Source organism: Micromonospora sp. NPDC000207 (genome assembly GCF_040300925.1).
In the GTDB taxonomy this organism is placed as follows: domain Bacteria; phylum Actinomycetota; class Actinomycetes; order Mycobacteriales; family Micromonosporaceae; genus Micromonospora.
This window is the reverse complement of the sequence record NZ_JBEPEQ010000014.1, coordinates 1-56,205: the sequence shown is the minus strand read 5'-3', so window position 1 is coordinate 56,205 and position 56,205 is coordinate 1. Positions and strand designations below refer to the sequence as shown.

The window sequence follows — 56,205 nt, the reverse complement described above, 5'->3', positions numbered from 1 at the left end:
CCGAGGCCCCGGCTCCACCGGTCTCCGTCCGACCATCCACCGGAGAGACCGGTCTCCTCCGACCGTCCGACCCGGTCCCACACCCCGCTGACCGGGACCTCGCTGCCGCTGACCGGTGCGCCGCCGGCGCTCGTGGGCGCGCCGGTGTCACTGATCGGAGCCAGGCCGACCCCGGTGTCGTCCCACGGGTCGGGGCCGGGCAGCCGGGACCAGCGGTCGGTGTCGGCCCGCCCCCACTGGCTGGTGTCGGTGCGGTCCCACTGGTCGGCGTCGGCCCGCCCCCACTGGCCGGCGTCGGTACGGTCCCACTGGTCGGTGTCGTCGATGCGCCGCCCACCGACACCGCCGGTGTCCCACGGGTCGACGGGGGCGACCCGATCCCACTGGCCCGTGCTGTCGAGTCGACCGCCGAAGGTGCTCTCCGGCTCCTGACCGGCCCGTTCCCGGCGCCGTCCGGCGTCCCGCCCCCGGCGTCCGGACTGGCGGCCCACCCCGCCCCACGGGTCGACAGGTGGCTGGTCCACGCCGGACTGGTCGGGGGAGCGTTCCCATCCCTGACCTGCCGAATCCGACCAGGTCGGGGTCGAGGCGCGCCGCCCACGCCGACCCCGCCCCGGCGACGGGGGCGTGGGCGGGGTCGGCCCGGGTTCGGTGGCTGGTCGGTCCTCGGCCCCGGCTCCGGCCCCGGAGGCGGGGCTGGTGCCCGGGGTGGTGTCCTCCAGGGTGCTCCAGACCACCTCCGGTCGACGCGACGACGAGCGGCGGGGACGGCTGCGGGGAGGAGCACCGGACACCGGCTTCTGCTCGTCCCCGTCGGCCCGGCGACTTCCGACGTACCCGTCCTGCTGCGGACGGTCGAAGGTCCACTCCTGGGTGTGCTCCAGCCCGGCGGCATCCGAACCAGGGGACCGGGCCCTTCCGGCGGCCTCGGCCGACCCCGAGGGCCAGACAGTTCCGGCGGCCTCGGCCGACCACGAGGGCCCGACGTTTTCGGCGGCCTCGGCCGACGCCGCGCTCTCCGGGGCCCGGCGTCGCCCGCCGAGGCTCTCGGCGGCCCGTCGCCCCTCGGGGTTCTCGGCGGCCCGTCGTCGCCCGGGGCGGCGGACCGGCTCCTCGTCGGGGGCCGCGTGGCGTCCGCCGCCGTCGGCCCGCTCGACGCCGGACTCCACCGCCCAGCGGGGCAGGTACGCGTCGACAGGCTCCTGCTGTCCCCGCTCGATGGCCCGACGCCGACTCGGGGTGCGGTACCCGCCGGTGTCGTCGCCGGAGTCCGGGACCGATTCGCCGGAATCGCCCCACGATGAGATCGGCTCGCGCGGGCTGCCCTCCCCGCGTGCCCAGTCCCGGTAGCTCACGGCCGGAGCGTGACCCTTCTCAACCGAATGTGCAACCTGCTGACCTGGTGTAGCCGTCCGCAGGGAATAGTACGGGACGATCGGGCACCTGACCCGAACAGAAATTCTTTGTCCACAGGGTGGGGAAGGTATAACCCCAGGTCACAGGCTTGCAGCCCAGAATTCCCCAGCGGTTGTCCACAGGCTGTGCACACGCTGCGCACATGTTGGTCCACGCTGTCCACAGGTTGTCCCGAGACTCGTCCACCGGTGCTGTTGAAGCGCTGACCTCGATTTCCGTATGGTTACCCCCCGACCGGCCGTGCGATGGCCCCCGATCGAGCGGGCCGGTCGGTCGGAAGTTGCCGCGCCCTGGCTGGTCACGCCGGGGATTGATCCGACGCAGTGGAGGGGGACCCGTGTCGGTCACTGACGAACGGGCGGAGCCGAGGGTCGGCGGTCCGCCGTCCGCACCACAGCAACGCGAAGGCCAGTTCGAGAAGACCCCGCCGCAGGACATCGCCGCCGAGCAGTGCGTCCTCGGGGGCATGCTGCTGTCCAAGGACGCCATCGCCGACGTCGTCGAGATCCTCAAGAGCAACGACTTCTACCGGCCGGTCCACGCCACCGTCTACGACGCCATCCTGGAGATCTACGGCCGGGGCGAACCGGCCGACGCGATCACCGTCGCCGCCGCCCTCGCCGACTCCGGTGACCTCGGGCGGATCGGCGGAGCGCCGTACCTGCACACCCTGATCGCCAGCGTCCCGACCGCCGCCAACGCCGGCTACTACGCCCGGATCGTCAGCGAACGAGCGGTGCTGCGGCGTCTCGTCGAGGCCGGCACCCGGATCGTGCAACTCGGGTACGGCACTGCCGGTGGCGGCAGCCGAGACGTCGACGACATCGTGGATCTCGCCCAGCAGGCCGTGTACGACATCACCGAGAAGCGGGTCAGCGAGGACTTCGCCGTCCTGGCCGACATGCTCCAGCCCACTCTCGACGAGATCGAGGCGGTCGGCGCCCAGGGCGGCGTGATGACCGGCGTACCCACCGGCTTCACCGACCTGGACCGGCTCCTCAACGGCCTGCACCCCGGGCAGTTGATCATCGTCGCCGGGCGACCCGGTCTCGGTAAGGCCCTCGCCCTGGACACCCCGCTCCCCACCCCGGACGGGTGGACCACGATGGGTGAGGTCTCCGTCGGTGACCGGCTGATCTCCGCCGACGGGACCCCCACCACCGTCACGCACGCCTTCGAGGTCCGCCACGACCGCCCCTGCTTCGCCGTGGAGTTCAGTGACGGCGCGATCGTCGTCGCCGACGCCGAACACCTGTGGCGGACCACCACGGTCGTGGCGGGCGAGGACCTCGACAAGGTCCTGACCACCGCCGAGGTCGCCGCGAGCCTGTGGACCGACGACGGGCGGCCCCACCACGCGGTGGGCAACTGCGCCCCCCTCCGGCTTCCGCAGCGGGACCTGGCGGTCGCGCCGTACCAGGTGGGGGCCCGTCTCGGCGCGGCGGCCGACGCGGGCCGGATTCCCCGGGACTACCTGCGGGCCGCCGAGGGACAGCGGCGGGACCTGCTCGCCGGGGTCCTGGACGCCGCCGGTGCCGTCACCCCGACCGGTGAGATCCGCTGCGCCGTCGCCACAGTCGAACTGGCCGAGGACCTTCGGGAGCTGGTGGTCGGCCTGGGCCACCACGGCACTGTCGACGAGCACGGCACCGTCACCGTCACCGCCGACGAGCCGGTGTTCCGGGTGGCGGAGAAGGTGGCGGCGCACGCCGCCCACCGGCCTCCCGCCGGTCCGAGGTCACGCGCCCGGTACGTCGTCGCCGTCCGACCGGTGCCGAGCGTGCCTGTCCGCTGCGTGACTGTCGACCACCCGGAGCACCTCTACCTGGCCGGGCGGGACATGGTGCCCACCCACAACAGCACCGCCTCGATGGACTTCGCCCGCAACGCGGCGATCCGGGCCAACCAGGCCGCCGCCATCTTCTCCCTGGAAATGAGCAAGGTCGAGATCGTCATGCGGTTGCTCTCGGCCGAGGCGCGGGTGCCGCTGCACGTGCTGCGCAGCGGGCAGCTCTCCGACGACGACTGGACCAAGCTGGCCCGGTGCATGGGGGAGATCAGCGAGGCACCGCTCTTCGTCGACGACACCCCGAGCATGAACCTGATGGAGATCCGGTCCAAGGCCCGGCGGCTCAAGCAGAAGCACGACCTGAAGATGATCGTGGTCGACTATCTCCAGCTGATGACCTCGCCGAAGCGGACCGAGAGCCGCCAGCAGGAGGTCGCGGACCTCTCCCGGGGCTTGAAGCTGCTGGCCAAGGAGGTCGAGTGCCCGGTCATCGCGGTGAGTCAGCTGAACCGTGGCCCGGAGCAACGTACCGACAAGCGCCCTCAATTGTCCGATCTGCGGGAATCTGGATGTCTGGTGGCTGCCACCCGACTCATCCGCGCTGACGACAACTCCGAGATCACGCTCGGGGAACTGTTGGAAGCGCAGACGAAAGACATTCCGGTGTGGGCACTGGACGAGTCGCTCCGCTACACGCCTCGAACCATGACCCACGTTTTTCCCAGTGGGCACCGTGAGACGTTTCGAATGACACTCGCCTCCGGCAAGCAGATCGAGGCGACCGCGAACCACCCCTTCCTCACGTGCGGCGGTTGGCAGCCGCTCGGCGACCTGGAAGTAGGTGCTCGGGTGGCAGCACCTCGCCACATTCCCCCTGCCCTCGCCCTCAGGCCGCTACCCGAGGCGGAAGTCGTGCTCTTGGCCCACATGCTCGGTGACGGGTCCTTCGTGCGTCGGCAGCCGATCAGGTACGCCAGTTGCGACGAAGAAAATCTCACTGCGGTGGCCGAGGCGGCTAAGCACTTCGGAATATCCGCTATCAGGGACGACTACGCTGCTGCCCGAGTGACGACGCTGCGACTTCCCGCGCCGTTCCGGCTTGCCCGAGGACGTCGCAATCCCATTGCAGAGTGGCTCGACGGCATGGGTCTCTTTGGGTTGCGTCCACACGAGAAGTTCGTGCCCGCCAGGTTCTTCGCACTTCCCAAGAAGCAGGTGACCCTCTTCCTTCGGCACCTCTGGGCCACCGATGGTTCGGTGTTCGTCAACAAGTCCGGTCGCGGTGGGCGGGTCTACTACAGCTCCACCAGTCGACGTCTGCTGGAGGATCTCTCCCGGCTGCTGCTCCGTTACGGCATCACCGGCAGGCTCAAAGCGGTGCCGGTGGCTCGCCACCGCCCGCAGTACACCCTCGACATCTCCGGGCGGGACGACCAGCTTCGCTTTCTGCGGGAGATCGGTGTCCACGGAGCGCGATCGGAGAACTGCGTCAGACTGATCGAGGTGCTCGAACAGTCCACCAGTAACCCGAACGTCGACACGGTGCCGAAGGAGGTATGGACCCGGATCCGGGAGATCCTGGTGGAGCAGGGTGTCACCCATCGGCAGTTCGCTGCCGCCATGGGCACTCAATTCTCCGGAAGCACAATGTGGAAGCACTCGCCGAGCCGATCCAGACTTGCGCAGATCGCCAAGGTGCTCGACGCTGCCGACCTTGAACTGCATGCAACCAACGACGTCTTTTGGGACGAGATCGTCTCGATCGAGTCGTTGGGAGTACAGGAAGTCTATGACGCCACTGTCCTCGGCACACACAACTTCATCGCCAACGGAATCGCAACCCACAACTCTATTGAGCAGGATGCCGACGTCGTGATACTTCTGCATCGAGACGACTACTACGACAAGGAGTCGCCTCGGGCCGGCGAGGCTGATTTCATCGTCGCCAAGCACCGGAACGGACCGACGGACTCCATCACGGTGGCGGCCCAGCTCCACCTGTCCCGCTTCGTCGACATGGCGATCGTCTGATCGGGCCGGGATGCACCCGGCCCGATCGGAGAAATGATCAGCCGAACATCTCGTCGAGGAAGCCCTTGTTCTTCTTCCGACGGTAGTGGCCGTGGTAGCCGTGGTGCTGCTGCCCGTGGCCGCCGTACGCGGGGGCAGGGGCCGGGTAGCCGGGGGCATGGGACGGATAGCCCTGGACCGGCGGGGCCGGAGGGTAGCCGGGCTGGTGCTGCGGCGGCGGGGGCGGGGGGTACCCGCCCGGAGCGGGGGCGGCCGGCTGTCCCGGGACAGCCCCGGAGTTACGGCTGTTCCAGTTCGCCTCCGCCTCGAAGAGTTTTTCGAGTTCACCACGGTCGAGGAAGATCCCCCGACATTCACCGCACTGGTCGATGACGACACCGCTGCGCTCGTACTGGCGCATCTCGCCGCGACACTTAGGACAGGTCAGCATGGTCTGACGGTACCTGCCTATGTCACGACCGTGTCGTCAGCGCGGCGGTCACCTCGTCGTCGTCGACCTCGTGGAAGTCGTCGTAGTACGCGCCGACAGCGCCGAAACCGGCGGGGACCAGGGGACACACCACCTCGTCGGCAGCAGCGGCGAGGAGGTCGTACGCCTCGGCGGAGCCGACCGGCACGGCGAGCACCACCCGGTTCGCGCCCAACCGGCGGGACACCTCCACTGCGGCGCGGGCGGTGGCCCCGGTGGCCAGCCCGTCGTCGACGACGACCGCGGTACGCCCGGTCAGGTCCAGCGGTGCCCGGCCGGCCCGGTACCGGCGTTCCCGTCGGTCGAGTTCGGCCTGTTCGCGGCGGCGTACCTCGGCGATGTCGGCGGGGTCGATCCGTTCCGCGACCGCCTCGTTGAGCACCTCGACCCCGCCGGGGCCGAGCGCGCCGAAGGCCACCTCGGGGGCGCTCGGGTGGCCGAGTTTGCGGACCACGAGGACGTCCAGTGGGGCACCGAGGGAGTCGGCGACCACCCGGGCCACCGGTACACCGCCCCGGACCAGCCCGAGTACGACGACGTCCGGCCGCCCGGCCAGCCGGGAGAGGTCCTCGGCGAGAGTGGCGCCGGCCTCGGCCCGGTCACTGTAGTTCTTCACGTTCTCAGGTCTACGCTCTCGCGCCGGTCCGCGCCGACGTCTCGGGAAACTGGGGTCGTCGACACCGCCGCCGCCCAGGCCAGCAGGGCGAGCGGGTAGAGCAGGTATCCGAACCGGGTCGAGGGCATCAACGCGATCGCGGCGAGCAGCCCGTACCCGCAGAAGAGGGCGCTGGTGGCGGCGGTGCGGGGCGGGTGGCGCACGAGTCGGACGGCGATGGCCAGCCCGGCCGCCACCAGTAGCGTGGCGGCGACCGCCCGCCCGGCGGGCAGGGCGTCGGCGATGAGGTAGCCGGGGAACGGGGACTGGGCGGGGCTGGTGACAAGGCCCTGCCCGAGGGGGAACCGCAGCACGTTCTCGGTCAGGGCGTCCCGGTCGACGAGCAGGACGGGCAGCAGGGCGAGCACCGGGAGTCCGAGCGCCCCGACGGCGACCCGGAGTCCGACCCGTCGGGTGGCCCCCCAGAAGATCAGGACGAGGGCGATCGGCAGGGCGAGGAGTTTCAGCGCCCCGGCCACGCCCACCGCGACACCCGCCAGGCCGGGGCGGTCGGTGGCGGCGAGGGCGAGGGCGAGCAGGCAGAGCGCGAGTACGGGCAGGTCGTCGCCGCCGGTGGCGAGGGTGAGCGCGCAGACCGGCAGGACGGTCGCCATCTGGACGGCGCGCAGCAGCAGGCGGTTGCGGTGCGGGGTGATCCCGTGCGGCGGGTCGATGCGGCGCAACGTCTGGACGGCGAGGGCGAGCAGGAGGAGCGTGGCCACCGCGAACCAGACCCGGGCGTCGGTCCACCAGGCGTCGTGGGCGGCCCGGGGCAGACCGAACAGGGCCATCCCCGGTTGGTACGGGGTGTAGCCGAGAAGCCGTTCGTCGGCGGGGAGGGCGGCGATGGCGTCCCGGGCCAGGTAGGGGGTGCCGTCCTCGACGAGCCGTCGGCCGGACTCCTCGATGACCAGGACCTCCTCCTGTGCCCGGTCGGTGCGTCCGGCGGCCCGTTGGGCGCTCTGCAGTCCCACCGGCACCAGGGCGACCACGGTGAAGGTCCCGGCGGTCACCGCCCACCGGGCGGCGGTGCCGGTCACTGGCGAGTCCGGGTGGCGACGGCGCACGAGGAGTTGACCGATGACGACGAGCGCGGCGACGAGGTAGCCGACGGCGGCCACGGTGCCCCAGCCACGGTGTGGCGGCAGGGTGGAGACGAGCGCGGTGACCGCTGCGAACACCGTCGATCCGGCGTAGAGGGCGAGGTCGAGGGGGAGACCGCCGGCGGCCCGGTCCAGGATCTGCCAACGGCTGCCCGACTCCCGGTCGGCGGCGACGATCACGCCGCCAGTCTGGCAGTGCGGTGCCCTCAGGCGGGCAGGTGGGGGTGACGGTCGGGGCGGGCCCGGCCGGGCTGGCGGCGACCGCCGGGCAGCCGGATGACCGCCCCGGAGTCGTGCAGTGGGGGCGCGAGGCTGCCGGGTCGCCCACCGGAGCCCCGGCGGAACGTGGCCAGGAGGGCGCTGGAGGACATCGGCCGGGCGAAGAGGTGGCCCTGGCCGGCGGTGCAGCCCAGCTCCCAGAGGGCACGTCGTTGCGGCTCGTTCTCGACCCCCTCGGCGACGACCGTGAGGTCGAGGCTGCGGCCCAGGTCCAGTGTGGAGCGGATGACGGCGGCTGCCTCGGCGGAGGTGTCCATCGCGGTGACGAAGCTGCGGTCGATCTTCAGTTCGTGTACGGGGACGCGGGACAGCAGGGACAGCGACGAGTAGCCGGTGCCGAAGTCGTCGAGGGCGAGTTGGATGCCGGCGTCGCGCAGTCGACCGAGCACCTGGTCGACGACGTCGAGTTGGCTGAGGGTGAGGGTCTCGGTCAGTTCCAGGATCAGCCGGTCGGGGGGCAGGTCGTGGGCGCGGAGTCGGGTCAGCACCGATCGGGGGAACTGCGGGTCGAGCAGGCTGCGGGGGGAGACGTTGACGGCGACCGGCAGGTCGAATCCGGCCTCGCGCCAGGCGGTGACGGCCAGCAGAGCCTGGTCGAGGATGGCGTCGGCGAAGGCGGGGAGCAGACCGGAGCGTTCCACCGCCTCCAGGAACCGCATCGGGTCGATCATCCCGTGGGTGGGGTGGTGCCACCGGGCCAGTGCCTCCGCGCCGATCGCCTCTCCGGTGGCCAGGTCGACGATCGGCTGGAAGTTGACTGTGAACTCCTGGTCGGCGACCGCGCGGGGCAGTTCGCCGCCGAGGGTCAGCCGGGCGAGGTCGGCGGTGTCGCTGGTCGTGGCGTACGTGCAGAGCCGCTGGCCGGAGCGTTTGGCCTGGTACATGGCGACGTCGGCGCGGCGCAGGAGTTCGGGCATCCCGCCGTCGGGACCGGGTACCGCGATGCCCCCGCTGGCCTCGACGCTGATCCGCATCCCGTCCACGTCGACGGGTTCGTCGAGCGCGCCGAGCAGCCGTTCGGCGCGGTGGGCGGCGACGGCCGGGGCGGGCAGGCCGCGCAACAGGACGGCGAACTCGTCGCCGCCGAGCCGGGCCACCAGGTCGTCGGGGCGGGCGGCGTGGCGCAACCGGTCGGCGACCTGGGCGAGGACCCGGTCTCCGGCGGTGTGTCCGAGGGTGTCGTTGACCTCCTTGAAGTGGTTGAGGTCGATCAGCACCAGGGCGGTGACCCCGTCGGCGTGTCGGGTGCTGAGTTGTCGGGTGCCCTGTTCCAGGAGGTGCCGTCGGTTGGCCAGGCCGGTCAGCGCGTCGTGGCTGGCGGCGTGGGCGTGCTCCTCGGAGACCCGGGCCAGCTCGGCGTACGCCTGGGCGTTGCGGACCGCGGTGCAGAGCGCCGAGGCGAAGGTACGCAGGGTGTACTGCTCGCGTTCGGAGAGGCGTACCGGCCCGTGGAACCCGAGTCGCAGGGCGCCCACGTCGTCGGTGCCGTCGTGTCCTTCGAGGGCGATCGGGACGACGGTGCCGGTGGTGGCGGCGGTGTCGTCGTGGGGGCCGTCGTAGGTGATGCCGGCGTTGGTGCCGCGTACGGTCCGGTCGACGGTGGGGAGTGCGATCTCGACCTCGTCGGCGGAGAAGAGTTCGGCGGCCTGGACGACGGCTGTGGTCAGGACCCGGTCGAGGTCGACGACGTTGAGTGCGTCGGTGGTCCGGGCGAGCCGCTGCCAGGTCTGCTGCTCGGTCCGGGCCCGGACCCGGGCGGAGTAGGCCAGGTGCAGGCTGAGCACCAGGGGCGGTACGGCGAGCAGCAGCCGTGGGTCGGCCCGCAGGATCAGCAGTGTGCAGACCGCCACCACGAACCGGGCGGCGAAGCCGGCGAGCCGGAGGTCCAGGTTGGTGCGGAACTGGCGGGGGATCTTGTTCCCGCTGGCCAGGGCGATGGCCGGGATCGCGAGGACGTCGTCGATGACGGCGGCGACGAGGTAGGCCACCGCCAGCGGTGCCACCATGTCGAAGGCCTGTTCAGGGGGCCAGCGCCAGTCCAGGGCGGTCAGGGTGATGACCGCGCCGAGCGCCACCAGGACGTTCTTGCCGACGCCGAAGGCCAGTTTGATCCGGGGCAGCCTGTGGAAGGCGATGGCGATGCCCACGGCGGTGCAGAGCACCACCCAGGGGCCGGGGGCGATGGCCGCCCCGACGATGATCGCGGTCTCGTTCCAGCTGATCGACTGGTTGGTGGAGCGGATCCGGATCCGGATGGTGACCCGGGTGCCCACGGCGATCAGGAAGGCCAGCATCACGACTGTCGCGCCGTCGGTGGCCGAGGTGGGGAAGGGCGAGGTCACGGCGAGGTGGAGCGCCCCGCCGACGACGGCGGTGGCGAGAACGACGACGAGACCGACGAGCAGCCGTAGCCGCCTGTCGGTCTCGTGTGCTCGTCGCTGGGAAAGTGTCACACCACTCCCCGGGCATCACGTCGTGATGCGTGCAGTCTAGTCGTTGCGCCGTCGCTTCAGTCGATTCAGGTCCAGTCGGTACCACGCACGGTTCCGCTCCCTTCATGCCCCAGCATCGATTCGAGGTGTTCCGAAGAAAGAGGGCGCCTCTGTCTGGTGGCAAGATTAGGGGAACTTTCACCCGGTTAGAAGGAATAAATGTCGTTATGGGCAACATAAGCCAAGTCGGGCCGTATTTGTCACGTTCTGTCCAGGGCGGAGAACGGAGCGCGGTGGAGGATTTCGCTGCGCGACCGTACGGTGGCTGGACGTCCGACTCTCATTGCCTGTCGGCGACGTACTGAACCGCATTCTTGCCGGTGACTTCAACCCGTCTCGAACCGGCATCCAAAAACCGCCTTCCACCTGCGGAAACATCCCCTGATCAGGGGTGATGGCAGCGATTCCCGGCGGCCGACGTGACGGAAGAATGGCGATGATCGCGCAAGGTGATCAGTCGTGGACGCTACCGTCGAAGCGTTGAATACGGCCGGTTCGGCTCGTGGAACTCATCGTCGTGAGTGATTGGCCGACTGCGGTACGACGCAATGCGGTGACGTCGGGGAGTGTTCACGCAACGGGTCGTGTCGACGCATCGAACCCCGATCACCGACCATCGCCATTGGCGAACCGGTGGTGACTATTGGTGCCCGTGTTCATCGTCCGTGACGGACGGGTCGCACAGGTGTGTGCGTACCGAGGGACTAGGCTTGCCGACCGTGACCGAACCCACGCAGCTCACCCACGTCGATGCGGCGGGCGCGGCCCACATGGTCGACGTCTCCGCCAAGCCGGTCTCCGGCCGGACCGCCGTCGCCGCCGGCCGGCTGCGGACCACCCCCGAGGTGATCGACCTGCTCCGGCGGGACGGGCTACCCAAGGGCGACGCGCTCGCCGTCGGCCGGATCGCCGGCATCATGGGGGCCAAGCGCACCCCCGACCTGATCCCGCTCTGCCACCCGATCGCCCTGCACAAGGTGACTGTCGACCTGCAGCTCACCCCGGACACCGTGGAGATCACCGCCACCGCCCGGACCGCGGACCGGACCGGGGTGGAGATGGAGGCGCTGACCGCCGTGGCGGTCGCCGGACTCACCCTCGTCGACATGGTCAAGGCCGTCGACCCGGCGGCGTCGGTCGACGCGGTACGGGTGCTCAGCAAGTCGGGCGGCAAGACCGGCGAGTGGCACCGCCCGGCGGACCGGCAGTGACAGTGGAGGACTCGGGTACGGCGCCGAACCCCATCCACGCCCGGGTGGTGGTCGCCTCCGACCGGGCGGCGGCCGGGGTGTACGTCGACACCAGCGGGCCACTGCTCGTGGACGGTCTGCGTCGGCTCGGCTGTGCGGTCGACCGGCCGGTCGTGGTGCCCGACGGCGAACCCGTCGGCGTCGCCCTGCGGGCGGCCCTCGCCGACGGGGTGCAGGTGGTCCTGACCAGCGGCGGCACCGGAGTGACCCCGACCGACCGGACCCCCGAGGTGACCCGGGCCCTGCTCGACTACGAGATCCCGGGCATCGCCGAGGCGATCCGGGCGTACAGCCGGGAGCGGGTGCCGACGTCGGCGCTGTCCCGGGGGCTCGCCGGGGTGGTCGGCCGGATGCTCGTGGTGAACCTGCCCGGCTCGACCGGTGGGGCCCGTGACGGCCTGGCGGTCCTCGCCCCGATCCTCGCCCACACGGTGCAGCAGCTCGCCGGAGGCGACCACTGAACCGTTCCCGCGGCTAGGCTCGGGGGTCCGGCCCCGGCCCATCCGTACCCCCGAGAGGCGGTCCAGTGAGCACCCAACCCCCTTCGGCCCCGGTCGCCGAGCCGCCGCCGGCCGGCTGGGAGGAGGCCCGCTCCCGGGTGTACGCCGTGGGGCTGGCCGCCGCGCTGCCGTCGACCCCCCGGCCGCTGGCCGAGGCGGACGGACACACCCTCGCCGAACCGCTGACCACCCGGACCGACCTGCCGGCCTTCCCCACCTCCAGCGTGGACGGGTGGGCGGTCCGGGGCGGACAGCCGTGGCGGGTCGTCGGACGGGTGCTCGCCGGCAGCACCCCGGCCCCGCTCACCAGCGACGGCACCACGGTGGAGATCGCCACCGGGGCGATGGTGCCGGAGGGCACCACGGCGATCGTCCGGATCGAGCACTCCGCCCGGGACCCGGAGGGGCTGGTGACAGGTGTTCCCCGCCCCCGACCGGAGTGGCGGCTGCCCGGCGAGGAGGCCCGGGCCGGGGAGGAGCTGGTCGCTTCGGGCACGCCGGTGGACCCGGCACTGATCGGGCTGGCCGCCTCCTGCGGGCAGGACACCCTCCAGGTGCGCCGCCCACCCCGGGCCGCGCTGCTGGTCTTCGGCGACGAACTGCTCACCTCCGGACCACCCGCCGACGGCCGGGTACGGGACTCCCTCGGCCCGTCCGTGCCGTCCTGGCTGCGCCGGTACGGATGTCAGGTGCGCGCCGCCGACGTGGTCGGCCCGGTCGCCGACACGTTGCCCGCGCACGTGGCGGCACTGCGGTCCGCGCTCGGCACCGCCGACCTGGTCTGCACCACCGGGGGCACCATGCACGGGCCTGTCGACCACCTGCATCCGGCGCTGGAGGCGCTCGGCGCGGACCACGTCGTGAACACCGTCGCCGTCCGCCCCGGGTTCCCGATGCTGCTGGCCCGGGTGACCTCCGACGACGGGCGGGTCCGCTTCGTCGCCGGTCTGCCGGGCAACCCGCAGTCCGCAGTGGTCGCCCTCGTCTCGCTCGTCGCGCCGCTGCTGGCCGGACTCCAGGGGCGTCAGCTGCCGGTGCTGCCGCAGGTCACCCTCGCCGAGCCGGTCCCCGGCCGGGGCGACTACACCCATCTGGCGCTGGTCCGGCTGGACCGGGCGACCGGGACTGCGTACCCGGTCCGGCACGTCGGCTCGGCGATGCTGCGCGGGCTGGCCGGGGCGGACGGGTTCGCGGTGATCCCGCCGGGCACCTCCGGGGCGGTCGGCGACCGGGTCCGGGTCGTACCGCTGCCCTTGCTGCCTGGGGAACGGACGTGGTGACAGCGTTCGGCACCGTGACCACCGAGCCTCTCGACCTGGCCGCACACGAGGCCGCGGTGGCCGACCGGCGGGCCGGGGCGGTGGTCTCCTTCCAGGGGGTGGTCCGCGACCACGACCACGGCCGGGCGGTGTCGACACTCGAATACGAGGGACACCCCGACGCCGCCGAGGTGCTCCGCGAGGTGGCCGCCGAGATCGGCGCGGACCCCGACGTCTACGCGGTGGCGGTGTCGCACCGCATCGGCCCACTGGCCGTCGGGGACGTGGCACTGGTCGCGGCGGTCAGCACCGCCCACCGGGCCGCCGCCTTCGCCGCCTGCGCGCGGCTGGTCGACGAGGTCAAGGCCCGGTTGCCGATCTGGAAGCGGCAGGTGTTCGCCGACGGCACCGAGGAGTGGGTCAACTGCCCCTGACCGTCGGCGGCGGGTCAGGAGCGGGTGACCACCGGTCGGTGGGTACGGCGTCCGGCCTGGTGCCCGGCGCGGTCCGGGTAGAAGGCCGGCTCGGCCCCCGGCCGCCACGGCAGCGCGGCCACCAGCACGATCAGGGCCAGCGCCAGGGAGTTCTCCATGAGGACGCCGAACAGCCCGTGGTGGTAGTGGGACACCTCGGGGAGTTGGTGCTCGTACGGCCAGATCGGGGAGACCAGGAAGAGCAGGTAGAGCCCGAGGGCTGCGACGCCGTGCCGTAGACCGGTCAGGGTCGGGTACCAGATCGGCGGGCGGAGCCCGGCCACCCCCGGCGGACCGCCGTCGGGCAGTCCGTTCGTCACCCGTGGGGGCAGGCCCCGGCTGGCGTCGCGGCGACGCAGCGCGCCGTCGGCCAGGATGATGATCGCCGGGATCACCCAGACCAGGTGGTGGGTCCAGGAGATCGGGCTGATCACGTTGGCGGTCAGCCCGACCAGGGTGAAGGCGGTCAGTTCGTCGCCGTCGGCGCGGGCGGTGGCCGCCCGGGACAGCCCGACGGCGAGCAGGAGGACCGAGAAGGCCAGCCAGAGCAGCCCGGGACTGTCGATCGAGTCGTAGAGCCGGGCCAGCAGCCCGGCCAGGGACTGGTTCGGCGTCATGTCCGCCGCGCCGACCCGCTCGGTCTGCCAGAGGACCCCGCCGAAGTAGGCGCGGGACTCCGCGCCGACGACGGCGAAGGAAGCGAAGGTCACCCCGATTGTGGTGCCGATGGCGGTGGCCGCCACCCGCCACTGCCGGGTGATGACCAGATAGACGATGAAGAGGGCGGGGGTCAGCTTGATCGCGGTGGCCAGGCCGATACCGACACCCGCCCAGGCGCCGCTGAACACGAACCGGTGCAGCGGCCCGGCGGTCGGGTCGTACCGGGTGCCGCGTCGGGACCGCCAGCGCAGACCCACCAGGTCGCCCATGACCAGCGCGAACAGCAGCAGGTTGACCTGTCCGTAGCCGAGGGTCTCGCGGGCGGGTTCCAGGGCCAGCGCCAGGGCGGTGGCGATGCCCACGGTGAACCAGAGCGGCCAGGCCAGCCGGTCGATGATCGGACGCAGCAGCGCGGCCAGGACCACGGCCAGGGCGGCGATGCTGGCCACCGCGTTGAGCAGCCCGGCCACCCCCACGGAGAGGTAGGCCATCGGCAGCATCAGCAGACCGGCGAAGGGCGGGTAGGTGAAGCCCAACGTGGTACCGGGCGAGATGAACTCGTACAGCTCACGACCGCTGGCCCACCACACCACTGCACCGTGGTAGATCCGCATGTCGAAGAAGTTGTAGGGCCGCCCGAAGAGCCCGACGGCCAGCCACGCGGCGTACGCCACGGCGGCCACCACACCGAGGCGGACAACAGTCCGTCGGTCGATCCGTCGGATCAGCCGCTGGACTTGGGCGAAGCGGCCCGCCCGTCTCCCGACGGTCGCCGGCATGGCGTGGCCACCCCCGTACCAAAATCTCGTTGTCCGTCCAGGTCCGGTACGGAGCCTAGAACGGTGCCGCACGTCTTTGCCTCCCGCGTTATATGACCGTGTCCGATCCCACACCTGTTTGCGACGTTTCTTGCACGTTAACGCCTTGGAGATGGTTCAGGTGATTGGTGGAACTTCTGGGGGATGCGGCCGGGGAGGGGTCACCGACGTGCAGGTCAGAGGGGGTGGCCGGGTGGGCTCGTGGTCCGGTCCGAGGCCGGGGGTCAGCCCGGGATTCGGCGTGCCGTGGCCGCCGAGCGGACAGCGATCCGGGCTTCCCGCCGGGCGGTACGGACGGCCCGCTGCACCGACCGACGTGAGTGCCCGATCCGGTGACCGGCCCGCCACCGCAGCCCCGGACGGCCCTCGGTGTCCGCCGCCGCCAGCAGCAGCCCACCGAGCAGCCCGAGGTTCTTCAGGAAGTGGACCTGGTTGCTGGTGCGGGTGGCCGGGTCGTCGTTGCTCCAGAAGGGATGACCGGCCGCTGTGGTCGGCAGGAGGGTCCCGGCGAGCAGGAGCGCCGCCGGACGGGAGAACCGGCCGGTCGCCAACATCAGACCGGCACCGAGTTGGACCGCCGAGTTGATCCGGACCAGGGACTCGGTGTCGGTGGGGACACCGGGCACCGTGTTCTCGATCAACGGGGCGATCCGGTCGGTCACCGGCTTCGCTGTCGACGCGAGCTGCCCCGGGTTCTGCAGGCCACGGGCACCGCTGACCACGAAGATGCCGCTCAACATGACTCGGGCGAGGGAGCGCACGGGTTTCATGGACCAGTCATACCCCGTCGGGGCGTCGGCTATCCCGGCAACCGCCGATTGCGGACCCGTACCCCAGTGGTGTCGGTCCGGTCGGAACCCCGCCGCGCCACGCCGCGCCGATCGTCAACGATGGATCGCTCAGGGAGTAACCTCGCGGCGTGACCAGCCTGCGGCTCCGACCGGAGGGTCCGGCCGACGCCGGCCCGGTCCGGCGGGTACTGGCCGCCGCGTTCGCCCGTCCCGACGTGACCGTCCCACCCGAGGTGCGACTCGTCGACGAGCTACGCGGCGGCGAATCCTGGATCCCCGAACTGGCGATGGTCGTCGAGTACGGCGGTGAGGTGGTCGGCTACGCCCTGCTCAGCAGGGTCCGGGTCCGTACCGGTCACCGCTTCGTCCCGGCGCTGGCCCTCGGACCGGTCGCGGTGGCACCCCACAGGCAACGGACCGGACACGGTACGGCGGTGGTGCAGGCCGCCCTGGACGGCGCCACCGAGCTGGGCGAACGACTCGTGGTGGTGCTCGGTGCCCCCGCCTTCTACCGGCGCTTCGGTTTCGAGTCGGCCGACCGGGCCGGCCTGACCGGCCCCTGGTCCGGGCTGGGGGAGCCGTGGCAGGCGCTGACCCTGCCCCCGTCGGTCAGCGGTGAGCAGCCGCCGCCACAGGGCGAGGTCCTCTATCCCGCCCCCTGGGCCAAGGTCTGACCCCGGCCTCCGGGGGCGGCGTGGGCCGGGCTTCCGGGGCGGCGCGGCCCGGTGGAGGGGTCAGGCCGGTTGGGTGCGCAGGTAGCGGCCGAAGTGCGGGACGGTGAAGGCGACGGTGCCGCGCTCACCCGAGTAGATCAGCCCCTTCTTGATCAGGGCGTCCCGGGCCGGTGACAGGCTGGCCGGTCTGCGCCCCAGGGACCTGGCGATCTCGGCGGTGGGCACCGCCGCGTCCATGTCGTCCCGGACGCCGTCCGCGCCCTCCACCACCCCGGAGAGGGTGGCCATCGCCCGCATGTACTCCCGTTCCGCCGGGGTGGCCCGCTCGAACCGGGAACCGAAGAACCCGACAGCCAACTCCGCCTCCGCCTCCGGGGCGGCCACCCGGACGTCGGCGTCGGTGATCGGGGAGCGCGGCGCGTGGTCCCAGGTCGCCTTCCCGTACGCCTGGACGAAGTACGGGTACCCGCCGGAGAACTCGTAGAGCAGGTCGAGGGCCTTCTGCTCGTACTCGACCTGCTCCCGGTCGGCGGGGGCGCAGAGTGCCTGGTCGGCGGCGAGCCGGTCCAACCTGTCGATCCGCTGGTACCGGAACAGCCGCTCGGAGTACGACTTCGCTGCGCTGAGCACCGCCGGGAGGTGGGGCAGACCGGCCCCGACCACGATCAGCGGCGCACCGAGCTGGGACAGCTCGTGACAGGCCGCGCAGAGCGCCGAGACGTCCTCCGCCCCCAGATCCTGCATCTCGTCGATGAAGACGGCGATCCCGGTACCGACGTCACCGGCGACCGCCGCCGCGTCGGTGAGGAGTTCGACGAGGTCGATCTCGATGTCCCCGGAGTCGCCCCGCCCGCTGCTTGCCGGTACGTCGATGCCGGGCTGCCACCGGTCCCGCACCTTCGGCGGGGTGCCGCCCCGGCCGGTCGGGGCGGCCCGTTGGGCGAAGGCCTTCAGGACACCGAGGAAGGCGTCGATGCGCTCCGGCGCCCGGTGCCGGGGTGCCAACTCGCGGACCGCCATGTGCAGGGCGGCGGCGATCGGTCGGCGCAACGACTGGTCGGGCCGGGCCTCGATCTTGCCGCTGCCCCAGAGTCGTCCGATCGCCTGCGACCGTAGCGTGTTGAGCAGCACCGTCTTGCCGACGCCACGCAACCCGGTGAGCATCAGACTGCGTTCCGGTCGCCCCCTGGCGATCCGTTCCAGGACGACGTCGAACACGTCCAACTCACGCCCACGCCCGGCCAGCTCGGGCGGACGCTGCCCCGCCCCGGGGGCGTACGGGTTGCGGACCGGATCCACGACTCGCACAGTATCGGCCCGTCTAGCTGCGACGATAGATTCCCGTAGAGGTGGGTACGGCGTGTCGGGGCGGGCGACGTCTCGACAGGTGTCTAGGGGTTTCTAGCCCTCGTCGAAGACCCGCCTAGATTCGGCTACCGATCCCGGCGCGGTCAGCGGAGCTTGAGGCAGAGGACGAAGTCCAGGGTGTCCAGGTCGCTGTCGTAGAAGTACCAGTTGGTGTACCCCTCGACCCCGGCGCACTTGGCCTCGGCGTCCCGCCCGCCGCTGGTCGCCTCGTCGAACCGGCGCAACACCTCGTACGTCTTCGGGGCGCACTCGGTGATCAGCAGCTTCGGCTGCCCGTCGACCATGCCGTCGTTGCGGACACACTGCCCCACCTCAGCGAACCGGGGGTCGGCCGACGACTCCGGGGCGGCACCCGGGGAGGGGGTGCCCGGATCGGGCAGGTCCGCCCCGGCGGCCGGCGGTTGGGTGGCGTCGGCGACCGGCTCCTCGGCCGACCGTTTCAGCAGGAAGACAGCGCCGCCACCGGCGAGTGCGACGACGGTGAAGGCCACCGCGATCGCGAGCAGTCGGATCCGCCACTGTCGACGGGGTGGGGGTTCCGGGTCGACGCCGGGTCCTTCGAGCGGAAACGGCAGCACCGAGTACGCCGACCCGCCCGCCGGTGGCCGCTCGTCGGTGGGGGCGTACCCCCGGTAGGGGGCTTGGTCGTGGTCGGACCGAGCGTCGGGGTCGTGGTCGGACCACGCGTCGGGACTGCCGCTACCCGGTGGCCTGTGGTACGCCATGACGCCTCCCGGTGGAGAAGGGGCCGACCTGCGCTGAGCGACCCGACCGGGTCACGGTAGCGCGACACGATGATCAGCTCACGTTCCGAAGGGTCACGACTTCGATGCGTGCCGGGGTCGAGGATTCGCCAGGTCGGGACTTCCCGCAGGTTCGGGGCCGCGCGTCGGGCCGACTGTGGATAACATCGACGTCCATGTCGGTCGACGTGCCCGTCGTCGCCCTGCTCGGTGTCGTCGCCGGGGCGCTGGCCGGTGCGGCGGTACCCGGGGTCACCCATCGGCTGGCGGTGGCCGCCGCGACGGCGTACCGGACGGGGTGTCGTCGGTGCGACGAGCCGCTGCCGCGCGGACTCCCCGGGTGGCTCCGGCACCGGTGTGCCCACTGCGGGCGGCGACTGGGACCGCCGGTCGGAGTCGCGGTGCTGCTCGGCGCGGTCGCCCTCGGCGGGTTGGCGGCGGCCCGCCCCGACGACCCGGGGCTGCCCGCGCTGCTCGCGGTGACCGCCGTCGGGCTGGTGCTCGGCGCTGTGGACCTGGACTGTCTGCGGCTGCCGGACCCGCTGGTGGGGGCGGCCGGAGTGCTCGCAGTGGTCGGCCTGACCGGTGCCGCCCTGCTCACCGGCGTCCCCGACCGGCTGGTCACCGCCTTCGTCGGGGCGGTCGGGTCGGCCCTGTTCTACCTGGTGCTGGCCCTGTCGCCGGGCTCCCGACTCGGCTTCGGCGACGTCAAGCTCGGTACGGTGTTGGGCCTGCCGCTGGGCTGGTCGGGCCCGCCGGTGCTGCTGCTCGGCCTGGTCCTGCCCGTCGTGCTCAACGGCCTCGTGGTGCTCGCCCTGCTGGCCGCCGGACGGGTACGCCGACACACCGTGCTACCCCTCGGACCGGCCCTGCTGACAGGTGCCTGGCTCGCCGCCCTGGTCGGGTGAGACCACCTCGACCAGGGCGGGGGCCTGCTCACATCAGCCGGAGCTGCCGGTCCCGGGGACGCCGGGGCTCGCTCTCGCCGAACCGCTCGAACAGCCCCGGGTCGATCGGGTCGAGGTACGGGGTGGGGGAACAGTCGCGTTCCGGCCCGTGTCGGGCCCGGCGGGCGGCGTGCGTGACGTAGAGCCGGTCCTGGGCACGGGTGAGACCGACGAAGAAGAGCCGCCGCTCCTCGGCGATCGCCGCGTCGTCAGGCGTCGAGCCGGGCCACCGCAACGGCAGCAGCCCGTCCTCGGCCCCGACCAGGAACACCACCGGGAACTCCAGGCCCTTCGCGGCGTGCAGGGTGAGCAGGGTGACCGCCTCGGCGCGGGGGTCCAGGGCGTCCACCTCGGCCCCGGTGGCCAGGTGGGACAGGAACGCCGGAAGGTCGTCGCCACACCGCCGGGCCAGCGGGGCGAGCAGGTCCACGGCGGCCCGTACGTCGGCGGGGCGGACCGCCCCGGAACCGTCCAGGGTCGGCACCGAGAACCGGTCGGCGAGCACCTGGGCGGCCAGCCGTACCCGGGCGGTCACCGAACCGTCGACCCCGCCGGTGTGGCGCAGTTCCCGGGCGATGGCCCCCACTCCCGGGCGGTCCCGCAGCCGGTCGTGCGACCGCTTCTGCACCGGGATGTTGCCCCGGGACAGGGCGTCCACGATGGGGGCGGCCTGGGCGTCGGTCCGGTACAGCACAGCGATGTCGCTGAACGACACTGTGGTGGCCCGGCCGTCGATCCGCCCCGAGTCCAGGGACCTGTGGGACAGCCCGCCGACCAGTTCGTCGATGGTCCGCACCAGGAAGTCCGCCTCGTCGGCGACCGAGGCGGCGGCGTACCGGCCGACCAGAGGGGCCTCCGGGTCGAGCCGGGCCGGGTCGAGCCGACGTCCCCGGACCAGCGACGACGGGGCGATGGCCTGCACCGCCGCCGCGAGGATCGGGGCCGACGACCGGTAGTTGCGGTTCAACCGGACCAGCCGGGCGTCGGTGAAGTCCTCGGAGAAGCGCAGGAAGTAGCCGACGTCTGCGCCCCGGAACGAGTAGATCGCCTGGTCCGGGTCGCCGATCGCGCACAGGTTGCCGTCGGCGGGACTGAGCAGCCGCAGCAGGTCGTACTGCACCGCGTCGACGTCCTGGTACTCGTCGACGAAGATCCACTGCCACCGGTCGCGGTACCGCTGCCTGAGCTTGCGGTCGGCGGTGAGCAGGGCCACCGGCAGGGTCAGCAACTCGTCGAGGTCGACAAGGTCGCGTTTGCGCAGCAGCGCCGTGTACGCCGCGTCGTCAGTACCGGCCTCGGACCGGGCCTCGTCCCGGTCGGCGTCGTCGGCGATCCGGAAGTCCGGCGCGAGCCCGGCCGCAGCGGCGTTCTCCCGCAGGATGGTCAGGCCCAGCGAGTGGAACGTGCCGACTGTGACGTCCTCGGCGACCGGCCCGAGCAGCCCGTCGAGCCGGTGCCGCAGCTCCTCGGCGGCCCGCCGGGTGAAGGTGATCGCCAGGCAGCGCTCCGGGAACACGTTCAGCTCGGCGCAGAGGTACGCGATCCGGTGCGTCAGGGTCCGGGTCTTGCCGGTCCCCGGACCGGCGACGATCAACAGCGGCCCACCCGGGGCGGAGGCGGCCACCCGCTGCATGGCGTCCAACCGGTCCAGCAGGCCGGTCCCGACCTCCTCCATGCCGGAGAGCATCGGCTCGAACGGTTCGTGCGGCGACGGCGACGGGGCCAGCGGCGGGGGTGGCGGTGCCACGACGGCCTTCCGCTTCGGTTCGGCCTTCGGCACCGTCGTACGCCGGGTCTTCGGCTTCGCCGTCGAGGCGGGGGCCCGCCGCTGCGCCGGAACGGGTACGTCGAACAACGTCTCCGCCTGTCCGGCGGCCCCTCGGGAACTCAACTCCACCGGGTCGAACAGGGTGATCACCCCGTACTCGCCGTCGAACCCGGGAACCCGTCGGACCTCGCCCCGGCGGAGCCGGCGGATCCCCTCGGCGAGCAGCTCCCCACCGGCCCGGTCGATCTCGTCGAGCGGTACGGAGGTGAGGATCTCCAGCTCCGAGCCGAGAGCGGCGACCAACTCGTTGAGCTTGCCCCCCACCTTCTTCGACTTCGGCCCGACCGAGTTGAGTTCGCCGAGGATCTCGGCCAGCGGAATGAGGTGGGTGACCGTCGGCGCGTCGGCGCGACGGTGCCCCTCGGGCCGGTCGGCCAACTCCTCGACCCGGCTGAGCACCCCCACGGTGAGGGGCCTGCCGCACTCCGGGCAGCGCCCCCCGGCCGCCCGGGTCTGCTCCGGTGACCAGTTCACCCCGCAGGCGCGGTGCCCGTCGGCGTGGTACTTCCCCTCCTCCGGAAAGAACTCGACGGTCCCCACCAGCCCGTCGCCGGTGCGCAGCGTCTCCCGGATCGAGAAGTAGTCCCGGGCACCTGCCAGGACGGTCGCCTCCCGACCCAGGGCGGGCGGGGAGTGGGCGTCGGAGTTCGAGACGAGCTGGTAACCGTCGAGGCTCCCCACCCGCCAGTTCATCTCCGGGTCGGACGAGAGCCCGGTCTCCACGGCGAAGATGTGGCCGGCCAGGTCGGCGTAGCAGTCGGCGATGGCGTCGAACCCGGACTTCGAGCCCAGCGCGGAGAACCAGGGGGTCCAGATGTGCGCCGGGACCAGGAACCCGTCCGGGCTCGCCTCCAGGGTGATCTCCAGGAGGTCGCGGGAGTCCAGACCGAGGATCGGCCGACCGTCGGAGGCGATGTTGCCGATCCGACCCAGGGCGGTGTTGAACCGGGCCGCCGCGTCGAGATCGGGCAGGTAGATCAGGTGGTGGACCTTCCGGGTCCGGTCGTCCCGCTTGTAGATGGTGGAGATCTCCACGCTGAGCATGAACCGGACCGGATCGGCGTCGGCCCCGTCGGCCAACCGGGGCGGCAGCCGCCGGGCGATGTCCCGCTCCGCCTCGGGGGAGAGCCGGTACAGGCCCGGCTCCGCCGGGTGCAGTGTCTCCCGCAGGTGGTCGTACCAGGCGGGATGGGTGAAGTCACCGGTGCCGAGGACGCCGATGCCCTTGCGCCGGGCCCACCAGCCGAGGTTCGGCAGGGTCAGGTCCCTGCTGCACGCGCGGGAGTACCGGGAGTGGATGTGCAGGTCAGCGACGAAGGACGGAGGGCCACCGGAGGGTACGGAACTGAACGGGGGCACGCCGCATCCTGTCACGCCCGCTCACGTACCCACCCGCCGCCACGCACACTCGTGACCTCTGCGATCCCCCGTCAGCTGGTCGACCCCGGAACCGGCCATCGACAAAACCGCCAATTCAGACGGATCGCAGCTCCACCAGGGTGATCTGCGGCGGAGCGCCGACCCGGACCGGAGGACCCCAGAAACCAGCCCCGTTCGTCACGTAGACCTTGGTGCCGTCCACCTCGCCGAGGCCGGAGACCACCGGCTGCTCCAACCGGACCGCCAGGTTGAAGGGGACGATCTGCCCGCCGTGGGTGTGCCCGGACAGTTGCAGGTCGACGCCGAACTTCGCGGCCTCGAACGCGGCGACCGGCTGGTGCGCCAGGAGCACCACCGGGCGGCTCGGATCCCGGTCACCCAGGGCTGCGCCGAAGTCGGCGGGAGCGGCCACCCCGGTTCCGGCGGCGCTGACGTCGTTGACCCCGGCCAGGTCGAGTACGCCGCCCCCGGCGCGGATCTCCTCCCGCTGGTTCTGCAACACCCGCAGACCCAGCCGGTCCACCTCCTCCACCCACTCCTCCACCCCGGAGTAGTACTCGTGGTTGCCGGTGACGAAGAAGTTGCCGTGCCGGGACTGGATGTCGCGCAGCGGGGCGGCATCCTCGCCCAGCTCGGCGACCGTACCGTCGACCAGGTCACCGACGACGGCGACCACGTCGGCGTTCAGCCGGTTGATGGCGGCGACCATCCGCTCGGTGTGCACCCGCCCGCGCAACGGGCCGAGGTGGACGTCGGCGACGGTGGCGATCCGCAGCCCGTCCATGCTCCGGGGCAGTTTCGCCAACGGGATCTGCACCCGGTCCAGGTGCAGCGGACCGAGGGCGGTACGGACGCCGTACCCGGTGATGCCGACAGCGGTGAGCCCGGCGAAGATGGCCGCACTCCGGGCCAGCAGGAGCCGTCGTCCCGGGTCGTGGTCGGGCTGTGGGGCGGGATCGCCACCTGCCTGCTCCGTCGACCCGTCAGTGCCGGTGCCCCCGGTCGCCGGGGCCGTCGTCGCAGCGACCTCCGGCCGGTCCACCGCCGGTGCGGACCCGGTCTGGTCGGCCGCGTCGGTGTTCGGGTGCTCCGTCGTTGCGGCACCCACCAGGGCCGGGGCTGCGGGGGCGGTGGACGGAGCGGCCAGGTTCTCGCGTCGGCGCAGCACCGCCCGGGCGACCAACAGCGGCACCTCCAGCAGCAGCAGGAGGACCAGCAGGTAGAACATGACAGCGAGCCAGAGGTATCCGGGCCACGCCAACCAGTAGAGACCCGCCCTGGTGCCGATCAGAGTCGCCGGCACCAGCAGCCCCAGGACCAGGGCGGCGACTGCGCCGATCCGCCGCCACCGGCCGGGCCGGGTGGTGTCCCGGACCAGCCGCCGCCACAGGTAGTAGTGGATCAGACCGGTGATCAGCGCAAGGGTTCCCACGAACCCGAGGACCGACAACAACGGAGCCTCCCTCAGCCGCCCGCGAAGGGGGGCAGTACGTCGATCGTCACCCCGGCCGGCAGGGGGGTACGACGATCATGACAGGCCGTTCCGTCGACCAGGAAACTCGCCACCCGCAGTACGGCGGCGAGCCGCTCGCCGTGCCGCTGCGCCAGTTCTGCTGTGAGTTCGTCCAGCGAGCGCCCGGCGGATGCGGACTCCTCGGACACCCCGGCGGCGGCCCGAGCCCCGGCGAAGTACCTGACGGTGACCTGCTGCACTGTCAGCCCCCGATTGCCGACATCGGCCGGGCGGGCTGGAGGAAGGTGGGGTCGTCGATGCCGTGTCCGGCCCGCTTGCCCCACATCGCCGCCCGCCAGCGCCGGGCCAACTCGTCGTCGTCCGCCCCGACCCGCAGTGCCCCCCGCAGGTCCGACTCCTCGGTGGCGAACAGGCAGGACCGGACCTGCCCGTCGGCGGTCAGCCGGGTCCGGTCGCAGTCTCCACAGAACGCCCGGGTCACGCTGGCGATCACACCCACCCGGGCCGGGCCGCCGTCGACCAGCCAGGTCTCGGCGGGGGCGGCACCCCGTACGGCGGGGTCGGGGCTGAGATCGAACGTGGTGGCGAGGGCGGCGAGGATCTCCTCGGCGGTGACCATCCGGCTCCGGTCCCAGCCGTGCTGGGCGTCCAGCGGCATCTGCTCGATGAACCGCAGCTGGTAGCCGTGGTCGAGAGCGAACCGGAGCAGGGCGGGGGCCTCGTCGTCGTTGACCCCCCGCATCAGGACAGTGTTGATCTTTACGGGGGTGAGTCCGGCTGACGCGGCCCCGGCCAGCCCGGCCAGGACGGCGTCGAGCTGCGACCGGCGGGTGAGCTGCCGGAAGCGCTCCGGGTCGAGGGTGTCCAGGGAGACGTTCACCCGGTCGACCCCCGCCGCCCGCAGCCCCGACGCGACCCGGTCCAAGCCGATGCCGTTGGTGGTCAGGCAGATCCGGGGCCGGGGACGCAGCGCGGCGACCTCGGCCACGATCCCGGCCAGGCCGGGACGGATCAGCGGCTCCCCTCCGGTGAACCGGACCTCGGTCACCCCGAGCCGACCCACTGCGACCCGGACCAGCCGGACGATCTCGGCGTCGGTGAGCAGGTCCGGTCCGGCGAGCCAGGGCAGACCTTCGGCGGGCATGCAGTAGGTGCACCGCAGGTTGCACTTGTCGGTCAACGAGACCCGCAGGCCCCGGGCGACCCGGCCGTACCGGTCGACGAGGCCCTCGGCGGATGGCGCGACGGGGGGCACCGGTCGACGGTAGCGCGTCCGGCGTTACTCAGGGTGCCCCGCGCTCAGGGCGTCCCGCGCGGCGGCGGCCACGGCCGCTCGGTACTCGGCACCGAACAGTGCGGTGTGCACGAGGAGCAGGTGCAGCTGGTGCAGCGGGACCCGCGCCCGCCACCCCGCCGCCAGGGGCCATTCGTCCTGGTACGCACCCAGGATGCGATCGCCGTGGGCGACCCCGCCGAAGAGCGCCAACTGGGCCAGATCCGTCTCCCGGTGACCGCCGTGCGCCGCCGGGTCGATCAACCAGACCCGACCGTCGGCCCCCCAGAGCAGGTTGCCCGGCCAGAGGTCGCCGTGGATCCGGGCGGGCGGTTCGTCCCCACCGAACTCGCCGATCCGCTCGATCACCGCCTCGACCAGCGCGGTCTCCGTCGAGGTGAGGGCACCGTTCGCCACAGACAGTCGCAGGTACGGATCGAGTCTGCGACCTGCGAACCAGGTCGACCAGGGGCCGTCCTGCGGGGTGTTGTCCTGCGGCAGTGCCCCGACGTAACCCGACCACCGGGCACCGAACGCCGGCGCGCCGGCCCGGTGCAGCCGAGCCAGATCCCGACCGAACCCTTCGGCCGCCTCCGGAGTCGGCTCGCCGGTCTCCACCCAGGCGAGCGCCAGCAGACCCGGGAGGGCCACCAGGACCTCCGGCACCGGGACCGCCTCCGCCTCGCCCAGCCAGTGCAGCCCGGCCGCCTCGGCGGCGAAGAAGCCCTCCGGCGTCGGCTCCCCGGACCGCTGCGGCCACGACTTCGTCAGGATCGAGTGACCGTCGTCCAGGGTCAGCCGAGAGGCCGCGCAGATGCTGCCGCCGGTGACCGGCGTCTCCCGGATCCGCTGGTGCGCCAGGAAGGTCGGCAACTGGGTCGGATGCGCCCGCAGGTAGGCAAGGTCCATCAGCGCTACGAAATCCGTTCACGACTTTTTGTGCGAGTGGTGCACCGACAACCTTGGCGGCTTTCCCAACGATGAGACTGCAGCCCGGCTGACGAGCTCTCTGCTGCAGCCTGGCTTCAATCGACCGATGTCGACTCGCGCGAAGGCGTCAGTCTCGCTCGGTCGCCCGGGCTACGAACGCCCGCCACGCCGTCGGGGTGAACGCGAGCACCGGACCGGCCGGGTCCTTCGAGTCCCGTACGCCGACGACGCCGGGAAGATTGTCGGCAACCTCGACGCAGTTACCGCCGTTGGTCGACGAACGGGACGACTTTCGCCAGGTCGCGTGAGTCAGGTCCATGTCTTGGCCACCTCTGTGAGTGCGTCGATAGTCATGCTGAGCGGCAGTGCTTCACCTCTGACCGCCTCCCAGGACAGACCAAGCCTAGCGATCCCCTCGGGGTGCTCGACGATCTGCGCCGACAATTGGTTGTCGACGTATCCGGCCCGCCCCCCGTCCGGAAGGTCGGCCAGGACGAAGGCTCCCGCCAGCCCCGAGTAGATACCAGCGCTCTGCGGCACGACGTGCAACTGGATATGAGGGCTCTCGGCGCATGTCACGAGGTGCGCGAGCTGCTCGGCCATCACGTCCGCGCTGCCGCACGCGCGGCGAAGTGCCATCTCGTCCAGCACCACGAAGAGGTGCGTAGCAGGGTCACGGGCCAGTACCGCTTGGCGCTCCAGTCGCGTCGCCACGAGCTGGTCGAGGTCTGCCGCCGGCACCCGGGCGGCGCGGAAGGTCGCCCGCGCGTACGCCTCGGTCTGCAACAAGCCCGGCACGAAAGCGTGTTCGTAGCACCGTAGGGCGGTCGCCTCGCGTTCGATCTCGACCCACTCACGCAGCCACACGGGGGCAGTCTCGCCCTTGACCAGTTCATCCCAGAGCGTGGCGAAGTAGCTGTCGGTGTCGAGTGCGCCGTCGACCGCAGTCAAGTACGGCAGCGTCGGGGGCTTCGTCCCGGTCTCGATGGCGCTGACCTGGGAGTCCGAGCAGAACACCCGCTCGCCCAGCTGGGCCTGTGTCAGCCCGGCGGCAGTCCGGCGCCTCCGTAACTCCCGGATCAGGTACTCCGATGGTGAGATTCCCACGGTTTCCACGCCTCTCCATGACCTACCCGACGGTTCCCTGTCGGTCCGTGCCCGGTCACTGCGTTCCGCGATCGGGCGGTGACTCTTTCGAGCCTAAGGCTGCACCGTCCAAGGTGGAAGGCAGGACAGCGCGGGGCGCGTTCGACCGCGACGGGGGTGAGCACCGTCGCACCGTCGAGCGACCGGCACGCCCGCGCCCGCTGTCCCGAGGGAGCCGCCTCGCGGTCCGGTCTGCTGGCGGGCGGCTCCCTCCCCATAGGCAACCATGGAGAGGGGCGCATCATGCGATTCGGCCGCCGAAGTAGACGCCGACAGTCCGACCAGCAACGGCATCCCGTCCGCCCGCGTACGCCGGTCGCTTCGGACTGGGCGAACGAGCGTACGGCTGTCTTCCCGGTCGTCCGCCCTGGCACGGCGGGGCACCTGACGCCCGCTCAGGCGTGGCGGGCCAACCAGGGGCGGTCGCTGTGATGATCCCCGCGCCTCTCGACGGCGCGGTCGGGCATATTGGGTGTGGGCCGCTCTGGGACTGCGAGAGCTGCGCCCTGCCGTGGCCCTGTCCGACGTACCGCGAGGCGGGGTCGACGGCGCAGCGCCTCGGCGGGCTGGTCTACATGGCGCACCGCGCGCTGCGGGACCTGCGCCACCTCCCGCCGATTGAGGTGGTCCGCCGGTTCCTGTTTCCCATGGAACTCTCCGACGACCAGGCACGCACGATCACGCTCAACCTGCTGAGGTCGAGGACGCCGGTCCCGGACCCGCCCCGTACGTCCCACGTGCCGATGCGCCCACTCTGGCAGTGCTCGGCGTGCCGCGAGTCGTGGCCGTGCGAGCCGGGCCGCCGGGCGATCGTGCACGCGTTCGACGGCGACCGGTCGTCGCTGCTGCTCCACCTCGGCGCGATGCTCGCCCACGCGGGTGACCAGCTCTACCAGATCGGTCAGCGTCCGTCCCCCGACGACCTCGACCGCCGCTTCCTCGCGTGGGCGCGGACGGAACCCGAGCCCGCCGAGAGCTGACCCCGCGCGTGCTCCCCGGCCGCCCGTCCCCGGGGCGTCTCCCCGGTCCCCCGCCGTCGCGACGCCCCGGGGGCGGGCCTTTTACGAACGGCTGGAACGCATAGCGCTTGCCCTGCCGGAATTCGCGCAGTCTGCGCGCCGAACGGCCGAGCGCGGACATCGGGCGAACGTACCTGCCGACTGCATAGACAGGCATGGACATGCCCACGTTCCAGGATCGGACTCCGCTGAGTAGTTTCCTGTGACCGCCGGTGATGTCAGTGCACGCACAGCGCTCGCGGCCCGCGAGACAGAAGCTGTCGCCGTGCGTACTTTCCTGCGACATGACGACCAACGGGCAGACCGACAACGCGCCGCGCGACCGACACCGCATCATTGTCGAGTATCTGAAGACCGTTCCCGGTGTATTCAGGAGCGCCGCTCTACTTCTGGGCGCTGTGACGGCCTTCGTCGTAACGCTGGCACGGTGACGAACCCGAGTGCCCGCCGGAGCGTCTCCGGCGGGCACTCGGCTTTCAGGCGGTCGCCGCCGCCTAGCGGCGACGTGGCTGCACTTTGTCGGTGGTTAGGTACCGCCTCACGGTCCTTTCGCTCGCGCCCACGCGGCCCGCGAGCTATGGGGCGTCGCCGGGCGGGACTGGTAGCACCACGGGTGGGACGACGTCGGCCGAAGCACGTCCGGGCGTCGCGCGCGTATTTCTTGCATGAGGTAAACCAACTCCCTGACCAGGGAGAACACTCTGCGTTATGTGGATAACTCGCGTGTCGTCCACAGGCCCCCACGGGAGACGCCGTCGCCGCGCAGGCTGCCGTCATGACGCAGATCGATCGACTACGGCTCGCCGTCCGGTCCCCCGGGGACCTGATCGCCGCCGTGCCGTACCTGCTCGGATTCCATCCCGTCGACAGCGTGGTGGTGATCGCGTTCCGGGGCCAGCGGATCGTCTTCGCCGCCCGGGCCGACCTGCCCGAGGTGGGCACCGACCCGGGTCTGCCGGCCCGGCACCTGGTCGAGGTCCTCGGGCGGCAGGACGCCGAAGCGACGACGCTCGTCGGCTACGGTCCGCCGGCCCGGGTGACGCCGAGCATCGACGCGGTCCGGGCCGCGCTCGACGACACCGACCTGGTGCTGATCGACGCCCTGCGGGTGACCGACGGCCGGTACTGGTCCTACCTGTGCACCAGCCCCGGATGCTGCCCACCGGAGGGCACCGCGTACGACCCCACGTCGAGTGAGGTGAGCGTCGCGGCGGTCTACGCCGGTCAGGTGGCCCTCCCCGACCGGGCCTCGTTGAGTGCTCAGGTGGCACCGGTGACGGGGTCGGCCCGGACGGCGATGCGGGACGCCACCGACCGGGCCGGACAGCGGCTCCAGGAACTGCTCGACGAGGCGTCCCCGGTCGAGGCGGAGCCGGTGGGGCAGACCGGCCCGGGGCTCGCCGAGGCGGAGCGGGAGGCGCTCGACGCGGCCGGGAGGAAGGCGGTACGGGACACGCTGCGTCGCCACCGTCGCGGCGGACACCTGACCGACGACGAGGTGGCGTGGCTCAGCCTGCTCCTGGTCCACCTGCCGGTCCGTGACCACGCCTGGGAACGGACCGACGGGCGGGACGAGGACATCGCGCTCTGGTCGGACGTCCTGCGCCGGGTCGATCCGGAGGTGAGCGCCGCCCCGGCAAGTCTGCTCGCCTTCGCCGCCTGGCGGGCGGGACAGGGCGCGCTCGCCGCCGTCACCCTGGAACGTGCCCTGGCCGAGCATCCCGACTACTCGCTCGCGCTGTTCCTCGACGACCTGCTCCGCCGGGGCACACCCCCGTCCCGGCTCGACGGCTGGCCGGGCACGGTGGCCGCCGACGCCGACGCCGACGCCGACGCCGACGCCGACGCCAAGGCAAAGGCGGTGGTACGCGCCCGGCACCGCCGACCCCGTCGCCGTGGCCCCGGCCCCCGGGCCTGAGCGCCCGGCACCGGCCAGAGGGCCTGGGTCGGTCGAAGGAGGTACACCGGGATCGTCGCCGGTGACGATTCGTCGAGGCGAGAACCCGTCGACACTGAACTCATGGTTTCCGCCCCGGACGGTGCCCGATGAGCACCGGACTACTCCTGTCGCTCCTCGGGCTCGCGCTCGTCGACAGCACCAGCATCGGCACCCTGTTCATCCCGATCTGGCTGCTGATGTCGCCCGGTCGGGTCCGGGTCGGCAGGATCCTCGCCTACCTGGGCACCATCACCGCGTTCTACTTCGCTGTCGGGGTGCTGCTCGCCGTCGGCGGAACCCGGATCGTCGCCGCGCTCGACGGGACGTTCGACAGCCGACCGGTGCTCTGGGCGCAACTGGCCCTGGGGGTGGCACTGTTCGCCCTGAGCTTCCGGTACGACGGAAAGCGCAACCGCAAGGGCGGCGGGGTGCTGCGGTGGCGTGACCGGGCCACCGGGGGCGACTCCTCGGTCCGGTGGCTGGTCGGGTTGGCGCTGCTGGCCGCGCTGGCCGAGGTGGCGACCATGTTGCCGTACCTCGCAGCGGTGGGTCTGCTGACCACCGCGGAGCTGTCCGGTGCCACGACGGTGGCGCTTCTCGGCGCGTACTGCCTGGTCATGGTCCTGCCGGCGGTGGTCCTGCTGGTGGCGCGGGTCGCCCTCCCGGGGCCGGTCGAGCCGCTGTTGGCGCGGCTGAACAGGTGGATCACCGAGAAGGCCGGTGGCGCGCTGGGTTGGGTACTCGGCATCGCGGGGTTCCTCCTCGCCCGGGACGCCGCCGTCCGACTCGGCCTGTTCGACCTGCTCAACCGGTGACGTCGACGGTGATCCGCCCGGGGTGGGTGTAGACGTTCATGCTCCGGTCCCGGAGGAACCCGACGAGGGTGATCCCGGCCTCGTCGGCCAGGTCGACGGCGAGACTGCTGGGGGCGGAGACCGCTGCGAGCACCGGCACCCCGGCCATCCACGCCTTCTGGGTCAGCTCGAAGCTGGCCCGCCCCGAGACCAGCAGGAGGTGCCCGGCGAGCGGCAGCCGCCGTTCGCGGACCGCCCAGCCGACGACCTTGTCCACAGCGTTGTGCCGGCCGACGTCCTCCCGCAACACCACCGGACCACCGTCGGCGGTGAACAGCCCGGCCGCGTGCAGACCACCGGTGCGTGCGAAGGCCCGCTGCGCGGCACGCAGCCGGTCCGGCAGGTCGGCCAGGACCTCGGCCGGGACGGTGACCGGGTCGTCGGTCACGGCGAACAGCGACCGGGTACGCACCGCGTCGATGCTCGCCTTCCCGCAGACCCCGCACGAGCTGGTGGTGTAGAAGTTCCGGGTCGGGTCGGTGGTCGGCTCGGGTACGCCCGGGGCCAGTACCACGTCGACGACGTTGTACGTGTTCGGTGTCTCCGCCCCGGCGCAGAGTTGCGCGGTGAGGACGTCGTCGGCCGACCTGATCAGCCCCTCGGTGAGCAGGAACCCGACAGCCAGGTCGAGGTCGTCGCCGGGGGTCCGCATCGTCACAGCGAGGGGCCGACGTCGACCGGGCCCCGCCGGACCGACCCGGATCTCCAGCGGCTCCTCGACGGAGAGGCTGTCCGGTCGGCGTACCGACCGGCGGTCGGGCGGGGTGTCGAGGTCGATCCGCCGGATCGGGCGGCGGTCGGTGGCACGTCCCATGGCGTCATCCTGCCCGACGGATCCCGTGTCGGCCCGGGTGCCGCTACCGTGACCGGATGACTCCAGACCGGAACGGTCTCCGGTGACCACCGACCGGACCGCACCACCGGACCGTTACGCGGCGGTGGTGCTGGCCGGCGGGGCGGCCCGCCGGATGGGTGGGGCGGACAAGCCTGGGGTCCGGGTGGGGGGCCGCTCGATGCGGGACCGGGTTCTCGACGCCGTGGCGGACGCCGAGCCCCGGGTGCTCGTCGGCCCCGAGCCGGTCGAGGCATTCCCGGTGAAGGTGCAGACCACCCGGGAGGATCCCCCGGGGGCAGGCCCGGTGGCCGCTGTCGCGGCCGGGTTGGTGCTGATCGACCCCGAGGTCCCCGTCGTCGCCCTGCTCGCCGCCGACCTGCCGCTGCTCACCGGGGAGGCGGTGTCGTCGCTGCGGCGGGAGTTCACCGGGGGTACGGCCGACGGCGTCTGCTTCGTCGACGACGACGGACGTCGGCAACCCCTCTGCGGGGTGTGGCGGGTCTCGGCACTGCGGACCGCCCTGACCTCGGTCGCCGACGGGCGCGCTGACGGGCTCGTCGGGGCGTCGATGCGTACCCTCCTGGCCGGGCTGAACGTCACCGAGCTGCCCTGGTCTGGTGCGGGGCCTCCGCCGTGGTTCGACTGTGACACTGACGACGACGTACGCCGGGCCGAGGAGTGGGTGCGATGACGGTGATGGACGAGTGGGTCGTGGCGGCCTGCGCCGAACTGGGTCTGGACCCGACGCAGGTGCCGGTGCCCGTCGTACTGGATCTGGCCCGGGACGTGGCGCACCAGGTGTTGCGTCCGGGGGCGCCGGTCAGCGCGTACCTGATGGGGGTCGCTGTGGGTCGGGGGGCGGATCCGGCGACGGTCGCGGCCCGACTGACCGAACTGGCCGGTTCCTGGCCGGTCGAGATGGGCGGGGGCGGCGGCCCCGACGGGGCCGTGTCCGATCCCGGTCGCGACTGATTCGCCCGCCCCGTGCCGTGGGTAGGGTGACCTTGACGGACGGAGGCGATGATGACGGCAGACCACCCCTCGGCGCCGGCTGACCCGACCGGCGACCCCCCGCCGGAGCACCACGAGCCGATCCTGCTCGACGCGCCGACCACGGCCGACCTGCGGGCCAAGGTGACCCAGGCCTGGCAGGAGTTCGCGCGGGCGCTCGCCGGGCGACTGCGGGACCTGCCCACCGGTACGCACATCGAGCTGACCCTCGACCCGACCGCCTCCGGCACCGGTGACGCCGTCTACTCGATCAGCGTCGACGTGGTGGCCGAGGGGCGGGTCTCGGCGCGGGCCGTCGGCAACGCCACCCTGCCGCAGGGGTACCGCATGGACCGGGCTGCGGTGGCGGACATGATCGCGCTCGGCTGGTCCCCGCCCGGGGTGGTCGAGGGTTCGGGTGGGGACTTCGGCCTGGAGGGTACGACGGCGGAGGGGAGCAGGCTCGCCGCGCTGCTCGCCCGGACGCTGCGCGACGTCTACGGCGCCCCGCACCCGGCCTTCCTGGTGTACCTGGTGCACGACGCCCAGGGGGAGCCGATCACCGTGGAACCCCTGGGGACGGCGCGCAGTGAGTTCGGCCCGGACCGGGACGTCGAGGCCGACCTGGACGAGGCACTGGCGGCGGCGGCCGGTCAGAGCGCCGAGAACGACGTGGACACCCTCGACGAGCGGGTCCGCACCGTCGTGTCGACGATGTTGAAGTCCAAGTCCGACCTGTTGCAGATCGACTCCGACGGGGACATCAACATCCGGGCGGGTTCGGCGATGGTCTTCGTCCGGGTACGGGACAACCCGCCGCTGGTCGACGTCTTCTCTCCGGTCCTGACCGAGGTGGAGCCGACCGAGCGGCTGTACGTCAGGCTCTCCGAGTTGACCAACCGGATGCCGATCGGCCGGCTCTACTGCGCCGACGACACGGTGTGGGCCTCCATCCCGGTCTTCGGCCGGAACTTCCAGGCCACCCATCTGATGCTGGCGGTGCAGGTGATGACCGGTCTCGCCGACGAACTCGACGACCGCCTGCACGGTGAGTTCGGTGGGAAGCGGTTCTTCGGCGAGGGGGACAAGCCGGGCCGTCGGGACGCCGAGGGCGACCCGGACCACCGGACCGGCATGTACCTCTGAACGCGGTCAGGCCGGGCCGACGCCGGGGGACTCGACGAGCCGGGAGAGCACGATGGTGCTCCGGGTGGAGGTGACGAAGGGTTCCGCCCGGAGTCGTTCCAACGCCTCCTCCAGGTGGGAGATGTCGGCGGCCCGCAGGTGGACCAGGGCGTCGGCCTCTCCCGAGACGGTGTAGGCCCCCACCACCTCGGGGTGCCGACGGGTGGCGATCCGGATCTGGGCCGGGGTGGTCCGTCCGGCGCAGAACAGTTCGACGAAGGCCTCGGTGGTCCAGCCCACCGCGGCCGGGTCGACCACGGCGGTGAACCCCCGGATCACCCCGGTCGATCGCAACCGGTCCACCCGGCGCTTGACCGCCGGCGCGGAGAGTGACACCCGGGCGCCGATGTCCGCGTACGACGCCCGCGCGTCTGCGACGAGCAACGCAATGATTCGCTGGTCAACGTCATCTATCTGCAACGTTCCGCCTTGGGCAAGCAATGTTCGCGGCTGTTGCTAAAGTTTTACGCTACCTACGCTTGGTAATCGTGAAGCAGCAGCGAGTCGCGCGAAAGCGGACATACCTCATGTGCTCGCCTCAGCACTTCGCTGTCGAGTACGCGATCAACCCGTGGATGGACCCGACCGCCCCCGTCGACCGGGAACTGGCGGTCAAGCAGTGGGAGGGGCTGCGTGAGGCCCTGACCGGCCTCGGACACGAGGTGCACCTGCTCGATCCCGAACCGGGCCTGCCCGACATGGTCTACGCCGCGAACGGGGCGTTCACCGTCGACGGCACCGCCTACGGCGCCCGGTTCAAGCACGACCAGCGGGCCGCCGAGGCGGCGGCGCACCGGGCCTTCTACGCAGACCGGGGCTGGCGGTTCGTCGCGCCGGTGGAGACCAACGAGGGCGAGGGTGACCTCGCCTACCTGCCGCAGGCCCATGGCGGCCTGGTCCTCGCCGGGTACGGCTTCCGCACCGCCCTGGCGGCGCACGCCGAGGTGGAGGAGGCAATGGGGCGTCCGGTGGTCTCGCTACACCTGATCGACCCGCGCTTCTACCACCTGGACGTGGCGCTCGCCGCGCTGGACGACACCAACGTCGTCTACTTTCCCGGTGCCTTCTCGGCTGCCAGTCGACGGGTCCTCGCCCAGCTCTTCCCGGACGCGGTCCTCGCCGACGGCGACGACGCGATGTCGTTCGGCCTGAACCTGGTCGGCGACGGGCGCAACGTGGTGCTCAACGCCGAGGCGACCGGGCTGGCCGGGAAGCTGCGCGCCGTCGGTTACCACCCGGTCCCGGTGGACCTGGCCGAGTTGAAGAAGGGCGGCGGCAGCGTGAAGTGCTGCGTCGCCGAACTCCGCCCCTGACCCGCCGCCCCGGCGGTGTCAGCCCAGGGTGACCAGTTCGTTGATCAGAACGTTGGAGAGCAGCTGACCGTCGCGCTGGACGGTCCGCAGGTACCACCGCTGCTGCGGGGTACGCGACTGGTTGAACTGCCACGCACCGCGCGGACTGTCGATCTGGCCGATGCGGCCCAGTGCCAGGTTGACCTCCTGCGGGCTGGGTTCGTCCCCGGCCAGTCGGATGGCGGCATCGAGCACCTGGGCGGCGTCGTACGACGCCATCGCGTAGGTCGTCGGCGAGTCGTCGAAGCTCTTGCGGTAGTCGGAGGCGAACTGCCGGTTGGCGGTGTTGTTCAGATCGGCCGAGTAGTTGAGGGCGGTGGAGATCCCGGTCGCCTCCTGCTCGCGGAGTTCACCGAGCACTGTGCCCTCGGTGAGGAACCCGGGCGCGTAGATCGGCCCCTGGTAGCCCGTCCGGCGTAGCTGTTTGACGAACTGGACGGCGGCCTGGCCGGAGTAGAAGCAGAAGACGGCGGTGGGGTTGCGGGCCAACGCCCGCTCGATGTCGGCGACGTACGCGGTGTTGCCCGGTTGGGCGGTGTCGTCGGTGAAGACCACCTCACCGGCGATCCGCTGGTCGTCGGGGCCGAAGCCGTTGCGGAAACCGGCGATCACGTCCCTGCTGCCGGCGTTCTCCGGGGCGAGGATGGCGACCCGGGCACTGGCTGGCAGTTCCTGACCCAGGTACGCCCCCATCGCCTCCCCGGGCTCGTTGAGCACGTACGACGTCCGCCAGATGTAGACGACGCTCTGGAGGCTGGCGGGCGAGGCGTTGGAGCCGATCAGCGGGACCCGGGCCTCTTCGACGGCGTCCCGGATGGCGATCATGACCGCCGGGTTCACCACTCCGGTGAGGGCGAGGACCCCCTGCTTGAGCAGGTTGTCGACAGCCGCCTGACCGCTGCGGGCGTTCTCGCCCTCGTCGGCGACGACGAGCTCGACGGGTCGGCCGCCCAGCTGCCCCGCGTTCCGGTCGAGGTAGAGCTGGAAGCCGTTGACGATTTCGGTGCCAATGGGCTTGAGTGCACCGGTTGTGGGGGCAATGAGACCGATCTTGATCGGTGCCCCGGTAGGCGTGGTGCTGTCCTCGTCGTCCGAGCCGCACCCGCCCACCAACCCGACGGCGCCGATCCCGGCCAGAAGTTGCAGGGCTCGCCTGCGGTTCATCTGCGACACCGAAGTCCTTCCCGGAAAGGAGCGGATCGTGACCACTCCTCGGCGTTCTACCTGCTCGGTCATGGTGCGTCAATCATTGTGCAGGGACCGTAACCCACTGGTCACCTGGGGCCAGTCGGGAGCCATCGGATCGATGAGCCCGAAATGGTCACATCGAGGTACTTCGACAAGTGTGACATCGGCACCGGCCTCTGCCGCCGCTGCCGCGTAGGCCCTGCTCATCGTGATGGGTACCTGTCTGTCGTCCGTCCCGTGCAGGATCACCGTGCGGACGGGGGGCGGCGGTCGCGTGGCGGGGTCGGCGGCGGCGTACCGGTCGGGGAACTCCGCCGGCCCCCCGCCGAGCAGCGCGGCCACCGCGCCCTGGTCGAGGTCCAGCCGGTACGCCTCGGCGAGGTCGGTGACCGGGGCCAGGGCCAGGACCCCGTCGACGGTCTGTGGGGCGACCCCTGCCACGTGCAGCGCGAGGTGTCCGCCGGCCGAGTGCCCGACGAGAAGCGGTTGACCGGAAACGTTCAGTTCGGGGAAGGCGTCGGCGACGAGTTCCGGCAGTGCCGCCACCGCGTCGACGACGTCCGAGCCGGTGGCGGGCCAGCCTCCGCCGGGCCGACCGGTGCGCCGGTACTCGACCTGTGCGACCGGATGGCCCGACTCGGCGAGGGCGGCGGCGAGCGGTCCGGTGTGCGTCCGGTCGTACTCGGCCCGCCAGAAGCCGCCGTGCACCACGACGACGAGCGGCCCGGTCGACGTCGGACCGGCGGGTCGGCGTAGGTCGGCGATCTGGTCCGGGTGGTCGCCGTACCGGACGGTGGCGTCCGGCGGCGGGCTCGGCCGGGTGAGCACGGCACGCCGGTCTGCGGTCATGTGCGCGACGGTAGCGCGCCCGATGGCATCGCTCCCACCCTGGTAGGCACCTTTCCTACCGGCGGGTACGCGTGGTGGACGCGCCGGTCACAACGGGTGGAACCGCCGGGCGTCGGTCGGGGCGGCGAGCGGGTGACCCGGTCCCTGGGACAAGATGGGTGCCATGACGCAATCGCGCTCCGCCGAACAGAACGACGAGCCGGGCCGCGACGGTGCCGGTGTACCCGGCACGGTGGTGGTGGTCGGCCCCGACGGCCGACCGGTCGGCACCGTGCAGACCGACGAGGTCCAGGGCGAGGACCCCGCCCGCCTGGTCGAGCAGCCGGCCAAGGTGATGCGGATCGGCAGCATGATCAAACAGCTGTTGGAGGAGGTCAAGGCCGCCCCGCTGGACGACGCCAGCCGACACCGGATGCGGGAGATCCACGAGCGGTCGATCGTTGAGCTGAAGGAGGGGCTCGCGCCCGAACTCCGCGACGAGTTGGAGCGGATCTCGCTGCCCTTCACCGAGGAGAAGGCCCCCAGCGAGGGGGAGCTGCGGATCGCCCACGCCCAGCTGGTCGGCTGGCTCGAAGGTCTCTTCCACGGCATCCAGGCCGCCCTGGTCGCCCAGCAGATGGCGGCCCGGGTCCAGCTGGAGCAGATGCGCTCGGGTCGGGCTGCGCTGCCCAGCGGACCGGGCGGGATCGTCCCCGGCATGCCCGGCATGGGCGGTCAGCCCGGCGGGGAGAACCACAGCACCGGCCAGTACCTCTGACCGGCCCGGCTCAGCCGGTGGGGAAGACCCTCTCCAGGTACGCGGCCACGCCGTCCTCCGAGTTCGCCGAGGTCACCTCGTCGGCGACGGCGAGGACGGCGGGGTGCGCGTTGGCCACCGCCACCCCCCGACCCGCCCAGGTCAGCATCGGTACGTCGTTGGGCATGTCACCGAAGGCGACCACGTCGCCGGCACCGATCCCGAGCCGCTCGCAGAACCAGGCCAACCCGGCGGCCTTGGTCACCCCGGCGGCGGAGATCTCGATCAGCCCGCTGTGCGTGGAGTGGGTCGCCTCGGCGAGCCCCTGGATCGCGCCGGCGACCAGCTCGACGAAGACGTCCGGATCCCGGTCACCAGCCCGGACCAGCAGCTTCACCGCCGGGACGGAGAGCAGCTCCTCGGGTGACTCGACGGCCCGGATGGCGGCGAAGTCGGCGTCCCACCGCAGCGGGTAGTGCGTCTCGTGCCGCATCTGCCGCCCGTCGGCGATCTCGACGGCGAGGCTCACCCCCGGTACCTCGGCCCGGAGTCGACGGGCCACCTCGGACAGGTGCTCCGGGGCGAGCGGGTCGGCCCGCAGCACCTCGTCGGACTCCGGGTCGTACACCACCGCCCCGTTGGCGCAGATCGCCGGCAGCGGCTCGGCCAGCTGGTCGTAGACGAGGGAGAGCCAGCGGATCGGCCGACCGGTGACCAGCACCACCGGCACCCCCTGGGCGCGGAGCCGGACCAGCAGGGCGGAGGTACGGGGGCTGACGGTGGTCTTGTCGGTGAGGAGGGTTCCGTCGATGTCGGTGGCGATCAGGCGGGGTGTGTCTCCCATCAGCGGGAGAGTAGCCGATCGAGGTACACCGCCACCCCGTCGTCGTCGTTGCGCAGGGTCACCTCGTCGGCGACGGCCTTCACCGACGGGTGGGCGTTGGCGACCGCCACCCGCGCCCACCCGGCCCACTCGAACATCGGCAGGTCGTTGGGCATGTCCCCGAAGACCAGCACGTCGGCCGGGTCGACGCCGAGGGTCTGGGCCACCACAGTGAGCCCGGTGGCCTTGTCGGTCTGCGGTGGGCAGATCTCGATGAAGCCGAGCCCGGCCTGGGTGAGGGTGGCCACCTCGGCCGGGATGATCCGGCGGGCGACGTCGAGCAGTTCGTCGACGTGGTGACCGGAGGTCCGGGCGAACCCCTTGAGCACCTCCCCGGAGAGGCACTCGCTCCGGCTGCGCGCCTCGAACCGGTCCGGATAGGGCCAGCTCGGGTGATAGTCCCCCCAGAGCGGGGCGTCGTGGTCGTCCAGGGCCTCGACCATCACCGTCAGCGGGCCGACCTCGGCCTCCAGGTCGGTGAGCAGCCGGGCCAGGACCTCGCCGGGAAGGCGTACGTCACGCAGCACCACCGGCCCCGCCGGGTCGCTCTGGTCCACCACCCGACCGCCACCGGCCATCACCAGGAAGTCCGCGGCCCGGATGTCGTTACGGGTCAGTTCGGTCAGTCGAGGCCCGCGCCCGGTCGCGCCGACCACCGGGATCCCGGCGGCCCGGACCCGGTCCAGCACCTCATGGGTGTACGCGGAGACGCTCTCGTCGCTGCGCACGAGCGTCCCGTCGAGGTCGGTGGCGATCAACTTGGGCAGTCCTGGCCGGGTCATCAGTCCTCCTCAGCCCACCGCCCTCGGGTCGGCCGCCGAGGCGCCGGCGTCGCTGGACCCACGATGGCGGGCAGCAAACGTACCTCGGGAAACCGGTCTCAACCATGGCTTATGCGCTAATCGGACATCAACTCGCGACGGACGTCAGGTGACCGGCGACCCGCCGCGAGCCCGGCCGGGAGGGTCAGGCCGGTGGCTCCGGACGGGCGAACGGGACCGTCGGCTGCACTGTCAGGTCGGGCGGAGCCGGCAGGGGGGCCTCGTCTGCGGCCCGGTCCGAGCGCCCCCGTCGCCACGGACGGAACCCGGCGTCGGGCGGCCCGTCGTCAGCGGTCGGCTCCGTCGGCTCGTCCGGTCGGTCGGCGGCGGGTCGGGCCTGGCCCCTGCCGCTCAGGTGCAGCGCCGCCGCGAGGAGCAGACAGCCGACGAAGGCCATCACCAGGCCACGGCCGTACTCCACCCGGTAGCCGTCCTCCGGGGAGTAGAAGAGGGCGCGCTGGCTCGGTTCGTCGAGGGCGAAGGCCGTGGCGACCAGCAACGCCACCAACCCCGCCGCCACAGCCAGCCCGGCCACCCGGGCGTTGTGCCGGATCGCCGTCGTGCCGGTCAGGGCGAGCGCCACCAGAGCACCGAGGACGAGCAGCCCGACCAGGTAGCCGACCCCGAACCCACCGACCTCGGAGACGTTGCCCGGGATCCGCAGCTCGGTCTCGCCGTCCGCGCCGCCGTCCGGCAGCGTCATCACCAGCCACTCACCGACCATCGAGGCGACGGCGGCCACCGCGCCCACCCCGGCCAGCACGCCGGGGAGCCGACGGTCCCGGCCGAGACCGGCGAGGGTACTGGCGGTCCGACCCCGGGGTTTCGCCTCGCCTGATCCCCATTCGAGGACGGCTGCGCCGTCGGAGCGGTCGTCCTGCCGTGGGATGGGGAGATCCTGGGACATCGTGACCCTTCCGCCCGTGCGGGCTTGAGCGGTCGGGGGCGCCCCCGACCGTCGGTCCAGGCCGAATCATGACACAGTCGGCGCAGGTCGACCGGGTACGCGGCCCGGCGGGGCGGACGTCGACCGGTGACGCGGCCCGGCGGGGCGACCGGGTGACACGGCCCGGCGGGGCGCAGGTCGACCGGGCCTGCGATCGGACACCGCGCCGAGGAGCCCCGCGTCGGTTAGCGTCAGGGACATGCCTATTCGTACAGCTTCCGCACAGTGGCAGGGCAACCTCACCGAGGGTTCCGGAACCATCCGAACCGGCAAGGGGGGATTGTCGGGGAACTACTCCTTCGCGTCCCGCTTCGAGGAGGGACAGGGGACCAACCCGGAGGAGCTGATCGGCGCGGCGCACGCCGGTTGCTTCTCGATGGCCCTCTCCAAGGCCCTGGCCGACGCCGGATCGCCGGCCACCTCCGTGGAGACCACCGCCAAGGTGCACCTGGACAAGACCGACGCCGGAATGACCGTGACCCGGATCGACCTGGAGACCGTCGGTCAGGTGCCCGGAATCGACGAGGCGCAGTTCACCACCTTCGCCGAGGGCGCCAAGGAGAACTGTCCGATCTCCCGGCTGCTCGCCCCGGGCGTGCAGATCAGCCTCACCGCCCGGCTCGCCGGCTGACCACCCCGTCGGGGTCCGGTCGGTGCGGCACAGCACCGACCGGACCCCGACGTGGGCTGAAGACGGCGGCCGGGTCGGGCAGAATGGGCGAGGTGCCTGTCGAGATGAGCCCGCAACGATTCGAGGACCTGGTCTCCGAGGCGCTCGACGAGGTGCCCGAGGAGCTGCTCGGGCTGATGAGCAACGTGGTGATCCTGGTCGAGGAGGACTCTCCCCCCGGTGAGCCGGAGCTGCTCGGCCTCTACGAGGGGCACGCGTTGACCACCCGGGGCTGGGACTACGCCGGGGTGCTGCCGGACCGGATCTTCATCTACCGCCGTCCGATCCTGCGTGTCTGCGAGACCGAGGAGGACGTCGTCGAGGAGGTCGCTGTGACAGTGGTGCACGAGATCGCCCACCACTTCGGCATCGACGACGACCGACTGCACGAGTTGGGCTGGGGCTGACGTCGCCGTACCTGTTTGCGACGGACCCGTACCGTCGCAGGTCCAGCAGGCGAAACGGAGGCATCTTCACCATGCGCAGCGAGCTGTTCTCGGCCGAGAACCTGGAGAAGGAGTCCGCGCAGCCCGGCATGTGGCTGCAGAACTCCAAGATGCTCAAGATCCGACTACACGGTGAGGCGTTGGCCCGGGTCGGGTCGATGGTCGCCTACCAGGGGCAGGTCCAGTTCCAGGCGCTCGGCTCGGGTGGTCTCGGGAAGTTCCTCAAGCAGAAGCTGACCGGCGAGGGCGTTCCGTTGATGAAGCTCACCGGCTCCGGCGACGTCTTCCTCGCCGAGTTGGCCAAGGACGTACACGTCATCGACCTGGAACCGGGCGACGCCCTGTCGATCAACGGCTCCAGCGTGCTGGCCTTCGAGCCCACCCTGCAGTACGACATCAAGCTCGTCGGCGGCACCGGGATGGCCGCCTCGGGCCTGTTCAACTGCATCTTCACCGGCCACGGTCGGATCGCCATCACCACGAAGGGCACGCCTGTGGTGCTCAACGTGGACGCTCCCACCTACGTCGACCCGCAGGCGATCGTCTGCTGGTCGGCCAACCTCAGGACCGGCTACCACCGGGCCGAGCAGATCGGCCTGGGCACGCTGCTCGGTCGGCGTACCGGGGAGGCGTTCACGATGAGCTTCACCGGTCAGGGGTTCGTGGTGGTGCAGCCCTCCGAGGAACCGCCGACCCCCGGCAGCGGCCAGTAGGGTCCCGACACCGACCCGGAGGGGGTCACTCCCCTCGCCGGAGCCGGGCCAGCCAGGCCGCCGCGTCGGCGTAGTCGGTGTCCGACAGACCGGCCGGTGCCGGTACGGGCTGGTCACCGCCGCTCTGACTCCACCGGTGCCGGGGGTACGACCCGAGGAACCGGACGTCGGCGCAGACCCGCCGAAGCCCCTGCAACGCCTCGCCGAGGCGATCGTCGGCCACGTGCCCGGTGCAGTCGAGGAAGAAGACGTACCGGCCGAGCGCCTCACCGGTGGGGCGGGACTCGATCCGGGTCAGGTTGACCCCCCGGACCGCCAGCTCCATCAGCACCGACAGCAGGACACCCACCCGGTCGTGGGCGATGTAGACGGCCAACGACGTCACGTCGTCCCCGGTGGGGGGCGGTGGCGGGCCGGGGCGGGACACCAGGGCGAACCGGGTCACCGCGTCGGGGTGGTCGGAGATCTTGTCGGCCAGCACCGCCAGCCGGTGCCGGGCGAGACCGATCGGGGCGCAGATCGCGGCGTCGTACCGGCCCTCGGCCGCGCCGGTCGCGGCGGCGGCGTTGGAGAGGACGTCGACGACGGCCGCGTCGGGCAGGTGACTCCGCAGCCACTGTCGGCACTGGGTGGACGCCTGGGGGTGGGCGGCGACCGACCGGATGGCGGCCGTCGTGGTCCCCGGGCGGGCACCGAGCACGAAGTCGACGGGCAGGATCACCTCCCTGGTGATGACCAGTGGTTCCCCCTCGGCCAACTCGTCGAGGGTCACCCCGACGGCCCCGCCGACCGAGTTCTCCAACGGCACCAGGGCCGCGTCGGAATCCCCGGCTCGTACGCTCTCCAGCGCCTCGGGAACGCTGCGGGCCGGGGTCCGGGTGCCGTGTTCGGCAGCGGGGATCGTCCGCAGCGCCTGCTCAGAGAAGGTGCCCTCGGGGCCGAGGTAGGCGAAGCGGGTGGGCGGTGTTCCGGGCATGGCGACAGCCTACGCACCGGCCCCGCAGTCGCAGGCCAACGCCCGGATGCCGGTCGGTCGGGTGGTGTGCGGGGGTGGCCTGGTCGACGCCTGTCCGGTCAGAGGACGCAGAAGAAGGTGAGCGATCCGGCGACGTCCCCGTCGTCGAGGACCGGGGTGGAGATGGCGTCCACCGTCGCGTCCGGCGCACCGACGGCCGCCTGGATGCGCAGCAGACCCCGGGCCAGCCGCCCCGAGTGCAGGGCCAGCAGCGGGGGGATCTTGTCGGTGTCCTGCTCGGTGAGCTCGCCCCGGTAAGCGGTGAAGTCCAGCAGGCGCAGGCCGCCGTCGAGCAGCGGAAGGCCGATCACGTCCTCCGGTCGGCCCAGGCACAGGAGTCGGCAACCGGACGGCGAGACGGCGACGACCCTGGTCTCGGCGTCGATGAGCAGACACGGCTCGGCTGCCCGGGAGACGGTGACCGCCCAGTTTCCGACACTGCCGGACTCCTGCTCGGCGGGGGCCGCAACGGACGGCGCGAACGCTTCCGAGAGCGAGAGTTCGACGTGGGCCACCGCGCCTCCTAGGTACACCGCCGGTCCGTCCACGCTAGCCGGTCGTCGGCGGCACCGCCCGACCACGCCGGGTCACCCGGGTCGCCGCCACTGGCGGACGACCGGACGGGAGGGCGTGTACGGAGGGGACGAGGCAGCTCACGAATGGGCCACGTGGCGTCGACCGAGACGTTACCGGCGGTTGGCCGCCTTGTCAGCGGCCGTTCGGCCCTCGTCGTACCACCGGTAGTCGGCTGCCGGACGGTATCCGCCCTTCATCCACGTCCCCGGGTGCTGGGCCACCTGGGTCAGCTTCTCGGCGGTCGCCGGGCTGATCCGGTTTCCGCCCGCGACGAGGAGGCGGTCCAACTCCCGGTGGGTCGCCATCAGGCAGTCCTTCGGCAGACCGTAGACGCTGATGACGCCCGACCCGACGAAGGTCAGCACCGGCGTGACCGGGATGGGCAGTCCGACCGCGTCGGTCAGCGCCTTGCTGGCCCGCTTGGCGTCGCGGCGGGTCTCCGGGACGTACGGCGGGCGCTTGCCGTTGATCTGCACCACGTCACCGGCGACCAGCACCCGGGCTCGGCCGTGGTCGGCGATGGTGATGGCGAAGAGCCCGCTCGGCCCGATGGCGAGGAACCCGGCACGGTCGTCCTCGGCGGGGTCGAGCAGGAGGTCGGAGACGTCGGTGCGGGGCCACTCCACCACGTGCCAGGACGGCCCGAGGTGGTCGAGCTGCCCGAGGGCACGGGCCCCGGCGGCCTCAAGTCGGCGGGCACCCCGCTCGGCCCGACGGCGTCGGGCCCATTCCATGGGTGTGTACCGACCGGCGAGCCCGGAGGCGTCGCCGTGCGGCGGTGAGCCGTCGGCGGGCGGCAGCGCCCGACCCGTGGAGACGGCCCGTCGTGCGGGAAAGACAGTCATCGCGACCTCCGGCAAAAGGTCCCTCGAAGTTATGTCCTCACTACCCTACGTTGCCTAGTCGGGTGTTCGGCAAGGTGGAACGCCGGAGTGAGTGCGGATGAATGCCCTATTCACGACCACATCTTTTCTCGCATGACGTCAATCCCCTGCCTAGGCTGCCAGGGTGACCCACCATGTGGACAGCGAGGTCGGTGCGCTCGGCACGGTGCTGCTGCACCGACCCGGCCCCGAACTCGCCCGGCTGACCCCCCGGAACAACGACTCGTTGCTCTTCGACGCTATCCCATGGGTGGGGCGGGCGCAGGAGGAGCACGACGCCTTCGCCGCCGCGCTCGCCGGGCGCGGCGTGGAGGTGCTCTATCTGGCCGGTCTGCTCGCCGAGACGCTCGCCGTCGCCGATGCCCGGTCCGAGCTGACCGAGCAGGTCCTGCGCTCCCCCCGGCTCGGTGACACCCTGCGCCGCCGGGTCGCCGAGCATCTGGCCTACCTGGACCCGGAGGCCCTCGCCGAGGTCCTCGTCGCCGGACTGGCCCACGAGGAGCTACGGCTCAGTCGGGAACGGCCCGGTGGACTGGTGTGGACGCTGATGGACCGGCACGAGTTCGTCATCGACCCGCTGCCGAACCTGCTCTTCACCCGCGACTCGTCGGTCTGGATCGGCGACCGGGTGGCGGTCACCAGCCTGGCGATGCCCGCCCGACGCCGGGAGAGCACCCTCACCGAGGCGATCTACCGGTACCACCCCCGGTTCGTCGGCACCGACCTCGCCTACCGTCCGACCCTGGAGCACCTCGAAGGCGGTGACGTCCTGCTGCTCGCCCCCGGGGTCCTCGCCGTCGGGGTCGGAGAACGGACCACCCCCGCCGGAGCGGAACGCCTCGCCCGGCAGGTCTTCGCGGCCGGCCTGGTCCACACCATCCTGGTGGTCCCGATCGCCCAGGAACGGGCCACCATGCACCTGGACACCGTCTGCACCATGGTCGACGTCGACGCCGTCCTGATGTACCCGAACATCGCCGACACCCTGTCGGCGTACCCGGTGGTGGCCGGGGAGGACGGCACCCCCCGGGTGGGCGAGCGGACCCCGTTCCTGCGCGCCGCCGCCGAGGCGATGGGACTGGACCGGCTCCGGGTCATCGACACCGGCCTGGACCCCGTCACCGCCGAACGGGAACAGTGGGACGACGGCAACAACACCCTCGCCCTGGCACCCCGGCTCTGCGTCGCGTACGAACGCAACGTCGAGACCAACGCCCAACTCGAACGGGCCGGGATCGAGGTGATCCGGATCGCCGGATCCGAACTGGGCTCCGGCCGGGGCGGACCCCGCTGCATGTCCTGCCCACTCGTGCGCGACCCGCTCCCGGGCTGAGTGCCGCCCCACACCGACGGGGACCGTACCGGCCGATGAGCCCGCCGGCACCGCCCCCCGCCCCCGTACGCCTCAGCGAAGGGTGAGCTGTCGGCCCAGCAGACCCTGTCGGGCCCGGCGTTCCGCCGCGTCGAGCGGGGTCGGGTCGGCCAACGCCTCGGCGTACCGCTCGGCGAACCGGCCGACGGGCTCCTCCCACTCGGTCGCCGGTACGTCCTCGGGCAGGTCCCACACCGGGACCAGGCGGCCGTGGGCGCGGAACATCCCGGCGAAACGGGTCTCCTCGGCGAGCGGCAGCGTCCCCGCCGCCCCCAGCCGGGCCAGTGCGTCGAGTGCGCCGTCCTCGTCGTCGGGGAGCACCCACCGCACGTGCGCCTTCTCCGGCACCCGGCACCAGTACGCCGCCCGGCTCGTCGTCAGCCGTACGGTCGGGTAGACGGCGGCGTTCGCCCGTTCCAGGGATGCCTGCACTGTCGGGTCGGAGGCGGCTGCGGGCTCCAGCCAGAACTCGAAGCCCTCGTGGAGGTCGACGTCCAACACGTCGTCGGCGAGGACGTCCTGGAGCCGGGGGCCGGGGCCGGGCAGCGGAGGCACCTGGACCTGCCCGCCGGGCTCGGTGCGCAGCGCACACAGCAGCGACTCGGCCAGGTCCCGGGAGACGTCACCGCTCTGCTGGTGGCGCTGGAGCCCGACGAAGACCGTCCCGTCCGCCCGCGCCATCGCCGGGGTGGCCATCGGCAGCACTGTGGCCAGGACGACCGGACGGTCGGGGTGTTCCGCCGCCAACTCCGCGTTGAGCCGCAGGGGCGCCGACGCGGCCGGCACCAACTCCCGGAGGGCGATCCACTCCGGCTCGTCGGCCAGCCCCTCGAAGGGCCGGGGGACGAAGACGTCCCGCACCTTCGCCGGCTTCGGGGTGGCTACGGCGGCCCGCTGACTCTTTCGACGCTTGCTCACGGCGACCCAGCCTAGACCACCGGGGGTCGGCTGCCGGTCGGCTCGGCCGGACCCACCCGTCGGCTGTCAGCCCGCCACGGCCAGGTCGGGGTGGCCGAGGGCGACCGGGTCGAACTCCGCCCAGACGCTCTGCCCCAGCCCGTCCCGGTCGACGCCCCAGCGGGCCGCCAACCCGGCCACGATGTGCAGCCCACGGCCGCCGATCGCGTCCGGTCCGGCCGGTCGCATCCGGGGGGTGGCTGTGGAACCGCCGTCGGTCACCCGCAGCTGGATCCGTACGCCCTGCGGGTCGGGGCAGAGCCGCCAGGCCACCCGGACCACCCCGCCGGGCAGCGCGTCGGCGTGCCGGACCGCGTTCCCGACCAGCTCGGCCAGGACGGCCACCAGATCGGGGAGCAGGATGGGGGAGACGACGTCGGTGAGCTCGTCGACCAGGCGACGCCGGGCCATCCGGGCACCCACTGCGTGATGGGGCACCACCACACACCACGAACGCTCGGCCCGTCCCGTCCCCACGGTCGTCCTTCCCCCCTCGCGCCGCGTCGGGTCACCCACGCGGCAGCCGCACCTCTGCGACGGTACCGCCACCGACTCGTGGCCGGAGTGATACCCAACCATTCTGCTGCTCGACGAGTTGCCGGACGAGATAGAGGCCGAGCCCGGCCCCCGGGTAGCGCCGACGGTCCCCGGACTCGCCCTGCCAGAACCTGTCGAAGGCGCGCTCCACGTGCTCCGGACGGATACCGATGCCCCGGTCGGCGACCCGGAAGGCGATGGTCTGCCCGTCGGCGTCCGCGCTGACCTCGATCGGTGAGTCGGGGGCGGAGTACTTGACCGCGTTGGTGCTCAACTCGGTCAGCACGGTGGTCAGGCTCTGCTGGTGTCCACACGCCGTCGGCAGGTCGCCGGGCAGGTCGAGGCGGAGGCGGCGGCGTACCTCACCGGGCAGGTTGTCGGCAGCGGCCCGCAGCGCGGCGGCGAGGTCGAACGGGACCGACGGTTCGACGCCCGGCCCGGTCTCGGCGGTGGTGGCGAGCAGCCTGTCGACGAGCCGGGCCAGGTCGTTGGCGCGCTGCCCGATGATCTGCGCGGCCTGACGGCGGTCGCCCTCGGTGAGGGAGTCCCAGTGCTCGTTGAGGGTGTCGGCGTACCCCTTGATGACAGTGACCGGGGTACGCAGTTCGTGGCTGGTCACCGCCACGAAGAGTTCCCGGTCGCGGGCCCGGCGCTGCTGGTCGGTGATGTCGCGGAAGGTGACCACCCGCAGCTGCCCGGTGCCCGGCAGCTCCCCCGAGTTGATCTTCAGCCACCGGCCGTCCGGCAGCCGGTGGTCGAGGGCCCGACCGGAGTGCGGCAGGGGGAACGGCAGGGGTTCGTTGAGGGCCTGGGCTGCGGGACGCCCGGTCAGCCGGGCAGCCGCCGGGTTCCACAGCCGTACGGTGCCGCCCTGGTCCACCACCGCCAGCCCGTCGGCGAGCGCCGCCACCACCGGCCCGTCCCCGTGGACGGGAAGCCCGTGCTGGTCGCCGTACATGTGGGCGATGCAGGTGGCGAGGTATCCGACCGCCGCGTCCCGGGCGTCGGTCCGGTGGGCGTCCCCCTCGCGGTAGAGCACGTGCAGACTGCCCACCGTCACCCCGCCGATCTCGGCGCGGGCCACCACCATCCAGGTCAGCCCGCTCCCGACCAGCTCGCGGGTCAACTGGCCGTCGAGGTGCTCGATGCGGGCCTGCCGGATCCGGGGGCCGGTGAGCAGGCAGACGACGGCGGGATCGGTGGCGGACAGGGGACGCCCGACGGTCCACTCGCACCCCCCGCTGGCCGCGATCACCCGTCCCCCGGAGGGGGTGAACTCCACGAAGGCGGCACCGGCGGCACCGAGCGCCGGCTGGACCTCCCGCAGCAGCCGGGTGAGGACGGGCAGCCCGGAGTCGCCCGCATTGATCATCTCGATCGCGATGTGGTGTCCGGCGATGAGGGCGGCGAAGTCGGTCTGCTCCGGCATCCCCCGAGTCTGCCCCTCCACGCCCGCCCGGGGCACCCTCGCGGAACGTCCGGGGGTGCCCCGGGCGGACGGGGCCGCCGGGTCCGGTGGGTTCATCGGCCGAGCCGGGCCAGGGCGAACGCCGGTCGGTCGGTGATGATCCCGTTCACCCCGGCCGCCAGCACCCGGTCGAGGTCGGTCGGCTCGTTGACGGTCCAGACGTACACCTGGTGACCGGCGGCCTGGAACGCCGGGACCAGACCCGGGCGGTTGCGGACCAGGTCGACCCCGGGGCCGGCGATCCGGGTGCCGAGCGGCAGTCGGCCCGGCCGCGCCCATCGCGGCCTCGACTCCATCAGCAACACCGTCGGCAGGGCCGGGGCCAGGACCCGGATCCTCCGTACGGCGAGGGTCGAGAACGACATCACAGTCACCTGGACCAGGGTGTCCGGGGTCGGCTCGGCGAGCCCGTACCGGCGCAGCAGCGCGACGAGTCGACGCTCGACCGCCGGCCCGTACCGGGAGGGGTGTTTGGTCTCCACCAGGAGCCGGACCGGCCGCCCGGCGGCGAGGACGGCGTCGAGCAGCCGCTCCAGGGTGAGCAGTCTGGTGTGCGACTCGTCCACCGACTCGACCCCGTCACCGGGCAGGCACCCGGGATGCCAGGAGCCGTAGTCGAGCAGGTCCAGCTCGGCGAGGGTACGGCCGCTGACCAGCCCGTTCCCGTTGCTGGTCCGGTCCAGCCGACGGTCGTGTACGCAGACCAGGTGCCCGTCCCGGGTCAACCGGACGTCACACTCCAACCCGTCGGCGCCCTCGTCGAGGGCACGGAGGTACGCGGCGAGGGTGTGCTCGGGCAGGTCGGCGGAGGAGCCGCGGTGCGCGAACACCATTGGGTCGCCCATGGCACCGGCCCCTCTACAGCACCCGGCCGGGTTGTCCGCCGGAGTCGACGACCTGACGACCGGCGGCGGCCCAATCGCCCATTCCACCGGCGACGTTGCGCACCCGGTCCCAGCCGTGGTTCATCAGGTAGCCGACGACCTGGGCGGACCGGCCCCCGGAACGGCAGATCACCGCCACGTCCCGGTCCTGTGGCACCTCGGCCAGCCGGGCCGGTATCTCCATCATCGGCAGGTGGTGGGCGTGGGGTGCGTGACCGGCGGCCCACTCGTCGTCCTCGCGGACGTCGAGCAGGTAGGTGTCGTCGTCGATCTCGGTCACGGGCATGGTGGGTACCTGGGGTCCGAACACGGGTACCTAGCCTAGTGGACCCCGTGCGGAGAACCGTCCGGTCACACCGGTCTCACCCAGCGGGAGTTGCCGCTGGCCCACTCGGCGACCCGGTCGTCGCGCAGTGCGGTGAAGAGTCCGCCCCCGCCGGCGTCGTCGAGGACGACGTAGGACACCTCGTCGATGGTCTGCGGTGCGGAGGGGACCTGCACCCCGAGCAGGGCGTCCGCCGGCAGGTCACGCAGGGCGAGCAGCAGTTCCTCGATCGGTACGCCGTTGGTGTCCACAGTCAGCGAGCCGCCCACCGCGCGGAGGACCCGGTCCAGCTTGACCGGGTTGCGCCGCAGGTCGGTCTGCCCCGCCTGCTCCATCATCGCCCGCAGCAGTTGTTGCTGGTGGTGCTGGCGGTCGTAGTCGCCGCCCGGCAGGTCGTAGCGCTGGCGGACGTAGTCCAACGCCTGACCGCCGTCCATCCGGTGGCAGCCGGGGGAGAAGACCGCCCCGGTGTGGATCGAGCGGACCTCGGTGTCGACGCACATCCGTACCCCGCCGAGCAGGTCGATGACGGACCGGAACCCGGCGAAGTCCACCACCCCGGCCCCGTCGAAGCGCAGCCCGGTCAGCCGGGACAGCGTGGCCGAGAGGAGTCGGACCCCGCCCTCGCCGCCGCCGCCCCGCTCGTACGCCGCATTGATCTTGTCGGGTCCGCCGGGGCTGCCGTTCGCGCCGGGTGGGATGTCGACGAGCAGATCCCGGGGTACGGAGATCAGGTAGGCCCGGCGCAGCCCGGCCGGTACGTGCACGACGAGGATGCTGTCCGAGCGCTGGGACTCGTCGGTGGTCCCGAGCCGCCGGTCGGAGCCGACAAGCAGGTAGGTCAGCGGCCCGTCCAGCTCCGTGTCGTCCTTGCGGGCGCCGGGGTCGAGCAACTGTTCCCTGCTCACCGTCCGGTCGTACCTGTCGGTGAGCATCCGGAGCCCGGCGACGGCGGCCAGGGCCACCAGGACCAGTGCCAACCCGGCACCGAGCAGGATCCGGGCCCAACGCGGGGTACGGCGACGAGAGGGCCGCACGGAACACCCTCCTAGCCTGATGCGAGCAATTCTCATCTCAGGCTAGGAGGGTGTCCCCCCTGTTCACCGGCGTTTCGGTGAACTCACTTCCGGGTGGAGATCATGCCTGGGTTGGCGTAGACGAACTCGGCGAGCTGGTCGTTCTTGACCGCCTGGAACATCTCCAGCGACAGCGGGCTGAGCGTCTCCCGCCCGGCGTCGTTGCCGTGGAAGTCACCCCCGTTGGTCCGCAGCATGGTCAACTCGTTGCCGGTGACCCCGCGCATGGTGAAGACCAGGTCGGCGAGGCCGGCGTTTCCGGTGTCGAGGATGAAGGCCTTCCCCGCCGCCCTGACCAGCTCCTGGAGCTTCGCCGGGTTGGTCAGCATCCCGGAGTCGGTCGCCTTGCGGGCCATCGCCTTGATCAGCTGCTGCTGGTTCTGCTGCCTGTCGTAGTCGCCCTTCTTCAGCCCGTAGCGCTGTCGGGAGTAGTCCAGGGCAGCCCAGCCCTCCATCTCCTGGCAGCCCTTCTTGTGGACCACCGGGGTACGGGCCTTGCCGGTCTTCTTGGCGTCCGCGTTCCACATCGGCTCGCCGTCGACGTACGACATGTGCGCGGACTTGACCTCCTGGTTCGGGCAGATCTTCACGCTGCCCAGGGCGTCGATGACGTTCTTGAACCCGCCGAAGTTGATGATCGCCGCGCCGTCGAAGCTGACACCGGTCATCCCCTTGATGGTCTCGGCCATCAACTGGGCACCGCCCTCCCAGCCCCCGTCGTTGCGGGCACCCGCCTGGAAGGCAGCGTTGATCTTGTCGACGCCCCCGGTCCACCCGCTCTTGGCGAACGCCGGGATGTGCGCCTCGGTGTCGCGCGGGATGGAGATCAGGTACGCCTGGTCGTGCGAGGCGGGGATGTGCAGGACGATGATGCTGTCGGCGCGGACGTCGTCGGCCGCCCACCGCTCGCGGGCGTCCACCCCGAGCAGCAGCATGTCGATCGGGCCTTCGAGGCTCTCGCCACCCTCGGCGTCGCTCTTGCCGGCGCCACCGAGCAGGTTGCGCTGTTCGATGCTTCCGGTCGCCTGGTCGACGAGGGCCTTGGTGCCGGCGAGGGCGACCCCGCTGGTGACCATCAGGACCGCACCGACCGCCAGGGTGATCTTCGCCCAGAGGGGATCCTTCCGGCGCTTGCGCCGGGCCGGACCGACCTGGTCCACTGCCGCCTTGTCGTTCCGGGCGGCCCTGTTCTTCTTGGGGGCGTGGCTCTTCGGGACCCGGGCAGCCGGCCGGGGGCCGGTGGCGCGCTGCGACGGGAGGCCCGCTGAGCCTGAGACGGATGCGCTGGTGTACTCCGGTGACCCGGACCGGCGGGGGGACTGAACCGGCATGCGTGCTCCAGTTCGCATAAGAGGGGCGGCATCACTTTACGGTTCGTGCCCCCTTCTGGCGAGTTTTTCGCTCCCGCCAGAACCGTTTTTTCCGGCTCCCCTCACTCAACTGGCCGAACGTCCAGACAGATACGACCGGACGGCGGCCGGGCTGGTTGAGTACTCAGCCGACCACCGTCCGGTGATGACGTCCGTCGAAACGAATACGAAACAGGTCGCGGCTCAGTTCTGGCCGCCACCGCCCTCCTGCTGGCCGTTCTCCGGCTCCGGCTGGTTGGCCTGCATCCACTCGGACATCCTGTCCGCCGTGATGGCCTGATACATCGCCAGCGCCTTCTCCCGGTCGGAGACCACCACCGACTCACCGTTGATGTTCTCGCTACCCAGATGGGGACTGGTGACGAAGGTGAGGTTCTCCCCGCGCAGATTACGGAACTGGAGCGCCATGTCACCGAGCGAGAACCCCTGGTCGACGGTGACCGCGTCGGTCACCGAGCGGAGGAACGAGTTCAGCCGGGCCGGATTGGTCAACGTGCCGGAACTGGCCGCCTTGTCCATCAGGGCGCGGAGGAATTCCTGCTGGTGCCGCATCCGGGCGAAGTCACCATCCGGGAACTGTTTGCGCTGCCGGATCCAGTCCAACGCCTCGGCACCGTCCATGTGGTTGGTGCCCTTCTCGAACGTGCGGAACGGCTTGTGGATCGAGGTGACGGTCCGCTCCACCTTCAGCTCGACCCCGCCGAGGGCATCGGTGACCTGCTTGAATCCGGCGAAGTCGATGGCCATCACATGGTCGATCCGAACGTCGGAGAAGCACTCGACGGTGCGGACCGCCAGCGGCAGGCCACCGAAGGCGAACGCCGCGTTGATCTTCGCCCGCCGCCCCGAGGCGCACTCGGCGTCGGCGCTCTCCGGGATCGGCACGTACAGGTCCCGGGGGATGGAGACCAGGTACGCCTGCCGATGGTCGGACGGGATGTGCATCATGATGATCGTGTCGGCCCGCCAGTCGCTGGACTGGTCCACCGGGGCGTCCGGGTCCCGGGAGTCGGTGCCGACCATCAGGATGTTCAGTGCACCGTCGACGGTCTTGGCCGGGCGACCGCCGGTGATCGCGGAGAACGGGTCGGTCCGGGCCAGGTTCTCGTTGAGGCTGCGGGTGTAGAACCAGGCGCCACCGCCGACGAGGAGGGCGAGCACCAGGACGAGGACCCCGAGCACCAGGGCGATACGACGCCAGCGCGGGCGGGGGCGACCCCCCGCACCACCGGAACCGTACTGCCGGCCCCGGCCGCCGGGACCACCCGGTCCACCCGGCCCGGCCGGGCCACCGGGAGTCGGAGTCTCGTCGTGCGCCGGGTACCACTGCGCGGTCGGCCGGGCTCGCCCCGCCCCGCCCCGGGCCGACGCGCGCCCCGCATCGCGGTGCAGATACGGAACCGGCCCCTCCGCTGAACTGGTCGCTGACATGTAACTCAGGGTACGTATCCCCGGCCACAACCGCCCTCAGGCGACGTACAGGTTGACCTCCGCCGGTCGGCGGCCGGTCACCCGAGGCGCTGGCGGAAGTACTCGATGGTCCGGCGCAGCCCCTCCTCGGGGCCCACAGTCGGCTCGTATCCGAGCAGTTGACGCGCGCGGGTGAGGTCGGGGCGGCGCTTCTCCGGGTCGTCCGCACTTCTGGTGACGTACGTCACCTCGGACTCGCTGTCGGAGAGTGACACGATCAACTCGGCCAGTTGACGCATCGTCAGCTCGTGCTCGGTGCCACAGTTGATCGGCCCGGTCTCGGTCGAGTCGAGCAGCAGCAGGATCCCCCGGACCAGGTCGTCGACGTAGCAGATCGAGCGGGTCTGGTTCCCGGTGCCGTGCACCGTCAGCGGCTCACCGCGCAGCGCCTGGGAGATGAAGGTCGGGATGGCCCGCCCGTCGTCGGGCCGCATCCGGGGACCGTAGGTGTTGAAGATCCGGACGATGGCAGCGTCCAACCCACGGTGCCTGTGGTACGCCATGGTCGCCGCCTCGGAGAAGCGCTTCGCCTCGTCGTAGACGCTGCGCACCCCGATCGGGTTGACGTTGCCCCAGTACGTCTCCGGCTGGGGGTGCACCAACGGGTCCCCGTACGCCTCGGAGGTGGAGGTCATCAGGAACCGGGCACCGTCGGCGACGGCCCGCTCCAGCAGGTGCAGCGTGCCCACCGACCCGACCCGCAGGATCTCCACCGGGAGCAGGGCGAAGTCGGTCGGGCTGGCCGGGGAGGCCATGTGCAGGATCGCGTCGAACCGCTCGGCCAGCGCCGGGTCGGCCGGGAGCCCGTCGGAGACGTCCGCCTCGACCAGGGTGAACGCCGGGTGGTCGACCAGGTGGGCGACGTTCTCCTTGGAACCGGTGACGAAGTTGTCAAGCACCACGACAGTGCAGCCACGCCCGACGAGCACGTCGACAAGGTGCGACGGCACGAACCCGGCACCACCGGTGACCAGGACGCGGTGACCGGATCCGAAGCGCGCAGCGACACTCATGGGGGTCAGCCTACAGACGCCCCGGCGGCGGCCGGGAGGCGTGGCGGGGGGGGGGCCCAGGGGGGGCAAACCGCGGGCCCCCCC

The 56,205-nt window shown here is 71.8% G+C and carries 55 protein-coding genes (1 of these 55 only partly in view); 20 read left to right on the top strand and 35 right to left on the bottom strand.

Going from position 1 to position 56,205, the window contains the following annotated elements:
* A protein-coding gene (locus ABT336_RS06055) for a hypothetical protein (protein ID WP_350895400.1) crosses the window boundary here: on the bottom strand, positions 1–1,355 show its 5' portion. Its footprint begins 700 nt before the window's first position; the window shows 1,355 of its 2,055 coding nt (coding positions 1–1,355); its start codon is at positions 1,353–1,355; its stop codon lies beyond the left edge, outside the window.
* Between the two features lie 203 nt (positions 1,356–1,558).
* Here ABT336_RS06055 and ABT336_RS06050 point away from each other — a divergent pair, with 203 nt between their 5' ends.
* Complete coding sequence (locus ABT336_RS06050) at positions 1,559–5,236, top strand: replicative DNA helicase (RefSeq protein WP_502891117.1); 3,678 nt, start codon at positions 1,559–1,561, stop codon at positions 5,234–5,236.
* Positions 5,237–5,273: 37 nt separating this feature from the next.
* Here the strand turns inward: ABT336_RS06050 and ABT336_RS06045 are convergent, their stop codons facing one another.
* From ABT336_RS06045 to ABT336_RS06030, 4 genes are read right to left on the bottom strand one after another with little or no spacing between them, the layout of a single operon-like run.
* Positions 5,274–5,666 carry a TFIIB-type zinc ribbon-containing protein gene (locus ABT336_RS06045; protein WP_350895398.1) on the bottom strand — a complete coding sequence of 131 codons (393 nt, stop codon included), beginning with the start codon at positions 5,664–5,666 and terminating at the stop codon, positions 5,274–5,276.
* A gap of 22 nt (positions 5,667–5,688) precedes the next feature.
* Entirely contained in the window at positions 5,689–6,321 is a 633-nt protein-coding gene (locus tag ABT336_RS06040) for a phosphoribosyltransferase (RefSeq protein WP_350895397.1), read from the bottom strand.
* Positions 6,318–7,640 carry a glycosyltransferase 87 family protein gene (locus ABT336_RS06035; RefSeq protein WP_350895413.1) on the bottom strand — a complete coding sequence of 441 codons (1,323 nt, stop codon included), beginning with the start codon at positions 7,638–7,640 and terminating at the stop codon, positions 6,318–6,320. The genes ABT336_RS06040 and ABT336_RS06035 overlap by 4 nt, the downstream gene beginning before the upstream one ends.
* A gap of 29 nt (positions 7,641–7,669) precedes the next feature.
* Positions 7,670–10,195, bottom strand: coding sequence for a putative bifunctional diguanylate cyclase/phosphodiesterase (locus ABT336_RS06030; RefSeq protein ID WP_350895396.1), 2,526 nt, complete (start codon positions 10,193–10,195; stop codon positions 7,670–7,672).
* Between the two features lie 758 nt (positions 10,196–10,953).
* Here ABT336_RS06030 and moaC point away from each other — a divergent pair.
* The 4 genes from moaC (at position 10,954) to ABT336_RS06010 (ending at position 13,677) form a co-directional block, all read left to right on the top strand.
* Positions 10,954–11,445 carry a cyclic pyranopterin monophosphate synthase MoaC gene (moaC, locus tag ABT336_RS06025; protein WP_350895395.1) on the top strand — a complete coding sequence of 164 codons (492 nt, stop codon included), beginning with the start codon at positions 10,954–10,956 and terminating at the stop codon, positions 11,443–11,445.
* Positions 11,418–11,945: a MogA/MoaB family molybdenum cofactor biosynthesis protein gene (locus ABT336_RS06020; protein ID WP_502891116.1), complete on the top strand. Its 528-nt coding sequence runs from the start codon at positions 11,418–11,420 to the stop codon at positions 11,943–11,945. Before moaC ends, ABT336_RS06020 begins: the two co-directional genes overlap by 28 nt.
* A gap of 65 nt (positions 11,946–12,010) precedes the next feature.
* The gene (locus ABT336_RS06015; protein WP_350895394.1) at positions 12,011–13,264 is read left to right on the top strand and encodes a molybdopterin molybdotransferase MoeA; all 1,254 of its coding nucleotides are present in this window, start codon (positions 12,011–12,013) and stop codon (positions 13,262–13,264) included.
* Positions 13,258–13,677 (top strand): molybdenum cofactor biosynthesis protein MoaE, encoded by a 420-nt coding sequence (locus ABT336_RS06010; RefSeq protein WP_350895393.1) that lies wholly within the window; start codon positions 13,258–13,260, stop codon positions 13,675–13,677. The genes ABT336_RS06015 and ABT336_RS06010 overlap by 7 nt, the downstream gene beginning before the upstream one ends.
* A 14-nt stretch (positions 13,678–13,691) precedes the next feature.
* Here ABT336_RS06010 and ABT336_RS06005 read toward each other — a convergent pair whose 3' ends face one another.
* Positions 13,692–15,155 (bottom strand): glycosyltransferase 87 family protein, encoded by a 1,464-nt coding sequence (locus ABT336_RS06005; protein WP_350895392.1) that lies wholly within the window; start codon positions 15,153–15,155, stop codon positions 13,692–13,694.
* Between the two features lie 263 nt (positions 15,156–15,418).
* Entirely contained in the window at positions 15,419–15,964 is a 546-nt protein-coding gene (locus ABT336_RS06000) for a DoxX family membrane protein (protein WP_350895391.1), read from the bottom strand.
* 149 nt (positions 15,965–16,113) lie between these two features.
* Here ABT336_RS06000 and ABT336_RS05995 point away from each other — a divergent pair, with 149 nt between their 5' ends.
* Positions 16,114–16,659, top strand: coding sequence for a GNAT family N-acetyltransferase (locus ABT336_RS05995; protein ID WP_350895390.1), 546 nt, complete (start codon positions 16,114–16,116; stop codon positions 16,657–16,659).
* A 60-nt stretch (positions 16,660–16,719) separates the two neighbouring features.
* Here ABT336_RS05995 and ABT336_RS05990 read toward each other — a convergent pair whose 3' ends face one another.
* Both ABT336_RS05990 and ABT336_RS05985 read right to left on the bottom strand, forming a co-directional pair.
* Positions 16,720–17,958: an ATP-binding protein gene (locus tag ABT336_RS05990; RefSeq protein WP_350895389.1), complete on the bottom strand. Its 1,239-nt coding sequence runs from the start codon at positions 17,956–17,958 to the stop codon at positions 16,720–16,722.
* 152 nt (positions 17,959–18,110) lie between these two features.
* Entirely contained in the window at positions 18,111–18,605 is a 495-nt protein-coding gene (locus ABT336_RS05985; RefSeq protein ID WP_350895411.1) for an LppU/SCO3897 family protein, read from the bottom strand.
* 341 nt (positions 18,606–18,946) lie between these two features.
* Here ABT336_RS05985 and ABT336_RS05980 point away from each other — a divergent pair, with 341 nt between their 5' ends.
* Positions 18,947–19,678 (top strand): prepilin peptidase, encoded by a 732-nt coding sequence (locus ABT336_RS05980; protein ID WP_350895388.1) that lies wholly within the window; start codon positions 18,947–18,949, stop codon positions 19,676–19,678.
* Positions 19,679–19,706: 28 nt separating this feature from the next.
* Here the strand turns inward: ABT336_RS05980 and ABT336_RS05975 are convergent, their stop codons facing one another.
* The 7 genes from ABT336_RS05975 to ABT336_RS05945 form a co-directional block, all read right to left on the bottom strand.
* Positions 19,707–22,904, bottom strand: a complete 3,198-nt coding sequence (locus ABT336_RS05975; protein WP_350895387.1) for a UvrD-helicase domain-containing protein — start codon at positions 22,902–22,904, stop codon at positions 19,707–19,709.
* A gap of 115 nt (positions 22,905–23,019) precedes the next feature.
* The gene (locus ABT336_RS05970) at positions 23,020–24,378 is read right to left on the bottom strand and encodes a metallophosphoesterase (protein ID WP_350895386.1); all 1,359 of its coding nucleotides are present in this window, start codon (positions 24,376–24,378) and stop codon (positions 23,020–23,022) included.
* Between the two features lie 11 nt (positions 24,379–24,389).
* Positions 24,390–24,638 (bottom strand): MoaD/ThiS family protein, encoded by a 249-nt coding sequence (locus ABT336_RS05965; RefSeq protein WP_350895385.1) that lies wholly within the window; start codon positions 24,636–24,638, stop codon positions 24,390–24,392.
* A 2-nt stretch (positions 24,639–24,640) separates the two neighbouring features.
* Positions 24,641–25,654: a GTP 3',8-cyclase MoaA gene (gene moaA / locus ABT336_RS05960; protein ID WP_350895384.1), complete on the bottom strand. Its 1,014-nt coding sequence runs from the start codon at positions 25,652–25,654 to the stop codon at positions 24,641–24,643.
* A 24-nt stretch (positions 25,655–25,678) separates the two neighbouring features.
* Positions 25,679–26,581 carry a fructosamine kinase family protein gene (locus ABT336_RS05955; protein WP_350895383.1) on the bottom strand — a complete coding sequence of 301 codons (903 nt, stop codon included), beginning with the start codon at positions 26,579–26,581 and terminating at the stop codon, positions 25,679–25,681.
* A 148-nt stretch (positions 26,582–26,729) separates the two neighbouring features.
* Positions 26,730–26,921, bottom strand: a complete 192-nt coding sequence (locus ABT336_RS05950; RefSeq protein WP_350895382.1) for a DUF397 domain-containing protein — start codon at positions 26,919–26,921, stop codon at positions 26,730–26,732.
* Entirely contained in the window at positions 26,912–27,718 is an 807-nt protein-coding gene (locus ABT336_RS05945) for a helix-turn-helix domain-containing protein (RefSeq protein WP_502891115.1), read from the bottom strand. Before ABT336_RS05945 ends, ABT336_RS05950 begins: the two co-directional genes overlap by 10 nt.
* A 461-nt stretch (positions 27,719–28,179) precedes the next feature.
* Here ABT336_RS05945 and ABT336_RS05940 point away from each other — a divergent pair, with 461 nt between their 5' ends.
* The 4 genes from ABT336_RS05940 to ABT336_RS05925 all read left to right on the top strand — a co-directional run bounded on the left by ABT336_RS05940 (position 28,180) and on the right by ABT336_RS05925 (position 31,521).
* Complete coding sequence (locus ABT336_RS05940; protein WP_350895381.1) at positions 28,180–28,728, top strand: hypothetical protein; 549 nt, start codon at positions 28,180–28,182, stop codon at positions 28,726–28,728.
* A gap of 323 nt (positions 28,729–29,051) precedes the next feature.
* Positions 29,052–29,198 (top strand): hypothetical protein, encoded by a 147-nt coding sequence (locus tag ABT336_RS05935; RefSeq protein ID WP_350895380.1) that lies wholly within the window; start codon positions 29,052–29,054, stop codon positions 29,196–29,198.
* A 344-nt stretch (positions 29,199–29,542) separates the two neighbouring features.
* Positions 29,543–30,685 carry a DUF4192 domain-containing protein gene (locus ABT336_RS05930; protein WP_350895379.1) on the top strand — a complete coding sequence of 381 codons (1,143 nt, stop codon included), beginning with the start codon at positions 29,543–29,545 and terminating at the stop codon, positions 30,683–30,685.
* Between the two features lie 128 nt (positions 30,686–30,813).
* Positions 30,814–31,521 (top strand): GAP family protein, encoded by a 708-nt coding sequence (locus ABT336_RS05925; RefSeq protein WP_350895378.1) that lies wholly within the window; start codon positions 30,814–30,816, stop codon positions 31,519–31,521.
* On the opposite strand, the gene fdhD is transcribed toward ABT336_RS05925, so the two are convergent.
* Positions 31,511–32,374, bottom strand: a complete 864-nt coding sequence (gene fdhD / locus ABT336_RS05920; RefSeq protein WP_350895377.1) for a formate dehydrogenase accessory sulfurtransferase FdhD — start codon at positions 32,372–32,374, stop codon at positions 31,511–31,513. The genes ABT336_RS05925 and fdhD overlap by 11 nt on opposite strands.
* 154 nt (positions 32,375–32,528) lie before the next feature.
* On the opposite strand from fdhD, the gene mobA reads away from it, so the two are divergent.
* The 3 genes from mobA to ABT336_RS05905 are packed head-to-tail and all read left to right on the top strand — an operon-like array spanning position 32,529 to position 34,531.
* Positions 32,529–33,086 carry a molybdenum cofactor guanylyltransferase gene (gene mobA / locus ABT336_RS05915; RefSeq protein WP_502891118.1) on the top strand — a complete coding sequence of 186 codons (558 nt, stop codon included), beginning with the start codon at positions 32,529–32,531 and terminating at the stop codon, positions 33,084–33,086.
* The gene (locus tag ABT336_RS05910) at positions 33,083–33,367 is read left to right on the top strand and encodes a DUF6457 domain-containing protein (RefSeq protein WP_350895375.1); all 285 of its coding nucleotides are present in this window, start codon (positions 33,083–33,085) and stop codon (positions 33,365–33,367) included. The genes mobA and ABT336_RS05910 overlap by 4 nt, the downstream gene beginning before the upstream one ends.
* 51 nt (positions 33,368–33,418) lie before the next feature.
* Entirely contained in the window at positions 33,419–34,531 is a 1,113-nt protein-coding gene (locus ABT336_RS05905) for a T3SS (YopN, CesT) and YbjN peptide-binding chaperone 1 (RefSeq protein ID WP_350895374.1), read from the top strand.
* Between the two features lie 6 nt (positions 34,532–34,537).
* On the opposite strand, the gene ABT336_RS05900 is transcribed toward ABT336_RS05905, so the two are convergent.
* Positions 34,538–34,990 (bottom strand): Lrp/AsnC family transcriptional regulator, encoded by a 453-nt coding sequence (locus ABT336_RS05900; RefSeq protein WP_350895373.1) that lies wholly within the window; start codon positions 34,988–34,990, stop codon positions 34,538–34,540.
* Between the two features lie 59 nt (positions 34,991–35,049).
* Between ABT336_RS05900 and ddaH the strand changes: the two genes are divergently transcribed.
* A complete protein-coding gene (gene ddaH, locus ABT336_RS05895) occupies positions 35,050–35,883 on the top strand; it encodes a dimethylargininase (RefSeq protein WP_350895372.1) in 834 nt (277 codons plus the stop codon).
* 18 nt (positions 35,884–35,901) lie between these two features.
* Here ddaH and ABT336_RS05890 read toward each other — a convergent pair whose 3' ends face one another.
* Both ABT336_RS05890 and ABT336_RS05885 read right to left on the bottom strand, forming a co-directional pair.
* Positions 35,902–37,095 carry an ABC transporter substrate-binding protein gene (locus tag ABT336_RS05890; protein ID WP_350895371.1) on the bottom strand — a complete coding sequence of 398 codons (1,194 nt, stop codon included), beginning with the start codon at positions 37,093–37,095 and terminating at the stop codon, positions 35,902–35,904.
* Positions 37,096–37,164: 69 nt separating this feature from the next.
* On the bottom strand, positions 37,165–37,959 hold the full coding sequence (locus tag ABT336_RS05885) for an alpha/beta hydrolase family protein (RefSeq protein ID WP_350895370.1): 795 nt from the start codon (positions 37,957–37,959) through the stop codon (positions 37,165–37,167).
* Between the two features lie 154 nt (positions 37,960–38,113).
* Here ABT336_RS05885 and ABT336_RS05880 point away from each other — a divergent pair, with 154 nt between their 5' ends.
* Entirely contained in the window at positions 38,114–38,716 is a 603-nt protein-coding gene (locus tag ABT336_RS05880; protein ID WP_350895369.1) for a bacterial proteasome activator family protein, read from the top strand.
* Between the two features lie 10 nt (positions 38,717–38,726).
* Here the strand turns inward: ABT336_RS05880 and ABT336_RS05875 are convergent, their stop codons facing one another.
* The 3 genes from ABT336_RS05875 to ABT336_RS05865 form a co-directional block, all read right to left on the bottom strand.
* Positions 38,727–39,539, bottom strand: a complete 813-nt coding sequence (locus tag ABT336_RS05875) for an HAD family hydrolase (RefSeq protein ID WP_350895368.1) — start codon at positions 39,537–39,539, stop codon at positions 38,727–38,729.
* On the bottom strand, positions 39,539–40,360 hold the full coding sequence (locus ABT336_RS05870; RefSeq protein ID WP_350895367.1) for an HAD family hydrolase: 822 nt from the start codon (positions 40,358–40,360) through the stop codon (positions 39,539–39,541). Before ABT336_RS05870 ends, ABT336_RS05875 begins: the two co-directional genes overlap by 1 nt.
* Positions 40,361–40,544: 184 nt before the next feature.
* Positions 40,545–41,306, bottom strand: a complete 762-nt coding sequence (locus ABT336_RS05865; protein WP_350895366.1) for a hypothetical protein — start codon at positions 41,304–41,306, stop codon at positions 40,545–40,547.
* Between the two features lie 238 nt (positions 41,307–41,544).
* Here ABT336_RS05865 and ABT336_RS05860 point away from each other — a divergent pair, with 238 nt between their 5' ends.
* The 3 genes from ABT336_RS05860 (at position 41,545) to ABT336_RS05850 (ending at position 43,174) form a co-directional block, all read left to right on the top strand.
* Positions 41,545–41,976 carry an OsmC family protein gene (locus ABT336_RS05860; RefSeq protein ID WP_350895365.1) on the top strand — a complete coding sequence of 144 codons (432 nt, stop codon included), beginning with the start codon at positions 41,545–41,547 and terminating at the stop codon, positions 41,974–41,976.
* 83 nt (positions 41,977–42,059) lie between these two features.
* On the top strand, positions 42,060–42,422 hold the full coding sequence (locus ABT336_RS05855; protein WP_350895364.1) for a metallopeptidase family protein: 363 nt from the start codon (positions 42,060–42,062) through the stop codon (positions 42,420–42,422).
* 71 nt (positions 42,423–42,493) lie between these two features.
* Positions 42,494–43,174: an AIM24 family protein gene (locus ABT336_RS05850; RefSeq protein ID WP_350895363.1), complete on the top strand. Its 681-nt coding sequence runs from the start codon at positions 42,494–42,496 to the stop codon at positions 43,172–43,174.
* Positions 43,175–43,199: 25 nt separating this feature from the next.
* On the opposite strand, the gene pheA is transcribed toward ABT336_RS05850, so the two are convergent.
* From pheA to ABT336_RS05835, 3 genes are all read right to left on the bottom strand, one after another.
* Positions 43,200–44,150, bottom strand: coding sequence for a prephenate dehydratase (pheA, locus tag ABT336_RS05845; RefSeq protein ID WP_350895362.1), 951 nt, complete (start codon positions 44,148–44,150; stop codon positions 43,200–43,202).
* Between the two features lie 98 nt (positions 44,151–44,248).
* Positions 44,249–44,704 (bottom strand): hypothetical protein, encoded by a 456-nt coding sequence (locus ABT336_RS05840; RefSeq protein ID WP_350895361.1) that lies wholly within the window; start codon positions 44,702–44,704, stop codon positions 44,249–44,251.
* A 171-nt stretch (positions 44,705–44,875) separates the two neighbouring features.
* Entirely contained in the window at positions 44,876–45,610 is a 735-nt protein-coding gene (locus tag ABT336_RS05835; RefSeq protein WP_350895360.1) for a hypothetical protein, read from the bottom strand.
* 163 nt (positions 45,611–45,773) lie between these two features.
* Here ABT336_RS05835 and ABT336_RS05830 point away from each other — a divergent pair, with 163 nt between their 5' ends.
* A complete protein-coding gene (locus tag ABT336_RS05830; protein ID WP_350895359.1) occupies positions 45,774–46,982 on the top strand; it encodes an arginine deiminase in 1,209 nt (402 codons plus the stop codon).
* Positions 46,983–47,054: 72 nt separating this feature from the next.
* Here ABT336_RS05830 and ABT336_RS05825 read toward each other — a convergent pair whose 3' ends face one another.
* The 9 genes from ABT336_RS05825 to ABT336_RS05785 form a co-directional block, all read right to left on the bottom strand.
* A complete protein-coding gene (locus ABT336_RS05825) occupies positions 47,055–47,939 on the bottom strand; it encodes a DUF5926 family protein (protein WP_350895358.1) in 885 nt (294 codons plus the stop codon).
* Positions 47,940–48,005: 66 nt separating this feature from the next.
* Entirely contained in the window at positions 48,006–48,422 is a 417-nt protein-coding gene (locus tag ABT336_RS05820) for an ATP-binding protein (protein ID WP_350895409.1), read from the bottom strand.
* A 64-nt stretch (positions 48,423–48,486) separates the two neighbouring features.
* Entirely contained in the window at positions 48,487–49,944 is a 1,458-nt protein-coding gene (locus ABT336_RS05815) for a sensor histidine kinase (RefSeq protein WP_350895356.1), read from the bottom strand.
* Positions 49,945–50,036: 92 nt separating this feature from the next.
* A complete protein-coding gene (locus ABT336_RS05810) occupies positions 50,037–50,828 on the bottom strand; it encodes a glycerophosphodiester phosphodiesterase (RefSeq protein ID WP_350895355.1) in 792 nt (263 codons plus the stop codon).
* 13 nt (positions 50,829–50,841) lie between these two features.
* Positions 50,842–51,177, bottom strand: a complete 336-nt coding sequence (locus ABT336_RS05805) for a rhodanese-like domain-containing protein (RefSeq protein ID WP_350895354.1) — start codon at positions 51,175–51,177, stop codon at positions 50,842–50,844.
* A 41-nt stretch (positions 51,178–51,218) separates the two neighbouring features.
* Positions 51,219–52,229, bottom strand: coding sequence for an LCP family protein (locus ABT336_RS05800; RefSeq protein WP_502891113.1), 1,011 nt, complete (start codon positions 52,227–52,229; stop codon positions 51,219–51,221).
* Between the two features lie 83 nt (positions 52,230–52,312).
* Positions 52,313–53,599 (bottom strand): LCP family protein, encoded by a 1,287-nt coding sequence (locus ABT336_RS05795; RefSeq protein WP_350895353.1) that lies wholly within the window; start codon positions 53,597–53,599, stop codon positions 52,313–52,315.
* A gap of 222 nt (positions 53,600–53,821) precedes the next feature.
* A complete protein-coding gene (locus ABT336_RS05790; RefSeq protein WP_350895352.1) occupies positions 53,822–55,069 on the bottom strand; it encodes an LCP family protein in 1,248 nt (415 codons plus the stop codon).
* A gap of 77 nt (positions 55,070–55,146) precedes the next feature.
* Positions 55,147–56,121 carry a UDP-glucuronic acid decarboxylase family protein gene (locus ABT336_RS05785; RefSeq protein ID WP_350895351.1) on the bottom strand — a complete coding sequence of 325 codons (975 nt, stop codon included), beginning with the start codon at positions 56,119–56,121 and terminating at the stop codon, positions 55,147–55,149.
* Positions 56,122–56,205 lie beyond the last annotated feature (84 nt).

Coding starts and splice junctions, on each gene's coding strand:
- ABT336_RS05810 (WP_350895355.1), bottom strand. CDS start 50,828: ATGGGCGACCCAATGGTGTTCGCGCACCGCGGCTCCTCCGCCGACCTG.
- ABT336_RS06050 (WP_502891117.1), top strand. CDS start 1,559: ATGTTGGTCCACGCTGTCCACAGGTTGTCCCGAGACTCGTCCACCGGT.
- ABT336_RS05815 (WP_350895356.1), bottom strand. CDS start 49,944: ATGCCGGAGCAGACCGACTTCGCCGCCCTCATCGCCGGACACCACATC.
- ABT336_RS05885 (WP_350895370.1), bottom strand. CDS start 37,959: ATGACCGCAGACCGGCGTGCCGTGCTCACCCGGCCGAGCCCGCCGCCG.
- ABT336_RS05860 (WP_350895365.1), top strand. CDS start 41,545: ATGCCTATTCGTACAGCTTCCGCACAGTGGCAGGGCAACCTCACCGAG.
- ABT336_RS05850 (WP_350895363.1), top strand. CDS start 42,494: ATGCGCAGCGAGCTGTTCTCGGCCGAGAACCTGGAGAAGGAGTCCGCG.
- pheA (WP_350895362.1), bottom strand. CDS start 44,150: ATGCCCGGAACACCGCCCACCCGCTTCGCCTACCTCGGCCCCGAGGGC.
- ABT336_RS05925 (WP_350895378.1), top strand. CDS start 30,814: ATGAGCACCGGACTACTCCTGTCGCTCCTCGGGCTCGCGCTCGTCGAC.
- ABT336_RS05930 (WP_350895379.1), top strand. CDS start 29,543: ATGACGCAGATCGATCGACTACGGCTCGCCGTCCGGTCCCCCGGGGAC.
- ABT336_RS05880 (WP_350895369.1), top strand. CDS start 38,114: ATGGGTGCCATGACGCAATCGCGCTCCGCCGAACAGAACGACGAGCCG.
- fdhD (WP_350895377.1), bottom strand. CDS start 32,374: ATGGGACGTGCCACCGACCGCCGCCCGATCCGGCGGATCGACCTCGAC.
- ABT336_RS06005 (WP_350895392.1), bottom strand. CDS start 15,155: ATGCCGGCGACCGTCGGGAGACGGGCGGGCCGCTTCGCCCAAGTCCAG.
- ABT336_RS05835 (WP_350895360.1), bottom strand. CDS start 45,610: ATGACTGTCTTTCCCGCACGACGGGCCGTCTCCACGGGTCGGGCGCTG.
- ABT336_RS05980 (WP_350895388.1), top strand. CDS start 18,947: ATGTCGGTCGACGTGCCCGTCGTCGCCCTGCTCGGTGTCGTCGCCGGG.
- ABT336_RS05870 (WP_350895367.1), bottom strand. CDS start 40,360: ATGACCCGGCCAGGACTGCCCAAGTTGATCGCCACCGACCTCGACGGG.
- ABT336_RS06045 (WP_350895398.1), bottom strand. CDS start 5,666: ATGCTGACCTGTCCTAAGTGTCGCGGCGAGATGCGCCAGTACGAGCGC.
- ABT336_RS05785 (WP_350895351.1), bottom strand. CDS start 56,121: ATGAGTGTCGCTGCGCGCTTCGGATCCGGTCACCGCGTCCTGGTCACC.
- ABT336_RS05940 (WP_350895381.1), top strand. CDS start 28,180: ATGATCCCCGCGCCTCTCGACGGCGCGGTCGGGCATATTGGGTGTGGG.
- ABT336_RS05910 (WP_350895375.1), top strand. CDS start 33,083: ATGACGGTGATGGACGAGTGGGTCGTGGCGGCCTGCGCCGAACTGGGT.
- ABT336_RS05950 (WP_350895382.1), bottom strand. CDS start 26,921: ATGGACCTGACTCACGCGACCTGGCGAAAGTCGTCCCGTTCGTCGACC.
- ABT336_RS05905 (WP_350895374.1), top strand. CDS start 33,419: ATGACGGCAGACCACCCCTCGGCGCCGGCTGACCCGACCGGCGACCCC.
- ABT336_RS05865 (WP_350895366.1), bottom strand. CDS start 41,306: ATGTCCCAGGATCTCCCCATCCCACGGCAGGACGACCGCTCCGACGGC.
- ABT336_RS06000 (WP_350895391.1), bottom strand. CDS start 15,964: ATGAAACCCGTGCGCTCCCTCGCCCGAGTCATGTTGAGCGGCATCTTC.
- ABT336_RS05795 (WP_350895353.1), bottom strand. CDS start 53,599: ATGCCGGTTCAGTCCCCCCGCCGGTCCGGGTCACCGGAGTACACCAGC.
- mobA (WP_502891118.1), top strand. CDS start 32,529: ATGGGTGGGGCGGACAAGCCTGGGGTCCGGGTGGGGGGCCGCTCGATG.
- ABT336_RS05955 (WP_350895383.1), bottom strand. CDS start 26,581: ATGGACCTTGCCTACCTGCGGGCGCATCCGACCCAGTTGCCGACCTTC.
- ABT336_RS05790 (WP_350895352.1), bottom strand. CDS start 55,069: ATGTCAGCGACCAGTTCAGCGGAGGGGCCGGTTCCGTATCTGCACCGC.
- ABT336_RS05855 (WP_350895364.1), top strand. CDS start 42,060: ATGGGCGAGGTGCCTGTCGAGATGAGCCCGCAACGATTCGAGGACCTG.
- ABT336_RS05875 (WP_350895368.1), bottom strand. CDS start 39,539: ATGGGAGACACACCCCGCCTGATCGCCACCGACATCGACGGAACCCTC.
- ABT336_RS05935 (WP_350895380.1), top strand. CDS start 29,052: ATGACGACCAACGGGCAGACCGACAACGCGCCGCGCGACCGACACCGC.